General features: G+C 29.3%; 51 protein-coding genes. 18 read left to right on the forward strand and 33 right to left on the reverse strand.

The window, feature by feature from the left end:
• From HMPREF0078_RS07665 to rpmH, 30 genes are all read right to left on the reverse strand, one after another.
• Nucleotides 1–2,727: FMN-binding protein (locus HMPREF0078_RS07665; protein ID WP_004839579.1), on the reverse strand; the 2,727-nt coding region annotated here is incomplete at its 3' end.
• A gap of 896 nt (nucleotides 2,728–3,623) precedes the next feature.
• On the reverse strand, nucleotides 3,624–4,682 hold the full coding sequence (locus HMPREF0078_RS07670; RefSeq protein ID WP_004839581.1) for a ribonucleotide-diphosphate reductase subunit beta: 1,059 nt from the start codon (nucleotides 4,680–4,682) through the stop codon (nucleotides 3,624–3,626).
• A gap of 552 nt (nucleotides 4,683–5,234) precedes the next feature.
• Nucleotides 5,235–7,763, reverse strand: a complete 2,529-nt coding sequence (locus HMPREF0078_RS07675) for a ribonucleoside-diphosphate reductase subunit alpha (protein ID WP_004839582.1) — start codon at nucleotides 7,761–7,763, stop codon at nucleotides 5,235–5,237.
• 176 nt (nucleotides 7,764–7,939) lie between these two features.
• Nucleotides 7,940–9,544, reverse strand: coding sequence for an ATP-binding cassette domain-containing protein (locus tag HMPREF0078_RS07680; protein WP_004839583.1), 1,605 nt, complete (start codon nucleotides 9,542–9,544; stop codon nucleotides 7,940–7,942).
• A gap of 248 nt (nucleotides 9,545–9,792) precedes the next feature.
• A complete protein-coding gene (locus HMPREF0078_RS07685; protein ID WP_004839584.1) occupies nucleotides 9,793–10,287 on the reverse strand; it encodes an RDD family protein in 495 nt (164 codons plus the stop codon).
• A gap of 8 nt (nucleotides 10,288–10,295) precedes the next feature.
• Nucleotides 10,296–11,297 carry a signal peptide peptidase SppA gene (gene sppA, locus HMPREF0078_RS07690; protein ID WP_004839585.1) on the reverse strand — a complete coding sequence of 334 codons (1,002 nt, stop codon included), beginning with the start codon at nucleotides 11,295–11,297 and terminating at the stop codon, nucleotides 10,296–10,298.
• A gap of 332 nt (nucleotides 11,298–11,629) precedes the next feature.
• Entirely contained in the window at nucleotides 11,630–13,069 is a 1,440-nt protein-coding gene (locus HMPREF0078_RS07695) for a PTS transporter subunit EIIC (protein ID WP_004839586.1), read from the reverse strand.
• Entirely contained in the window at nucleotides 13,066–13,953 is an 888-nt protein-coding gene (gene murQ / locus HMPREF0078_RS07700; protein ID WP_232618473.1) for an N-acetylmuramic acid 6-phosphate etherase, read from the reverse strand. Before murQ ends, HMPREF0078_RS07695 begins: the two co-directional genes overlap by 4 nt.
• On the reverse strand, nucleotides 13,919–14,917 hold the full coding sequence (locus tag HMPREF0078_RS07705; protein WP_004839588.1) for a MupG family TIM beta-alpha barrel fold protein: 999 nt from the start codon (nucleotides 14,915–14,917) through the stop codon (nucleotides 13,919–13,921). Before HMPREF0078_RS07705 ends, murQ begins: the two co-directional genes overlap by 35 nt.
• Before the next feature lie 92 nt (nucleotides 14,918–15,009).
• On the reverse strand, nucleotides 15,010–15,849 hold the full coding sequence (locus tag HMPREF0078_RS07710) for a MurR/RpiR family transcriptional regulator (protein WP_004839589.1): 840 nt from the start codon (nucleotides 15,847–15,849) through the stop codon (nucleotides 15,010–15,012).
• A 101-nt stretch (nucleotides 15,850–15,950) separates the two neighbouring features.
• Nucleotides 15,951–18,038, reverse strand: coding sequence for an ATP-dependent zinc metalloprotease FtsH (ftsH, locus tag HMPREF0078_RS07715; RefSeq protein WP_004839590.1), 2,088 nt, complete (start codon nucleotides 18,036–18,038; stop codon nucleotides 15,951–15,953).
• On the reverse strand, nucleotides 18,039–18,509 hold the full coding sequence (locus tag HMPREF0078_RS07720; protein ID WP_004839591.1) for a MarR family winged helix-turn-helix transcriptional regulator: 471 nt from the start codon (nucleotides 18,507–18,509) through the stop codon (nucleotides 18,039–18,041).
• Nucleotides 18,510–18,822: 313 nt separating this feature from the next.
• Nucleotides 18,823–19,674, reverse strand: coding sequence for an NAD(P)/FAD-dependent oxidoreductase (locus tag HMPREF0078_RS07725; protein ID WP_004839592.1), 852 nt, complete (start codon nucleotides 19,672–19,674; stop codon nucleotides 18,823–18,825).
• A complete protein-coding gene (locus tag HMPREF0078_RS07730; protein ID WP_004839593.1) occupies nucleotides 19,674–19,994 on the reverse strand; it encodes a thioredoxin family protein in 321 nt (106 codons plus the stop codon). Before HMPREF0078_RS07730 ends, HMPREF0078_RS07725 begins: the two co-directional genes overlap by 1 nt.
• Nucleotides 19,995–20,018: 24 nt before the next feature.
• The gene (locus tag HMPREF0078_RS07735) at nucleotides 20,019–20,615 is read right to left on the reverse strand and encodes a P-II family nitrogen regulator (RefSeq protein ID WP_004839594.1); all 597 of its coding nucleotides are present in this window, start codon (nucleotides 20,613–20,615) and stop codon (nucleotides 20,019–20,021) included.
• Nucleotides 20,615–22,006: a DUF1538 domain-containing protein gene (locus HMPREF0078_RS07740; protein ID WP_004839595.1), complete on the reverse strand. Its 1,392-nt coding sequence runs from the start codon at nucleotides 22,004–22,006 to the stop codon at nucleotides 20,615–20,617. Before HMPREF0078_RS07740 ends, HMPREF0078_RS07735 begins: the two co-directional genes overlap by 1 nt.
• A 94-nt stretch (nucleotides 22,007–22,100) precedes the next feature.
• The gene (gene pta / locus HMPREF0078_RS07745) at nucleotides 22,101–23,087 is read right to left on the reverse strand and encodes a phosphate acetyltransferase (protein WP_004839596.1); all 987 of its coding nucleotides are present in this window, start codon (nucleotides 23,085–23,087) and stop codon (nucleotides 22,101–22,103) included.
• Nucleotides 23,088–23,152: 65 nt separating this feature from the next.
• On the reverse strand, nucleotides 23,153–23,623 hold the full coding sequence (locus tag HMPREF0078_RS07750; protein ID WP_004839597.1) for a DUF4446 family protein: 471 nt from the start codon (nucleotides 23,621–23,623) through the stop codon (nucleotides 23,153–23,155).
• Nucleotides 23,611–24,216 carry a cyclodeaminase/cyclohydrolase family protein gene (locus HMPREF0078_RS07755; RefSeq protein WP_004839598.1) on the reverse strand — a complete coding sequence of 202 codons (606 nt, stop codon included), beginning with the start codon at nucleotides 24,214–24,216 and terminating at the stop codon, nucleotides 23,611–23,613. The genes HMPREF0078_RS07750 and HMPREF0078_RS07755 overlap by 13 nt, the downstream gene beginning before the upstream one ends.
• Nucleotides 24,203–25,042 (reverse strand): ParB/RepB/Spo0J family partition protein, encoded by an 840-nt coding sequence (locus HMPREF0078_RS07760; RefSeq protein WP_004839599.1) that lies wholly within the window; start codon nucleotides 25,040–25,042, stop codon nucleotides 24,203–24,205. Before HMPREF0078_RS07760 ends, HMPREF0078_RS07755 begins: the two co-directional genes overlap by 14 nt.
• A gap of 2 nt (nucleotides 25,043–25,044) precedes the next feature.
• Nucleotides 25,045–26,043, reverse strand: a complete 999-nt coding sequence (locus tag HMPREF0078_RS07765) for a ParA family protein (protein WP_004839600.1) — start codon at nucleotides 26,041–26,043, stop codon at nucleotides 25,045–25,047.
• The gene (locus HMPREF0078_RS07770; RefSeq protein WP_004839601.1) at nucleotides 26,021–27,235 is read right to left on the reverse strand and encodes a CinA family nicotinamide mononucleotide deamidase-related protein; all 1,215 of its coding nucleotides are present in this window, start codon (nucleotides 27,233–27,235) and stop codon (nucleotides 26,021–26,023) included. Before HMPREF0078_RS07770 ends, HMPREF0078_RS07765 begins: the two co-directional genes overlap by 23 nt.
• A gap of 87 nt (nucleotides 27,236–27,322) precedes the next feature.
• Nucleotides 27,323–27,952, reverse strand: a complete 630-nt coding sequence (rsmG, locus tag HMPREF0078_RS07775; RefSeq protein WP_004839602.1) for a 16S rRNA (guanine(527)-N(7))-methyltransferase RsmG — start codon at nucleotides 27,950–27,952, stop codon at nucleotides 27,323–27,325.
• Nucleotides 27,945–29,861, reverse strand: coding sequence for a tRNA uridine-5-carboxymethylaminomethyl(34) synthesis enzyme MnmG (mnmG, locus tag HMPREF0078_RS07780; RefSeq protein ID WP_050756657.1), 1,917 nt, complete (start codon nucleotides 29,859–29,861; stop codon nucleotides 27,945–27,947). The genes rsmG and mnmG overlap by 8 nt, the downstream gene beginning before the upstream one ends.
• Nucleotides 29,851–31,215, reverse strand: a complete 1,365-nt coding sequence (gene mnmE / locus HMPREF0078_RS07785; RefSeq protein ID WP_004839604.1) for a tRNA uridine-5-carboxymethylaminomethyl(34) synthesis GTPase MnmE — start codon at nucleotides 31,213–31,215, stop codon at nucleotides 29,851–29,853. The genes mnmG and mnmE overlap by 11 nt, the downstream gene beginning before the upstream one ends.
• Before the next feature lie 118 nt (nucleotides 31,216–31,333).
• Nucleotides 31,334–32,203: an RNA-binding cell elongation regulator Jag/EloR gene (gene jag / locus HMPREF0078_RS07790; protein ID WP_004839605.1), complete on the reverse strand. Its 870-nt coding sequence runs from the start codon at nucleotides 32,201–32,203 to the stop codon at nucleotides 31,334–31,336.
• Nucleotides 32,169–32,927, reverse strand: a complete 759-nt coding sequence (locus HMPREF0078_RS07795) for a YidC/Oxa1 family membrane protein insertase (protein ID WP_004839606.1) — start codon at nucleotides 32,925–32,927, stop codon at nucleotides 32,169–32,171. Before HMPREF0078_RS07795 ends, jag begins: the two co-directional genes overlap by 35 nt.
• 41 nt (nucleotides 32,928–32,968) lie before the next feature.
• A complete protein-coding gene (yidD, locus tag HMPREF0078_RS07800; protein WP_004839607.1) occupies nucleotides 32,969–33,181 on the reverse strand; it encodes a membrane protein insertion efficiency factor YidD in 213 nt (70 codons plus the stop codon).
• On the reverse strand, nucleotides 33,171–33,521 hold the full coding sequence (gene rnpA / locus HMPREF0078_RS07805; protein WP_004839608.1) for a ribonuclease P protein component: 351 nt from the start codon (nucleotides 33,519–33,521) through the stop codon (nucleotides 33,171–33,173). Before rnpA ends, yidD begins: the two co-directional genes overlap by 11 nt.
• A gap of 57 nt (nucleotides 33,522–33,578) precedes the next feature.
• Nucleotides 33,579–33,713, reverse strand: a complete 135-nt coding sequence (gene rpmH / locus HMPREF0078_RS07810) for a 50S ribosomal protein L34 (protein WP_004815746.1) — start codon at nucleotides 33,711–33,713, stop codon at nucleotides 33,579–33,581.
• 801 nt (nucleotides 33,714–34,514) lie between these two features.
• Here rpmH and dnaA point away from each other — a divergent pair.
• From dnaA to HMPREF0078_RS07895, 17 genes are all read left to right on the forward strand, one after another.
• Complete coding sequence (gene dnaA, locus HMPREF0078_RS07815) at nucleotides 34,515–35,891, forward strand: chromosomal replication initiator protein DnaA (protein ID WP_039920634.1); 1,377 nt, start codon at nucleotides 34,515–34,517, stop codon at nucleotides 35,889–35,891.
• Nucleotides 35,892–36,123: 232 nt separating this feature from the next.
• Nucleotides 36,124–37,236, forward strand: a complete 1,113-nt coding sequence (gene dnaN / locus HMPREF0078_RS07820; RefSeq protein WP_019118856.1) for a DNA polymerase III subunit beta — start codon at nucleotides 36,124–36,126, stop codon at nucleotides 37,234–37,236.
• 8 nt (nucleotides 37,237–37,244) lie between these two features.
• Nucleotides 37,245–37,454, forward strand: coding sequence for an RNA-binding S4 domain-containing protein (locus HMPREF0078_RS07825; RefSeq protein ID WP_004839611.1), 210 nt, complete (start codon nucleotides 37,245–37,247; stop codon nucleotides 37,452–37,454).
• On the forward strand, nucleotides 37,454–38,527 hold the full coding sequence (gene recF / locus HMPREF0078_RS07830; protein WP_004839612.1) for a DNA replication/repair protein RecF: 1,074 nt from the start codon (nucleotides 37,454–37,456) through the stop codon (nucleotides 38,525–38,527). Before HMPREF0078_RS07825 ends, recF begins: the two co-directional genes overlap by 1 nt.
• 14 nt (nucleotides 38,528–38,541) lie before the next feature.
• The gene (gyrB, locus tag HMPREF0078_RS07835) at nucleotides 38,542–40,446 is read left to right on the forward strand and encodes a DNA topoisomerase (ATP-hydrolyzing) subunit B (RefSeq protein WP_004839613.1); all 1,905 of its coding nucleotides are present in this window, start codon (nucleotides 38,542–38,544) and stop codon (nucleotides 40,444–40,446) included.
• An 8-nt stretch (nucleotides 40,447–40,454) separates the two neighbouring features.
• The gene (gene gyrA / locus HMPREF0078_RS07840; protein ID WP_004839614.1) at nucleotides 40,455–42,896 is read left to right on the forward strand and encodes a DNA gyrase subunit A; all 2,442 of its coding nucleotides are present in this window, start codon (nucleotides 40,455–40,457) and stop codon (nucleotides 42,894–42,896) included.
• A gap of 2 nt (nucleotides 42,897–42,898) precedes the next feature.
• The gene (locus HMPREF0078_RS07845) at nucleotides 42,899–43,207 is read left to right on the forward strand and encodes an STAS domain-containing protein (RefSeq protein WP_004839615.1); all 309 of its coding nucleotides are present in this window, start codon (nucleotides 42,899–42,901) and stop codon (nucleotides 43,205–43,207) included.
• The gene (locus tag HMPREF0078_RS07850; protein WP_004839616.1) at nucleotides 43,207–43,539 is read left to right on the forward strand and encodes an ATP-binding protein; all 333 of its coding nucleotides are present in this window, start codon (nucleotides 43,207–43,209) and stop codon (nucleotides 43,537–43,539) included. The genes HMPREF0078_RS07845 and HMPREF0078_RS07850 overlap by 1 nt, the downstream gene beginning before the upstream one ends.
• Before the next feature lie 2 nt (nucleotides 43,540–43,541).
• Nucleotides 43,542–44,312, forward strand: a complete 771-nt coding sequence (locus HMPREF0078_RS07855; RefSeq protein WP_004839617.1) for a SigB/SigF/SigG family RNA polymerase sigma factor — start codon at nucleotides 43,542–43,544, stop codon at nucleotides 44,310–44,312.
• 364 nt (nucleotides 44,313–44,676) lie between these two features.
• Nucleotides 44,677–46,803: an ABC transporter substrate-binding protein gene (locus HMPREF0078_RS07860; RefSeq protein WP_039920637.1), complete on the forward strand. Its 2,127-nt coding sequence runs from the start codon at nucleotides 44,677–44,679 to the stop codon at nucleotides 46,801–46,803.
• A gap of 716 nt (nucleotides 46,804–47,519) precedes the next feature.
• Complete coding sequence (locus HMPREF0078_RS07865; protein WP_004839619.1) at nucleotides 47,520–48,482, forward strand: ABC transporter permease; 963 nt, start codon at nucleotides 47,520–47,522, stop codon at nucleotides 48,480–48,482.
• A gap of 1 nt (nucleotide 48,483) precedes the next feature.
• Nucleotides 48,484–50,385 (forward strand): ABC transporter permease subunit, encoded by a 1,902-nt coding sequence (locus tag HMPREF0078_RS07870; protein WP_004839620.1) that lies wholly within the window; start codon nucleotides 48,484–48,486, stop codon nucleotides 50,383–50,385.
• A gap of 8 nt (nucleotides 50,386–50,393) precedes the next feature.
• Nucleotides 50,394–51,398, forward strand: a complete 1,005-nt coding sequence (locus tag HMPREF0078_RS07875) for an ABC transporter ATP-binding protein (RefSeq protein ID WP_004839621.1) — start codon at nucleotides 50,394–50,396, stop codon at nucleotides 51,396–51,398.
• Nucleotides 51,385–53,001, forward strand: coding sequence for an oligopeptide/dipeptide ABC transporter ATP-binding protein (locus HMPREF0078_RS07880; protein WP_004839622.1), 1,617 nt, complete (start codon nucleotides 51,385–51,387; stop codon nucleotides 52,999–53,001). Before HMPREF0078_RS07875 ends, HMPREF0078_RS07880 begins: the two co-directional genes overlap by 14 nt.
• Complete coding sequence (locus HMPREF0078_RS07885) at nucleotides 52,998–53,186, forward strand: hypothetical protein (RefSeq protein WP_004839623.1); 189 nt, start codon at nucleotides 52,998–53,000, stop codon at nucleotides 53,184–53,186. The genes HMPREF0078_RS07880 and HMPREF0078_RS07885 overlap by 4 nt, the downstream gene beginning before the upstream one ends.
• 68 nt (nucleotides 53,187–53,254) lie before the next feature.
• Nucleotides 53,255–53,500: a glutaredoxin family protein gene (locus HMPREF0078_RS07890; RefSeq protein WP_019118869.1), complete on the forward strand. Its 246-nt coding sequence runs from the start codon at nucleotides 53,255–53,257 to the stop codon at nucleotides 53,498–53,500.
• Nucleotides 53,501–53,545: 45 nt separating this feature from the next.
• A complete protein-coding gene (locus HMPREF0078_RS07895) occupies nucleotides 53,546–53,935 on the forward strand; it encodes a hypothetical protein (RefSeq protein WP_004839625.1) in 390 nt (129 codons plus the stop codon).
• Nucleotides 53,936–54,044: 109 nt separating this feature from the next.
• Here HMPREF0078_RS07895 and HMPREF0078_RS09305 read toward each other — a convergent pair whose 3' ends face one another.
• On the reverse strand, nucleotides 54,045–54,536 hold the full coding sequence (locus tag HMPREF0078_RS09305) for a TM2 domain-containing protein (protein WP_039920641.1): 492 nt from the start codon (nucleotides 54,534–54,536) through the stop codon (nucleotides 54,045–54,047).
• Between the two features lie 136 nt (nucleotides 54,537–54,672).
• Between HMPREF0078_RS09305 and HMPREF0078_RS07905 the strand changes: the two genes are divergently transcribed.
• On the forward strand, nucleotides 54,673–55,173 hold the full coding sequence (locus tag HMPREF0078_RS07905) for a helix-turn-helix domain-containing protein (protein WP_004839627.1): 501 nt from the start codon (nucleotides 54,673–54,675) through the stop codon (nucleotides 55,171–55,173).
• A gap of 196 nt (nucleotides 55,174–55,369) precedes the next feature.
• Here the strand turns inward: HMPREF0078_RS07905 and ahpF are convergent, their stop codons facing one another.
• Nucleotides 55,370–56,896: an alkyl hydroperoxide reductase subunit F gene (gene ahpF / locus HMPREF0078_RS07910; RefSeq protein WP_004839628.1), complete on the reverse strand. Its 1,527-nt coding sequence runs from the start codon at nucleotides 56,894–56,896 to the stop codon at nucleotides 55,370–55,372.
• A complete protein-coding gene (gene ahpC, locus HMPREF0078_RS07915; protein ID WP_039920643.1) occupies nucleotides 56,896–57,465 on the reverse strand; it encodes an alkyl hydroperoxide reductase subunit C in 570 nt (189 codons plus the stop codon). The genes ahpF and ahpC overlap by 1 nt, the downstream gene beginning before the upstream one ends.
• Nucleotides 57,466–57,671: the final 206 nt, after the last annotated feature.

Consider the following 57,671-nt stretch of genomic DNA (forward strand, 5'->3'; position numbering starts at 1 on the left):
CTTTTCTTCTTTTTCTTTTTCTTCTACTAAATTTTTATCGGATTCTTCTCCTGATAATTGGAAGTTTACATATATTGTCTTTGGTGTATTTGGATTTTCTTCTTTGAGCAATGTATATTTTACTTGTCTATTTACTGGCAATTTATCGCCTGTGTACTCATAACGATTACCATTTTTTGATACTGCTCTAAGTTTTACTTTTTCAAATTCAAATGATGTTGGTGCATCGATAACTTGATGGTCGGAAATATTTCTTTTATCTACATAATCCATTTCAACTTTATCGACTTTGTACCACTTATTTCCATCTGCGCTGTATTCTAATCCGATTATATAATCTTTACTATATTTTCCGATTAAAATTCTAAAATCATCATAGGATAGTGATTTTTGGTGGATTACTTTTGCTTTTATAATTTTTTTGTTAGCATAATTTTTTAAGTCGCTTCCGTTTTCTATTATTTTTCCATTTTCGTCTGTAATGCTAATTCCATTTTCTTTGAAATCTTTCCATTCTACTTCTTTTTGACTTCCATCTTTTTTGATTAAGTTTACTTTCATTTCTGTAAAATCAACTCCATCGCCTTTGTTTACTTCTATGTTTTTATTTTTTGGAGCTGTTATTGTGATTTCTTTTACATCTGAATTTGTAATGTAATCATTTGATGATTTTTTTGTCGCCTCTCTCGCTGCTGATGATATTCCACTAGCACTAACTGTCGCACCTGTAACGCTATCAAATAATTCTTTTGACTTATATTTTTTGGACATATAAGCTTTAACTGTTCTTGAAATCAGCGTTAAATCTGATTCTGAATTATCATTTCTATATCCGTTAAGATTTTTTGCATATTCTGCACCAAAAAGTTCTAATGCTTTTGCTTTTGGGTTACTACTTTTTCTTATTGTTTCAAAATACTCTCTGTATAATCCCATTTTTGCAAGATTTAGTCTTGCTTCTTTTCCTTTGATAAAGGATAAAACTTTTTCTGCTTTTTGTCTAAATGGTCCCATATCATCGCCGTATTCTGAATTTTCTCCTACTCTTATTTCAGAAATTTCTCCATTTTCGACTTTTATATATGTTCTAATTTTTCTTGTATTAATATATCCAATGCCCCATCCTGTATATTCGCCGTCTTTTAATGGTTGATCGTTATAATATTTTTTAAGGGCGTCATCTATTTTTTCTTCGCTTGGTTTTTCTGGTTTCTTATCTTCTTCTGGTTTTTTATCTGGCTTTTTGTCAGGTTTTGATGGACTATTTTCAACTCCAGCTTTTGATACTGCATTATTTATAGCATCTATTATTCCTTTGCTTGAGAATGTTGCGCCTGATACTGTATCCACGTTTTTGCCAGGCTTACCAAGCATTTTTGAGATTACTCCTTTTGATTTGCTAAAATAAGGATCGTCTTCTTTGTGTGAAAGGATTTCTACTTTTGTTATTGAACCTTTTGCTATGGTTACTTTAACTTTTATTGGACCATTAAAGCCTTCTGCTACTCCTTCGTATACACCATCTTTGTATTGTTTGTAAATCTTATTATCTTTACTTGGTTTTTCTGGTTTTTTATTTGGTTTTTTTGCTTGATTTGTATTTGATGGTTTTTTATTTTTATTATCAACATTTTTGCTTCCACCTGCTTTTGATAGAGCATTTCTTACTGCATCAAGTATTCCTCTACTTGAATATGTTGCACCAGAAACTGTATCAACACTTTTGTCAGCTTTTCCTAAAATTTTTGATATAACTGCTCTTGCTCTACCAAAATATGGATTGTCATCGCTGTGTGAAAGTATTTCTACATTTGTTATTGAGCCTTTCGATATGGTTACTCTAACTCTTATTGGCCCATTAAATCCTTGACCTGAGCCTGTGTAAACTCCATCTTTAAGGTCTTTATTTCCAATTGCTACTGTCCCTTTAGCATTTGCTCTTTTATTATTGCTTGATGCTTTATTTACAGCTTGTACTTTTGCATTTTCCTTAGAGCCAGCTTTGTGAAGGGCATCAGCTACTGCCATTTTTATAGCATTTGATGATACTGTAGCTCCTGTTACTGAATCTACATTTACACTTCCACTACTTAAAATTTTATTTATTACAGCATAAGCTCTATTAAAATATTCTGGTGTTTCATTTTGTGAAACAACGTCAATTCCACTTATTTTTCCATTTTTTATGATTACTTTTACGGTTAAATTTCCACCATATCCATTTGCGCTACCAAAATATTCTCCATCTTTTAAACCTTCTACTGGTTTTTTATCTTCTTTTTTAGATTTTTCTTTTATTTTTTCTTTCGAACCAGCTTTTTGGAGAGCTTTTAAAACAGCATCTTTTATAGCATTTGATGATATGGTTGCTCCTGTAACAGAATCTACATCTACTTTTCCTGTTCTTAAAATTTCTTTTATTATCGCTGAAGCCTTTTTAAAATATTCCTCAGTTTCATTATGGGATAAAATCTTGATGTCTGTTAATTTTCCATTTTTTACAGTTATTCTAACAGTCAACAAACCACCATAACCTTCAGAACTTGCTTCGTATTGACCATCTTTTAAATCTGTTGCAAGACGAGCGCTATCGCTTACTATTTTGTCTTTTTTTTCAGCCGCAAGCTTATTTTTTTCTAAGACAAACATAGACGATTTTATCATAGCCATAGACGCTAATCCTACAATAATAAAGGTCAATACTTTCTTTAAAAATGTATTTTTCATCTTTCCTCTTTACAAAATATATTTAGGTTATTAAAGGTAACCTAAACCTTTTTGATTTTCATTTACATAAAAATCTTTAAAAATTATTGAGTTGTGGAGTATAAACTCCAAATTGCAAATAAATTAAATAATCTATTTTGCAAGGATGAATTTTTAGATATTTTTTAAAATTTTTAAATCAATTTTATTTTCTATCTAAAATATTCGGTTTATAAGTCTTGATATTGGTAAAAATAACTTTGCTTTTCTCATTTTTATAGTATTTTTTAAAATAACTAATTTTTATTTGATATTCTTAGTAAAGTTTTTCATAATATTTTTATCTAATCAAATAATTTGCCGAATAAATACAAATCTAAATCCTTATAAATTTTTATAATTAAAACCTTTATATGATTACTTTATTCGCTTTATAATCTAGCTATATTTTTTCAATATCAATTTTTATTTTTTCACTTTTCCCCCTTTCTAAAAATTTATAAATTCTTACAAGTTTTTTTATTTAAAAACCCGTTAGTTCTAATAGTGATAATCACTATCTGTTCCATTATACAAAATTGTAGAAAAAAACACAATATTTCAATTTATTTTTTTGTTAAATATAAAAATTTTTAAAAAAACTAAAAAACCAACAAAATCCAAGTCTTTAAAATATTTTTACTATAAATTAAATAAGGCTAAGTATAATATATTAAATTCATGTAAAAAAATTTCAAAGATTTCAAATCAAACACCACTTCCTTTAAATTAATTGAAACTTTGGATTATTTTTAAATATCTTCTATTTTTACAAAAAATTTTTATAAGGCAAAAGTCTAATTTTCTTAGATTTTTTGCAAATAAAAAACTGCTGTAAAATAGAAATATCTATTCTACAACAGTTTATAAAATTTATTTTATAAATCATCCTCAATAACTGAAGATTTAGAATAAGCAGAAACTTTTCCTTCAAAGAAATCTGTTTTTACTTGGTTTGGATCTGAATATTCGCTTACCCATTTCATTGATTGAGGTTCGTCTTCATACCCTTCATAAATTGTTCCAAGTCCAAGTCCTTTTGCTCTTAGATTTCCCAAATATTTTATATAATCTTCAATCATTTGTGAATTTAATCCTTGGATTTCATCTCCAATTGCATATTTTCCCCAGGCAATTTCTTGTTCTACTCCTTCTTTTAATAGTGATAAGTAGAATTCTTTTAATTCGTCAGTAAATAAGTCTGGTCTTTCTTCTTTCAAATCATTTATCATTGACCTAAATAGCCACAAGTGGGTGTTTTCATCCCTATTTATATATCTAATTTCTTGAACAGTTCCTGGCATTTTGCCATTTCTTCCAAGATTGTAGAAAAATGAAAAGCCTGAATAGAAATAAATTCCTTCTAGTATATAATTTGCAATCAAAACTCTCATCAAATTAAATTCGCTATCATCTTTGATAAATTCATTGTATTGGTCGCCGATAAATTTATTTCTTTTTAAAAGATGGTCATCTTCCTTCCACAAATACAAAATTCTTGTTCTCTCATCAGGAGAGCAAATTGTATCAAGTATATAGGAATAAGATTGGGAGTGGATTGCCTCTTGGTAGGTTTGAATAGCAAGGCAAAGATTTATCTCATTTGCTGTTATATAGGTTTGAAGATTTGGTAAATTTGCAGTTTGGATTGAATCAAGATAGGTCAAAAATGACAAAATCCTATCATAAGCTTTTTTTTCAGCCTTAGATAAATTTCTATAATCTTTTATATCTTGGTTTAAATTAATTTCTTCAGGAATCCAAAAATTGTTCATAGCTTGGCGATACCAATCACTTGTCCATGTATATTTTACATTGTTAAAATCATTAAGATTGGTTGTATTTCCATTTATTATTCTTCTTTTAGAAAGGTCAATATCACCTTCTTCATTAAAAATTCCTCTTTTAGAAACTTCTTCCTTATATTTTTTTTCCATGTTTTTGCCTCCTATCTTATGGGAAATAATTATTTATAAACTAATATTTTTAATTTTATACCCCATTTTCGAAATCGAACTTATATTTTTACTTTTAAATAATTATAAAATATTTAAAAACTATTAAAATTTTTTTCTTTGCTAAATATTTTATTTAAATTAATACAATACTTCGTTAAGTTAGGGCGGAGGAAATGGGGGAGTTTCGAATTCTCCCCCTTTTTTCCACGCTAACTTAATTTTAAAATTTAACAAAATCTTAAATTAAAATTTAATTTTAAAATAAAACTACGAATAAACGCCGCGGTATAATTATTGAAATTGTACCACTGGAACAATTTCAATAATTATATCCCCTAAAACCCCACTTTCCCCCCTGCAACCGACCGCTGCGCGGGCTAAATTTGTAAGAAGCTTCGCTTCTTTCGGTATTTGCCTGTGGGAGATAAATCCTAAAGCAAAGAATATGATACGGAAAAATTTAATTTGATTTCAAATTGAAAAAACTCCCCAAATCCGAAGTGATTAATTTATATTAGTTTTTTAATAAATTTATGACGCACATGAATCACAATCTTCTACTTCAAGTGATTTTCCTCTTACATAATATAGGGATTTTACTCCTGCTTCCCATGCTGTTAGGTAGATGTTTAAAATTTGTCTCATTGTGTATTCTGTTGTTATATAAACATTTACTGATTGGGCTTGGTCAATGTGTCTTTGTCTTACTCCACAAGCTCTCATTGAAATATTTTGGTCAATATTATAGGCATTTTCGTATAGCCAGAAGGTTTTTGTATTTAGTCCTGGAGCAACTCTTGGTACTATTGCTCCCTTTTTTTCTTCTAGGAAATATTTGTTCATTATTGGGTCAACTCCTGCTGATGTTCCTGAAATTATTGAGGTTGATCCTGTTGGAGCTACTGCCAATAAATATCCATTTCTAAGTCCATTTTCGTGAACGTCTTTCTTTAAATTTTCCCATCTTTCGCTTTCATATCCTCTTTGTTTGAAATAATCTCCATTATCCCAATCACTTCCATCAAAACAAGAATATGATCCCTTTTCTTTTGCAATTTCATTTGATGCTTTGATTGCAAAATAGTTTATATCTTCATAGACCTTGTCTACAAAATCAAGATGGGCATCTTCTTCTGACCATTTTATATCATTTTTTACCAACATGTGATGGTAACCGCTTGTTCCAAGTCCTATTGCCCTGTATTTTTTGTTGGTTACTTTAGCATAAGGAGTTGGATAATAATTTAAATCTATTACATTATCCAAAGCTCTTACTATTGTAGAAACAACTTCTTCTAATTCTTCTTTGTCATTTACATCAATATTTCCAAGAGTTAGGCTTGCTAGATTACATTCTACAAAATCTCCAGGTTTGGTTGTATTTACAATTACTGTTTCTCCATCAACAGTTTTAATCTCTTCGCTGACTGTCTCTGATGGGCTCATATTTTGGGCAATTTCTGTACAAAGATTTGAGGAATAGATAATTCCCTTGTGTTTGTTTGGATTTGCCCTGTTTACTGCATCTCTATTAAAAACAAAAGGTGTTCCTGTTTCTGTCCATGATTTTATCAAAAGCCTAATCAAATCTTTTATGGCAATTACTCTTTTTGAAATTTCCTTGTCATTTACAAGCTTATAATAAAATTCTTCAAATTCTTCCCCGTAGGTATCTTCGATTGATTTGCCATATTTTACAAAAACTTCGTGAGGATCAAACATATACCAATCTCCACCAATATTATCCCTACATTCTTTCCAGAAAAGATCTGGCACACAAACTGCTGGGAAAATATCGTGGGCCTTCATCCTATCATCGCCATTATTTGTTCTTAGGGATAAAAATTCTGGTATATCCTTATGCCAAATATCCAAATAACAAGCAACTGCACCTTGTCTTACTCCAAGTTGGTCAACGGCAACTGCAGTGTCATTTGCAAGTTTTATCCATCTTATAACTCCACCTGCCACATTTCTAATTCCTCTAATATCAGAACCTTGGGCCCTAACTTTTCCAAAATAAAGTCCCATTCCACCACCGTGTTTTGAAACTTGGGCAAAGTTTGTGATTGAACGGTAGATTCCTTTTAAGGTATCTGGAACTGTGTCTATAAAACATGAAGAAAGTTGGTTAAAGGGCTTTCTTGCATTGGTCATTGTTGGAGTTGCCATAGTTGCCTTTAATTGTGATAAAATATCATATAATTTTTTGGCAAAAGAAACTTGATCTTTTTCGCCAATGGCAAGGTGCATAGAAATTCCCATAAACATTTCTTGGACACTTTCAATATATTCTCCCTCAAAGGTTTTAATTAAATATCTTTTTGCAACTAAATCAAGGCCTGAATAAGTAAATAATTTATTCCTATCTTCTTTTAAATATGCTCCCAATTCTTCCAAATCCTTATTGGTATAAGATTCTAAAATATATGATCCATAAAGACCAGCTGAAGTTAGGTATTGAACTTTTGACCTAAAATCAACAATTCCATATTTTTCTTCGCTAAGGCTAATTTTTAAATTAATCAAATGAATCATAAACCTTGCAGCAATAAATTCCCAATCAGGAGCTTCCTTGCTTGTAAGCTCACTTGCAGCCTTGATAAGGGCGTTTAGCAAGGCTTCCTTGGTCATATTTTTTTTGGTAAAGGATTCAAATTTTAAATACAAAGACTCGATTGGATATCTTTGATTGTCATACTCATCATTAATATCTTTGATTATAGAAAGAGTATATTCATCATCAATAAAAGCTTCAAAATCGGTTAGAACTTTCCTGTCCATATTGTGTTTTGCCCTATAAAGAATATAGGATTTAACTTCCTTATAGTAATTATTTTCAATAAGTTCAAGCTCAACCAAATCTTGAATTTCTTCAACAGTAACTACATGGTCTTTTGGGTATCTTTCCTTGATTGTTTTTTCTATATTAAGAGAAATTCTATCCAAATTTTCATCGCTAATAACAGAATCAACAGACCTAAAAGATTTAAAGATTGCACGATTAATCTTTTCCCTTTCAAAGTCAACAACTTGACCATCTCTTTTTTTAACTTCCATATCCACCCCTAAATATTGTTATTTTTATATTTAATCCACTATATATAGTGGTAATTCCGAAATTTCTACCTAACAATCATATCACAAGATAGGAATTTTAAAAAGTATAAATCACTTATAATTTTTTAAAAAACAATCCCTATAGATTTAATATAAAATCTTATAGGGATTATTTTTTAAAATTGATATATTTTTTTATTTTTTATTTTTAATTTTCTATTAAATGAATTTAACAAATTAGGATTTGTTGAATGGCTTACGCAAATAATTATTTTATTTTCTATCTCTTTAATTATTTGAGCTACTAAATTTTCATTATATATATCAAGACCTGATGTTACTTCATCAATAATAATCATAGACTTATCTGAATAAATAGCTCTAGCAAGATCTATCCTCTTTTTTTCTCCTCCCGAAAGAGTTGTTTTATCTATTTTGTAATTGAGATTTCTGTTTTTTATTAAATAATTTAGACCTACCATATCTAAAATTTTTAAACACCTATCATAATTTTTGTCCTCATCAAACAAAGTTATATTATCTATTATTGATCCAGTAAAAATAATTGTATCTTGAGGGATGAAATATATATTTTCATAATAAGATTTTTTATTCAATTGAGATAGGGCATATCCATTTATAAATATTTTCTTATTCTCATTTGCGAACATTCCTAAAATCAAATTGAGAAAACTAGATTTTCCACTTCCACTATCTCCTAATATAAGATATTTATTACCAGATTTAATTTCCAAATTTATATTTTTTATTATGCAATTATTCGCAAATTTCAGATCAATATTATCAATTATTAACTTGTCAATTTTTCCTATCTCTATAGTTGCTTTATCTATATTAGTTTCTTCTAAATATTCTAAATATTTATCAAAAATTTTTTTAGATGAAATAATTCCACTATATGAATCTGCAATTGACTGAATAGGACCTGCTATTGTTATCATAAGTGTTGTCATAGCAATTAGCGATGGTAAATCTATCAAATTTTTATATACAAAAAATCCTCCGATTATCCAAGTTCCTGAATATAATATATTTCCCAAACCATAACTTATGGCAAATGTTTTTGCCAATGATGATTCAAAAATAATAGATTTATCTTTCAAAATATCTGCTAATTCGCCTAGTTTATTATTAAAATATGAGCCTAGCTTTGATATTTTTATAAATAAAATATTTTCTGAAAATTCATCAAAATTTTCAAGATAAGCACTCTTAGAATCAAGTTCTTCTTCTTTTTTATTGGATAAAATTTTTCTAGAAATAAAAGGTGATAAAAATGGTATAAATGAGAATAATAGCATTATAAAAGTTAAAGTTCCTTGTATATAAATAGCTGATAAAAGAGATATAAAAAACATAAATATATACAATAATGAAGATAAAATGCCATTAAAATAATTATTTATAGCTTCAAGATCATTAATCATCTTGTTTTTTAAATCTTTTTTGTAATCCAAATTAAGATATGATATATCTTCCCTATCAATTTTTATAATCAAATCCTCCCTAAGTTTTTTAATTATATTATTAATAATTTTAGATTTAAATTTTCTAGGAAAATAATCAAACATAGCTTCAATAGTTAAATATGGAATTGCTATAAAACCCAAAAAAATAAGCTTTTTAAATTCCTTAGATACAGCAAAAAAAGTTAATTTTTGATACAAAAAAGCAGTACCCGCACTTAAAATTGCCGCAAAAAAACAAATAATAATATAAATAATTAAATTTTTTTTATTTTCTAATAAATATTTTCTCATAATATCACATATCTAAAAAGAATTTAGAATTACCCTTTCTAATCTTCTTAACATATTCTTTAATATAGTAATTAAAATCATAAGCATTGTTTGTACTACATTTGTAATTATTACAATATATTAATCCTCTACAAAAACCATAATCATTACAGTTTTTGAATCTAAAATGTTCTTTTGAATTCTTATTAATGTTAAAAATTTCGAAAAAATATGGTTTAAAATAGACTAAGCTATTTTAAACCATATTTTTAATTTTCAAAAAGATAATCTACCACATCATCTTTTATAACAACCGTATCAACCAACATATCTGCCAAAGATTGTTTGTTTGGGCTAAATCCTATAATTAGGTACAAAATTTTTATAAAATTTTGAATATATCTTGCGAAAACTTCTCTTACCAAACAATCAAAAAAACTAAGTTTTTCATCATTTAAAGAAATAACCCTAATTCCCATCGCCATTTTTCCTAAAGTTTGGCCCTTGTTCAAATAAGTTAAGATGAAAAAATATAACAAACAAATTCCTGTTTCAATCAACGGATTTATTTCTATATTCATAATTGTTAAATCCGTTTTTATTTGAAAAATTTTCATAATAATATTTGAAAAAGAATAGGCAACTATAGAGTCTATTGTAAAAGCCACAAGTCTTAGGAAAAAACCAGCATAGGCAAATTGAGGTATGGAGATTGTCTTTTGTACATTCAAAGAGTTGTTTTCAATTGTTTCCATATTTTCCATAATTTCACCTATTTCCCATAATAATACATTGGTAGTGGAGATTCTTTTTCCATTAATTCTTTCAAAACTGAAAGATCAGATGAAGAATTTTTTTCTACTAAATTTTGTGCTTTTGAAAATAATTTTTTTAATGAATAATCACTTCCTTCATATTCAAAAACTTCTGGATTATTTAATTTATAATCTTTTTTCATATCTTCAATTGCATCATCAAGATTTCCAATTTTATCTACAAGACCATTGTTTTTAGCTTGAGCTCCATCATAAACTCTGCCGTCTGCAAGTTTTCTAACTTCATCTTCTTTCATAGATCTACCTTGAGATACAACTTTTATAAACCTATCAAATGACGAATTTATAAGGTCTTGGAAATATTTTTTTTGCTCATCGGTCATATCTTTTCCAAGAGAGCCTGCATCTTTCATCTTGCCTGTTGTAATATTTTGTTCTTTAATTCCATATTTTTCAAACAAACCTTGGAAAGATCTTGATGACATAATTACACCAATAGAACCAGTTAAGGTTTCATTTGAAGCGTAAATTTTATCAGTTGGTGCAGAAATATAATATCCACCACTTGCAGCCATTGTCTTCATAACTGTAAATACAGGGATTTTTTTGTCAGTTTGAATTTCTTTTATTTTGTTTGCAATTTGTTCAGAATTATAAACAGCTCCACCTGGAGAATTTACTTGCATAATTACACCCTTAACAGAATCATCCTTGTTTATATCCTCAAGTTGTTCCATAAAAGAATCATAAACTTCTCCATCTCCAATTGCTCCCTCATAGGAAATAAGAGCAATTTTATTTTTCTTATCCCCATCTTCTACAATATTTTTATTTGCAGTAGCTGAAAAAGGATTAAACTGATTTAAATATTCATTTTTTAATTTATCAGCTTGTTTTTCAGATATTTTATCGCTCCTATTTGATACAATAGAAGACGCTACTAACAAAAGTAGAGCAATAGCCACAGCTATCCATCTTTTGCCATTGTTTTTTTTCATATTAACTCCTTTAATTTTATATTTTATAATAACACTATATTATTCTAAATTTAAAGAATCAAGGATAAGAAAATAAGTTTTGATTTTTTTTAACAATTGAGTACAATGAAAAGGCAAGACAATTATCGTTGACACTAAGAGAAATTGTTTTTGTATAGTCTCTTAATTGAGACTATTTACATAAAGGATTTTTACCAAAAATCAAAAGGTAAAAGTCCATTTTTTTGTATGTTTTTAAAAACTTATTAATTTTTTATTTAAAATAATTTTTATTTCAAAGAAATTTTTGCAAAAAAAATCCTGCCCTAAGGCAAGATTATTTTTTTATTTAATTAAAATTTAAAGTCTATACTATCTACTATGTCTTCCCCGTCTATATATTTTTTATCTATTCCAAATAAATATGTTAGTATAAATCCTCCAACATATCCACCTAGAAGTCCAAATATATATCCTAGGGCTTTTCCATTATAAATTAGTGGAATTAGTGCAAGTCCACTTGGTCCTACAGCTGTTGCTCCGATTGATCCTATTGCACCAATTATTGCTCCACCTACTCCTCCACCAAGACAAGCTGTTATAAATGCTTTTCCCATTGGTAGAGTTAAGGCATAAATTAATGGTTCTCCAATTCCTAAAATTCCAACTGGCAATCCACCTTTTGCTATTTCTGTTAATCTTTTATTTTTTCTACATTTTACAAGTATTGCTATTGCAGCTCCAACTTGTCCTGCTCCTGCCATGGCAAGAATTGGCAATAAATATGTTGCGCCTTGTTGTTCAATCATTGCAATGTGGATTGGTGTTAAAATTTGATGTAGTCCTAGCATTACCATTGGTAAAAATACTGCACCAAGAATAAATCCAGCAACCGCTCCGCCTAATTCTATTACAGAGTTAATTATTCCTATAAGTCCATTTGATATTAATCCTGCTATTGGCATTATTATAAATATTGTCAAAATTCCTGTAACTAATAAGGATATTGTTGGAACAATAATTATATCTAGTGAATCTGGAATTATATTGTGAAGGGCATTTTCAATTTTTACAAGTATAAATACTGCAAGAATTACTCCAATTACTCCACCTTGTCCTGGTAGTAGGGCTGAATCTAAAAACATATTTTTTAATGGCTCTTCTGGATTCATTGCTGAAAGATATACCATTCCTCCAATTACTCCACCCAAGCCTTCGTTTCCTTTAAAGACTCTTGCTGCATTTATTCCTATAAATATATTCAAATATCCATAAAGTCCGGTTTTTATTATATTTAAAACTTGAAGTACTGCTCCAAAATTTTCTTGTGAAAGTGAACCTGCTGTTATCATATTTTGCATAACAGAGGCAATACCACCTATTAGTCCTGCTCCTACAAAAGCTGGTATTAATGGAACGAAAATTGATGCTATTGTTGCAGAAAATGATTTGAATTTTGATTTATTTTGTTTTTCTTTTACTTTTGCTTTATTTTCTCTAGTTCTTTTTTCTATATCGCTTTTTATTTCTTCAGAAAATTTTGCATTTGCCATATTTGACATTTCTTTTGCTATTTTTTCACTTTTGCCAGGGCCAGTTACTATTTGAATTTGTTCGCCTTTTAAAACTCCCAAAACTCCATCAATTTTTTCAATTTCTTTGAAATTTACCTTGCTTTCATCTACAACTTTTACCCTTACTCTTGTCATACAATTTATAACTTCTGTTATATTATCTTTTCCACCAAAATTTTCTATAAGGTCTGTGGCGATTTTTTTGTTATCTTGTTTCATTGTATTCCCTTTCTTAAAAATCCTTCGTTTTCTTCCAACAATTCAAGCGCTTCTTTTTTGCTAATTGATTTTTTTTCCATTAAAATTGCACATTTTACCCTGCCATCTGCATCATCTAGTAATTTTTCTGCATGATTTTTATCGATATTGCAAATATCTTCAATCATTTTCAAAGCCCTATTTTTTAATTTCTCATTTGATACCCTAAGATCAACCATAAGATTATCGTAAACTTTTCCAATTCTTACCATTGAAGTTGTTGAAATCATATTCAAAACCATTTTTGTTGCAGTCCCTGCTTTCATTCTAGTAGAACCTGTCAAAACTTCGCTTCCTGTGTCTATTTCTATTGGATACTCTGCAAATTTTGAAATTTCAGAACCTATGTTGCAAGTTATCGAACCTGTTTTTGCTCCAAGTTTTTTTGCATATTTTAATGCCCCAATAACATAAGGTGTTCTTCCACTGCTTGCTATTCCTACAAGCAAATCATCTTTTGTAAATCCATGGTCTATCAAATCTTTTTTTGCCAAATTTTCATCATCTTCTGCGTTTTCAATTGGATTTCTTAGTGCCTTATCTCCTCCTGCAATAATTCCTTTTATCATATTTTTATCTACGGAAAAAGTTGGAAATGCTTCAGATGCATCCAAAACTCCAAGTCTTCCGCTAGTTCCTGCGCCAATATAATATAAATGACCGCCCTTTTTAAATACATCTACAATAGCATCTGTTAATTTTTCAATATCTGGGATTTTTTCGCCAACTTTTTTAGCTATTGTCATATCTTCATTATTAATTATTTTTAAAATTTCTAGAGTTGACTTGGTGTCCAAACCCTTGCTCTTGTTATTTCTTGATTCTGTTGATGACAAGTCTATCACTTCCTCCTATCAAATCTAATATTCCAAGATGAGACTTATCTACATGTCCAATAATATTTCTCATCTTATCTTCTCCTATATCTTTTCTAATTATTTCAAGCTCTCCAGAATATCTTTTGGCATTTTTATTTAAAATTACTAAATCTCCCTTTTTTATTTTTCTATTATCGATTTTTTCAATCAATTTATAGGACCTTTTATTTCTTATCAAATAATCGCTTATATCCTCTCTAACTTCAATTTTTTTCAAATCTTTATAATCATCTTCCAAAAAAACATCTAAATTTATTAGCTTATTTTTCTCATAATCTTCTATATATTTTTTATTTTTTTGTGAGATTCCTTCAGATAACAAGAGATTTTTTATTTTATACTTTCTTCTAAGTTTCAAATAAGAATAATAAGGATTTTCCCACCTATCTTCTTCCAAAGTTGGAAGACTTTCAAACATTGGTCCCCTAAAATTATTATCTCCTTGAAAAAAAGCAAAAATATCAATGCCGAATGCTTTTAACATTTGATTTTTTTTAATAAATTCATCACTTCCAAGTCCTGAATAAGCAAGAGGATAATAATTATGCCAAGCACTAATATTTGAAAAATTCGAATTTTTTTCTTTCAAATCCATTAGATTATTATAATCTATGGTCGATGCATTTATAGCCAATTTATTTTTTTTAGATAATTTTGCTATAAGTTCATTATTAAATCCAAAATCTAGCCTTATTATTATGTTTAAACCTAAAAGTTTAGGAAATTTTTTTAAAACTTCTCCATTTAAATCTACACAAACTTTCGTTTTTGAATTTTTTAATATATCTAAAAGCCACAATAATTTATCCATATTCTCATCTTCCAGAGGATAGTGCATAGATGTAAATAAAAAATCATAATTTTTAAATTCTTCTAGCTTTTTTATAATTTCATCTTTATTTTGATTAAGATACAAACTAAAACCTAACATAAATACTTCCTTTTTCTCCTAGAAAAGCTTTTCACATTTACATTATAAAACACTTGAAATAAAATTTCAAGTGTTTCTTTACATTTTTAAAATTAAATTTTAAGTTTATCTGTAAATTCTTTGGTAACTTTTAAATTATCTACTACATAATCATAATTTAATCCTATATAAGAAAAATATAAAATATCCGTTATGATTAGAGATGAAAATCTCGACGCAATTGCTCCATACCTAATTTCTTTTTCACTTGATGGAATTTTTATAAAAACATCGGAATCTTTTGCAAGTTTTGAATTTTCATTTTTGCTTATACTTATAAGAGAGGCTCCCTTAATTTTCGCATAATTAAATGATTCCAAGACTTCTTTTGTTTTTGCCCCATAAGTTATTGCAATTAAAAGATCATTTTTTCCTATATGAGAAATTCTTGAAAGATTTGTATGGGCGTCTTTCTCATAGTACACATCTGCCCCTGCCCTTAATAATTTATAATAAAAATCTTCGCATATAAGTCCAGAACCTGCCACTCCTGAAAGATAAATTTTTTTAGCCTTATTTAAAATTTGGCACGCCTTTTCGATTTTTTCTTCATCTATTAATGCATAAGTTTTTTCTATTGTTTTTTGTATATTTGCCTTAGACTTATTTATTATATCCTTTGTTTTGTCAGATTTTTTTATTTCATCTTCTATAAAATCACTTTCTTCTTCAAAGGCTTTTGCAATTGATATTTTCATATCCACAAAGGAATTATAGCCGATTTTTTTTACAAATCTTGTAACAGCAGCCTGAGATGATTTTGTATTTTTTGCAAGGTCAATACTCGATTGTTTTATTATCAAGTCCTTGTTGTTTAATATATAAGATGCAATATTTTTATCTGTCTGAGTAAAACTATCTTTTTTATCTTCAATTCTAATTATATATTCCATATAAACCTCAAAACCTCAAAACATTTAATTTGAAGTTAATTTTATTTTCTATTTTTAATCTTTTTCCCTTAAAACAAAAAGAGCCAATTAGGCTCTTTTTATTATTCATCTTCTTGATTTGATTGTTCACTTGAGCCTAGGGCTATTGTATCATCTAAATCTTTATCTGAAGATTTTTCTTCATTTTCTTTCAAAGTTTCTTCCAATTCCTTTTTCAAATCTTCATTTGAAATTTCGCTAGAATTTTCTTTTTTGTCATCTGATGTTTTTATATCATCTTCGATTGCTTTTTCTTCTAATGTATTTTCATTTGAAGGTTCTTCTTTAGGATTTTCTCTATTTTCTACAGGTTTTTTATTTAATATTTCCATAAATTGCTCGCCTGTAATTGTTTCTTCTTTTAAAAGGAAATCTGAAATTTCATGAAGTTTTTCTAAATTATCTTTTAAAATTTCTATAGCTCTCATGTGAGCTTGGGCAATAATTTTTCCTACTTTTTGGTCAATCTTATCTCCAGTTCCATTTGAAACTATCATTGATCTTTGACCGCCAAGGTATCTTCCTTGAATTTGTTCAAGTTGCATAAAGTCAAAGTCATCATCCATACCATAAATTGTTACCATATTTCTTGCTATGGCCGTGGCTTTTTCTATATCGTTGCTTGCTCCAGTGGTTTTTGCATTAAATATTAATTCTTCTGCACTTCTTCCACCTGCCAAGGTTACTATTTCATCAAATAGCTCTTGTTTTGTCATTATAAATTTCTCATCTTTGTCGACAGTCATTGTATAACCCAAAGCTCCACCAGTTCTTGGTACAATTGTAATTTTGGTTACTGGGGTTTTTTGTGTTTGAATTGCTGCAACAAGAGCATGTCCTACTTCGTGGTAAGCGATAATTTTCTTTTGATCGTCTGAAATAACTGCATTTTTCTTTTGGGCTCCTGCTATAACTGTTTCGATTGATTCTTCAAGGTCTGTTTGGGTTAGTTTTTTACGTCCTTCCCTAACAGCTCGAAGAGCACCCTCATTTACAATATTTGCAAGGTCAGCTCCACTTGTTCCTGCAGTTCTTTTTGCTATTTCTTCATAATCAATTTCATCTTCACGCTTAATTTTTTTTGCATGAACTTTTAATATATCTTCACGACCTTTTAAATCTGGAAGTTCTACTTGAACCCTTCTATCAAAACGTCCTGGTCTTGTTAGAGCTGGGTCTAGAATTTCTGGTCTGTTGGTTGCAGATAATAAAACTACTCCCTCAGTTGCATCAAATCCGTCCATTTCGTTTAGCAATTGGTTAAGTGTTTGCTCACGTTCGTCATTTCCAGAATATCCTGAAACATCACGTTTTTTACCAATCGCATCTATCTCGTCGATAAATACTATACAAGGTGCTTTTTCTTTTGCTTGTTTGAAAAGATCACGAACCTTGCTAGCACCCATTCCTACAAACATTTCTACAAATTCAGAACCTGAAATTGAGAAAAATGGAACATTTGCCTCTCCTGCAACAGCTTTTGCAAGAAGAGTCTTACCTGTTCCTGGAGGGCCTACAAGAAGTACTCCTTTTGGTAAAACCGCACCGATTTCCTTGTATTTTTGTGGTCCATGCAAGAAATCTACTACTTCATTTAAGCTATCTTTCGCTTCTTCTTGACCTGCTACATCTGCAAAGGTCTTGCCAGTTTTGTTTTCCATATAAATTTTGGCGTTTGATTTACCAAAATTCATAAAGTCTCCGCCGCCACGGCCTCCCATAGTCTTTGATAAAGACCTATTTGCCATATAAAATATAAAAAGTAAAAACAACAATGGCAAAATACTTGTAACAAACAATGTAATCCATGGGCTCATCTTTGTTTCAACTTCCTTGGTAAAGGTCAAGTTTTTGTGTTTTTTGCTAGCCTCAAGAAGTCTTTCAGTAAGGTCAGTATCTGGCCACAAGCCTGTGATGAATTTTTGCTTATCTCCATCAACTACCGCTGTGAAAGTGTAATTATAATCATCTTTTGTAACTTCTCTAACTTGTCCATTATCAATCATTGATACAAATTGAGAATAAGTTATCTCTTTTGGTTTTCCCTCAGCCCTAATTGGTTGCAAAATTTGTTGAATAACCAAAAAGGCCACAATGGCAATAATCCAATAATAGACTAGAGGCCTTTTGCCTTTTTTAAATGATGGCATCTATAAACCACTCCTAACAATGTAATCGTCTAATAAATTATCTAGTGAATCTAATTCATTAATTATTGTTTTTAAATTAGAATTTATTCTTTTTTCGTCTTCTTTAGGTCTAATTTTATCAAAATATTTGCTTACCTTTTCAGCAGCATCAAAACCCTTTTGTGTTAATTTCACATTAACAACTCTTTCATCTTCATCAGATCTATTTCTATCAACAAATCCTTGTTTTTCCAATTTTTTGCAAATATTAGAAATATTTCCGCCATTTACTCCAATTGATTTACCAAGATTTCCTATAGAAACTGATTCATCAGATGCTGATAGAGTCATAATCATTTTAAGTTGAAGAGTTGTAACGCCCATTTCTTGAGCTGTTTCTTGTAAAAGCAAATCTATCTTATGTGATATTTCCCTAATCATTGAGAATATAGAGTTATTAAATTCAAAAAATTCTATGTGTTTTCTTGTCATATAAACCTCCTTACAATTTATAGACTGTAATCTAGAATAGAATAATCTACTTAAATATTATTCTACATATAATACGACAATTTTCAAGTAAAAAGAAAGAATATTTTTGATAATTAATTTTAATTATGTATTAATTATGTTTTTTACAATTTTTATATTATTATAGCTAAAATTATGATAAATTTTTTTGAAATTAAAAAAATCTCCAAGCATAAAAAAATAAATTATTAATGAATTTTTTTAAAAATAATTTTAAGCAAAAAAATAATGCCACACTTCATTGCATGACATTAATTGTTTCACGTGAAACATTTTATTTATTTTTACTTATATAACTTGCCGCATTTAATCCAGCAATTTGTCCTTGACCTACCGCCTTATTTATTTGATAAGGTGTGCCAACTATATCTCCACAAGCAAATAGACCTTTTATATTTGTTTTCATATCTAAGTCTACTTTTATATGAGTATTTTCAATTTTCACTGATGGCACAAGACTTTTTGGCTTTGAAGAATTTTTTATTACAAAAAATCCATCAGCCTTCAATTCTTCCCCATCTTCTAATATAAGACTTTCGGCCTTCAAAGCTCCTAGAAATTTTTTTGGCTTTTTGTTTATAACTTTAATTCCATCGTCAAGTTTCACAGAATTTTTATTTGGATTTACATAAATTGTTTGGCTTGCCATTTTATTTATAAAATTTGCTTCTTCAATAGCTTCTTCATTATATCCAACCAAGACTACTTTTTTTCCTTTATATAGGCTGGCATCACAAGTTGCACAATAAGAAATTCCTTTGGCAAAAAATTCATCTTCTCCTTCAATGCTTTTTCCCATATCAATTCCTGTTGCAATTATGCAAGCTTTTGATGTGAGCATTTTTTCACCCAAATCTATTGAAAAATACTCTCCCATGGCATAAACTGCCTTTATTTTCCTATCCAATATCTTAACAGGATATTTTTTTATATGGTGTATAAAATTATTGTATAAGTCCAAGCCTTTTATATCACTAAATCCCAAATAATTTTTTATTGAGGGACTTTTTTCCAAGGCTTTTGATTTTTTTCCAATAATTAGAACTTTTTTTCCTCTTATACTAGCATTTAGACCTGCAGAAATTCCTGCAGGCCCAAATCCTATTATTATTAAATCATAATCCATTATTTAAGTTTTTCTATTTCTTCAAGAATTACTTCTTTAGCTTGAAAACCTACTAGCGTATTTTTTAAAACTCCACCTTTAAATAACATCATTGATGGAACTGCATTTACATTATATCTTCCTGCAAGGTCTGGATTTTCATCTACGTCTACTGAATATATTTCAAAATCAACTTCGCCTTCCATTTCTTCAAGAACTGGTTTTTGCATTTTGCAAGGTCCACACCAAGTTGCTGAAAAATCTACTAAAACTATTCCTTCGTTTTCTAAAACGTGTGTATCAAATTCACTTGTATTTATTTCTTTCATAATATCCTCCATTTTTTCTCTTTAAATTATACCGTCTTAATTTTGCTCAACAAGCCCGCGCACATCTGTGACAGGAAGTGAAAATAAAATCCCTTTTGAGTTTTCATCCAAATTCATTGCATCATAAATTGCTGATTTTACTTTCTCTGAAATCTCCTTTTTTATAAGCATTATGACAATATCTTTTTCAGGCTCTATAGTCATATTTAAAAACACAGATTTTTTTTGAATTCCAGATCCTCTGCCATGAACAACAGTTGCGCCTTTTGCTCCTTCTTTTTGGGATATTTCTATAACTTTATCTGCATTTTCCTTATTAACTATCACATACAAAGCTTCATATTCCATATCTATTTCTCCTTTGTAATCTACTGGTGTCGTAAACATTATAGATGTGTTTTTCTTATCAAATTTATCTTTTATTTGGTCTAATAAATCATTTACCAAATCATCATTTACAAGTGCTGAAACTATTTCTTTTTTTTCCTTATCAATTTCTAAAACTTCAAGAATATGTGCATTGGCAGATCCTTCTGCCAAAAGGCAAGATATTGACTTAGCACCTTTTTCTTTTAATTGGTTCATAATTTTTGACCCTTTTGATCTTGGTGTTATTATTCTTAAATATTTCATTATCCTTCTATGGCCTCCTTATAAAAAGATCCCATTATCATAATTGTAATCACTGGCATTAAAGCTACAAAGGCAATCACTCCAAATCCGCCATCAATATTTCCTGCAACTCCTTGACAAAAACCTAATATAAAAGTCGCAGTCATTGGCCCTGATGCAACTCCTCCCGAATCAAAAGCAATTCCTACAAAGAGTTGGGAAACATTTCTTGATAAAATTAGAGCTATTAAAAATCCTGGAACAATTATCATCCATAATTTAAATCCGTCTATTTTTATTCTAAACATAGCAAGCATAACTGCAAAAGCAACTCCAACAGAAAGAGCTTTCATTATTGAAGATTTGTGAATTGAACCTCCTGTAACTTCTTCGACTTGTTCTGCCAAAACAAAGACAGCAGGCTCTGCCAAAACTACCAAAAGTCCCAAAATAAATCCAATGATAGGTACAAATCTAAAATCAGAGTAATTCTCCCCCATAAGTCTTGCAAGCTCCATAAATCCACCTTCTACACTTGCCAAAAATATTATCAGCCCTAGGTAAGTGTAAATTAAACCAAGATTTATTGATTTTTTATTTTTAATTTTAAAAACTAGCTTATCCATTATAAAAAACACCAAAGTTATTGGTAAAATTGCAAAACTTGCCGATTTAAATCCTGAAATCAAAGCTAGTTGATGAGCTTGATCTTCTAGCAAAATATTTTTTGAATTTATAGACATAGTCATCAAAAGTCCCGCAAGAATTGGTCCTGTTGATGCGATTCCTACAAGGCCAAAGGAATTTTCTTCTCCCTTTTTTTCTCCCTTTAATTTACTTACTCCAAGACCTAGAGCAATAATAAAGGGAGTTGTCATTGCGCCTGTAGTTGCTCCCGATGCATCAAAAGCTATAGCGTGACCCAAATCATTTACTATAAACATTAGAATAAAAATCACACTATAAATTATAATCATAAGTGTTGAAAGTTTTATTTCTTTAAAGATCCTAAAAAGACCAAGAGAAATCATAAAGCCAACCCCAATCGAAATTATGGCTACTATTAATAAGGAAGAAAGTCCAATAGCACTTCTTACTTGATTTGCTAAAATTAAAAGATCTGGTTCTGCAATTGAAATTATAAATCCTATAAAAATGCCAAAAATAATAACTTTAATTATTTTTTCAGATTTTGCAATAAAATCTCCCATATATGTTCCAATTTTTGAAATTGATAGATTAACTCCAGTAAGAAAAATAGAAAGACCAAAAATTATCCCAATACATCCTATTAAAAATTTTATAATAATTTTGTTCTCTACTGGTCTAAATAAATTTAAAATTAAAACTAAAACTGCTATGGGAACAACAGCTTTGGAATTTTGTTTTATTTCTTCTCTAAATATTATCATCACCTCTTTTTGTTTTATTATTTTTATATTTTATATATTAATTTTTTGTATAACAAAAGAGGCAATCTAGCGACTGTCTCTTTTGAAGTTTTTATTAATCTCTAACTTGATTTGCTGTTAGTATTGTTAATTTATATACGTCTTCTTCGTTGCATCCTCTTGAAAGGTCATTAACTGGCTTGTTTAATCCTTGAAGTATTGGTCCTAAAGCTTCGTATCCACCAAGTCTTTGTCCAATTTTATATCCAATATTTGCAGCTTGTAGATCTGGGAAAATAAATACTTTTGCTTTTCCTGCTACATCTGAATTAGGAATTTTCTTTCTTGCAACTTGTGGTGAAATTGCTGCATCAAATTGCATTTCTCCATCAACTTTAAGATTTGGATCCATTTCTTTTGCAAGTTTTGTAGCTTCTTCTACTTTTCTTGCAAGTTCGTGTTTTGCAGATCCTTTTGTTGAAAATGATAGCATAGCAACTATTGGTTCAATTCCAAATTCTTCTGCTGTTTTTGCTGCTTCAACTGCAACTTCTGCAAGTTCGTTTGATTGAAGAGTAATATTTATTGCTGTATCTGCAAATAATAATTTTTCTCCATTAGGTCCAAGCATAATCATAACACCGGATACCCTATTTACACTTTTTCTAGTTTTGATAAGTTGTAGGGCTGGTCTTACAGTATCTCCAGTTGGATTTGATGCTCCTGAAACCATTCCGTCAGCTTTTCCAGTTTGAACTAGCATTGTACCAAAGTAATTGTTATCTTTCTTTAGTATATATTCACCATCTTCTCTGGTGTTTTTGCCTTTTCTAAGTTCAACGTATTTATCTACTAATTCATCAAGTAGTTCGCTTTCTCTAGGGTTTATTATTTGAATATCTCCTAATTTTACCCCTTCTTCTTCTGCTACTTTTTGAATTTCTTCTTTATCTCCTAAAAGTATTGGTACTATAAGACCATCATTTTGATGTCTAATAGCTGCTCTTAATACTCTTGAGTCATTGCCTTCTGGAAATACTATTTTGCGATTTTTGCCCCTAATATTTTCAGTAGCAAGTTCCATAACTCCATCGTTTGCCATAATTACCTCCTAATCATAAATCGATTTTAGCATTAATATTATACCCCAATAATTTTAATTATCTTCTATAATTTTGCTTTTTCTAAAGATTCCTTTTCCTTTTCGGAAAGCTCTATGTCACACTCTCCATTTGTAATCTCTTTTAAGTAAGTATTTGAGCCATCTTGTGAATATAAATTTGTAAGAATTATTCCATTATGATAAGAATCTAGGAGAGTTAATGAAAACGAATTTCTTCCTCTTTGACTATCAAAAGCATCATAATGAACAACTGCCATTTTGCTAACAGCTCCCATTGTAGTATTTTTTGTATCTGATGATCTTTGGTCAAGAGATTTTATTTCCCTATTTGATTGTTCGATTTGGTCATTTAATTGTAAAATTAATTCTTCAAGATTTACATCAGGATTTTTACCCCTAAGTAGATGATCGTATCTTCTTTTTTGTCTTTTTAGTTTGTTATTATTAGCTTTTATCATAGAATATTCAAAAATAACAAGAATAAATAAGATTACTATAGCTATTATTTGTCCCATTTCTTTTCCCTTTCTTCGATGATTTTCATATTATCCTTATATAATTTATCACAGAAATTTATAATAGATTTGTAATTTGTTTTTTCATGATTTGGATCAGTAATATTTTCCTCATTCAAAATAAGGTTTATAAAAGAAGAATGGATTGATTCTTTTACAAGTCTAAGTCCTATTTCTCCATCAGAAATCGCATCAATATTTCCATATTTTAAAATAAAATCACAATCTTGCAAAACAATTATCATAAGCTCTATAGTTCTTTTTGGAGCCTTGTTTGCCTCTATAATATAGTCGTCGTAATTTTTTATTTCCTTATTTTTATAAGCTTTTATTAAAAGATTTACCTTATCAATATCTTCTTGCATAAGTTCTTTTAATTCTTCAGAATATTTTTTGAATTTATCTTCAATTTTTTTGGATTTTTTATTTAATTTTTCATCCTTATAATCTTTTTTTGCCATCATCAAAATAAGGTTTAAGCCTAGGTTTCCAACAAGACTTGTAATAGCTCCTCCGCCTGGATTAGCTGTTTTTTTTCTGGTATTTTCTATAAGATGGTCTACAGAAAAATCTATCATTTTATTCTTTTCCATTTTTTAATCTCCAATATAAATTTTCTATCTCCTCAATAGAAAAACAATCAATAGTAACCCTATAAGTTTCATTATTTTTTTTAATTTCTACCTTTGAATTAAGTAGGTCAATAAATTTTTCCTCAAAATCCTCAAATAAAATCCTATCTAAATTATCTTCCTTTTGATTTTTTTTGTTATTTCTAGAACTAATCTTTTCAACTTTTCTTATATTTGTTTTTTTATTTTTAAAATCATAAAGGCTTTTTTTTCTATCTTCTTCATCCTTTATAGAAAGAAGTGTTCTTGCTTGTGATGAAGAAATATTCCCCTTTTCAAGCTCTTTTTTTGAATTTTCATCAAGTTTTAAAAGTCTTAGGGTATTTGCAATGTAAGATCTTGATTTGCCAACAGTTTTTGCTATTTCATCTTGAGTCATACCATAGTTTTTTGAAAGCTCATTATAAGCATTAGCCTCTTCAAGACCAGATAAATCTTCCCTTTGAACATTTTCTACTATAGAAAGAATATCAATATCTTTTGTATCTACATTTTTTATAATTGCATCAATTTCTTTTAAACCCAAAAGCTTACTTGCCCTAAACCTACGTTCTCCAGCAATTATTTCATATCTTATCCCATTTTTTTTAAGGACAATTGGGTTTAATAAGCCATATTTTTCTATAGATTGACTAAGACCTTCCAATGATTTATCATCAAAATTTTTCCTAGGTTGATCTTCTCTAGCATAAATTTTTTCCAAAGGAATCCTAACTATGGCCTTATTTTTTTTGTTATTTTCTGGTATTAGAGATCCAAGTCCTCTACCCAATGTTTTTTTCGTCATAGCTAATCCCTCTTTTCATTATTTACTAGTTTATTTTTATTAAAAGAAAATTTATTTTTCTTTACTATTGTCTCATCAGAATTTTCTTTTTTATCATTCTTAACTATGTTTTTATCTTCCTTAGATTTTTCATCACAGATTTCTTTAGTTTTTTCTGAATTTTTTATCTCAGCATTATTTAAATTATCATTTTTTTCTTCAATCTTTGAATTTTTTTCTAAGTTTTCCTTTTTTCCAAAAATATTTTCTACAAGCTCTTTTGCCAAAGACAAGTAAGCTCTAGCTCCCTTAGATTTTTCATCATAAGATATAACAGATTTTCCAAATGATGGCGCCTCTGCGAGTTTTATATTTCTTGGAATCATAGTAGAAAATACTTTTTCTTTAAAAAATAATTTTACTTCTTCTACTACTTCATAAGATAAATCCGTATCCTTATCAAACATACAAAGTAAAACTCCCTCAATTTCCAAATCTTCTTTTATGGATTCTTTTATTGTTTGATAAGTTTTTAATAGCTCGCTCACTCCCTCAAGAGCATAGTATTCTGTTTGAATAGGAATAATTATAGAATCACTAGCTACAAGAGCATTTAAAGACAAAAGTCCCAAAGATGGCGGGCAATCTATCAAAATAATGTCAAAATCTTTTTTTATTTCTTCAATGATTTGGCTAAGCATTTTCAATCTTTCTTCTTGATCAAGACTTACAAGCTCTACTTCAAGACCTGACAAGGAATTTTCGCTAGCTATTAGATAAGGACCTTCCTCACTTTTTAAAATATAATCCTTGTGATTATCCCCTTCATCATAAAACAATTTGTATATTGATTTTTCAAGTTCATTTTTATCAAAACCAAGACCTGTTGTCGTATTGGCTTGTGGATCAAAATCAATAACCAATACTTTTTTATTAAGTTTTGACAAGGATACCGCAAGATTTACAACGCTTGTAGTTTTTCCTACTCCACCTTTTTGATTAAATATCGATATTGTCTTCATACTTACCTCTCATAATAATTATAGCAAGATCTAAGGCTCGATTTTTTGCAAAAAGTCTTGCCTTATTCCTATCAGCTGAAAATTGAAATTTTTTTATAACTTTTTGGTTCTTATATTTTATAGCAAGAATTACCTCTCCCTTGTGGGCATAGCCAGTTGATCCTATACAAAGACTTGAATTTGTAATTTTGTATAAGCCTTCCACCATTTCGTTTGCACACTCAACACTTACCGCACTATATTTTTCTAATGTTTCACGTGAAACATTTAAAATCTTTTCTTTAATTTTATCCGAATAAGTTATATAGGATTCTTCTATTACCTCACTTGCTCCACTTATATCTATTATTGATGAAGCAATCAATCCCCCTGTTATAGATTCACAAGTAGAAACTTTTTCGTTTCTTTCTTTTAATAAATTTATTAAAGTTTCTTCTTTTCTCAAACCATCATCGGAAATAAACAAATTTCCAAAAATATTTTTAACTTCTTTTTCTTTTTCATTTAATAAAAAATCTGCTTCTTTTTCGCTTTTAGCCTTTGCAGTAATTCTTAAAAATCCACCTTCATTATCAAAATAAGGAGAAATTGTAGGGTTTGTTGATGACAAATCAATTCTATTTGCCATATCCCATTCTCCCAAAAGTCCAATTCTTAAATTCTTCGATTTAATAATAGCATCTTTTTTCAAATAACTTGAAAGTTTATTTTCAAACATATATTCCATTTCTCTTGGTGGTCCTGGAAGAAGAATTATCTTAGTCTTATCTCCCATTATGCAACCTGGAGCTGTTCCTTTGTCGTTATCTAAAATAATTGCACCTTTTGGAAATTTTGCTTGTTTTAAATTTACCTCAATAGCTTTTTTATTATTAGAAAAATATCTTTCAATTCTTTCTTTTGATTTTTTATCTATTTCTACTTGGTTTTCTTTACCTATAACTTTTATGGCTACTTCTTTGCTTATGTCATCTTCAGTTGGTCCAAGCCCTCCTGTTACAAAGATATAATCAACTTTTCCATAAGCATTTTTCATCGCTTGGTACAATCTATCAAAATTATCTCCAATAGTTACCATCTTATAGACATCTATTCCATATTCTGTAAGTTTTTGTCCTATAAATTTTGAATTAGTATCTGTAATATTTCCTAATAATATTTCTGTTCCTACAGAAAAAATTTGTGCTTTCATAAATCCTCTTTTCTCTATAATAGTATAACATATTTTCAATAAAAAAATGTTTCACGTGAAACATTTTTTCTTTTATTTATTTTATTTTTATAAAGGATTCTTTTTGGGTTGATTTTTTCCTCTAGGATATTTCTTTTTCGTTGACCTTACTTTTTTTATTAAAATATTTTTTCTTGTATTTCCGTAAAGATCAATTGTATCAATATTAATTAATTCTCCTCCCAAAATTTTCAAAGCACTTTGTGCTTGTTCATATTCTTCTTCTGCTTTTGGACCTTTCATAGCTATAAATATTCCGCCAACTTTTAAAAATGGAAGAGCATATTCTGAAAGTGTTGATAAATTTGCAACAGCTCTTGAAATAACCATATCAAATTCTTCTCTATGATCTTTTGCGTAATCTTCTGCTCTGATATGAATAGCTTTGGCTTTTTCAAGTTTTAATTCTTCTATTACTTCATTCATAAAATTTACTTTTTTATTTACTGAATCTATCAAAGTTAAATCAAAATCTGTTTCAATTCTTAGAGGTATTCCTGGAAATCCAGCTCCTGATCCAATATCCAAAACTTTCATTCCTTTATTTATATATGATTTTATAGTAAGAGAGTCTTCAAAATGTTTTATCCTTATTTCTTTCGGATCATCTATGCTTGTTAGATTAAATTTTTTATTTGTTTCTATGAGCATTTGTTCATATATTTTAAACTTATCCATTTAAATCTCCTGCCTTAAGTCTTATAAGAAGTACATTTATATCAGCTGGCGAAACTCCTGAAATTCTTGAGGCTTGACCTATTGAATCTGGTTTTATTTTATTTAATTTTTCTGCTGATTCTTTTTTCAATCCATTGATTTTACTGTAATCAATATCATGGTCTAGTTTTTTGTTTTCAAGTTTTTTAAATTTTCCTATATCTGCCATTTGTTTTTTGATATATCCTTGATATTTGATTTCTGTTTGAACTTGAATTTGTTGGAATTTTGGCAATTCTGGTCTATCAGGATCCAAAACTTCCAATTTTTTATAAGTTAATTCTGGTCTTTTTATAAGATCGAACAAACTATATCCAGTTTTTATAGGATTTGAACCTATTTTTTCTAGAATTTCATTATTTTCTTCGTTAGGACTAATCATTACATTTTTTAATCTAGAAATTTCTTTTTCAATATTTTCTCTTTTTACCACCATTTTTTCATAACGTTCATCTGATACAAGTCCTATTTCATGTCCTTTTTCTGTAAGCCTAAAATCAGCATTATCTTGCCTCATTGTAAGTCTATATTCACACCTTGAAGTCATCATCCTATATGGTTCATTAGTTCCTTTAGTTACTAAATCATCAATCAAAACTCCAATATAAGCATCAGACCTATCAAGAATTAAGGCATCTTCTCCTCTTAATTTTAAAGCTGCATTTATTCCTGCAATAAGACCTTGCCCTGCAGCTTCTTCATATCCACTTGAACCATTTATTTGTCCTGCAAAAAATAAATTTTCAATCTCTTTTGACTCTAAACTTCTTTTTAAATTTGTAGAATCAAGGCAGTCATATTCAATTCCATAAGCAGGTCTAATGATTTTACAATTTTCTAAGCCTTCTATGGTTTTATAGAATTCTTTTTGAACTTCTTGAGGAAGAGTTGATGAAACGCCTTGAATATACATCTCATCTGTTGAAAGACTTTCAGGTTCAATAAAAACTTGGTGGATGTCCCTATCTGGAAATCTTACCATTTTATCTTCAATTGATGGACAATATCTTGGACCAATTCCTTTTACAAGGCCTGCATACATTGGTGACCTATCCAAATTTTCCATAATAATTTCTTTAGTTTTTTCTGTTGTATATGTCAAATAACAAGCTTCTTGTTTTTTATCTGAAAAATCTTTGTCTTCATTTAAAAATGAAAAGGCAACAACATTTTCATCTCCTTTTTGAATTTCAGTTTTTGAAAGATCTAGACTTTTTTTATCAACTCTTGCTGGAGTTCCAGTTTTAAAACGTCTTAATGAAAAACCTAATTGCTCTAAACTATCGGATAAATGAGTTGCTGCAGATAAACCATGTGGACCTGATGTTTTTTGAAAATCTCCCATCAAAATTTTTCCATTTAAATATGTTCCTGTGCAAACCACACAAGCTTTTGTAGGAAAAATTGCCCCTTGAATTGTTTCAACGCTTTTTACTTTGCCATCTTCAATATTAATTTTATCTACTTCTTGTTCAAACAAATCAAGATTTTCTTGATTTTCAAGAGTTTTTTTCATCTCTTGATGGTATTTGATTTTATCAGCTTGAACTCTCAAAGAATGAACCGCTGGACCTTTTGATGTATTTAACATTCTTGATTGGATGAAAGTCTTATCAATATTTATTGCCATTTCTCCACCCAAAGCATCAATTTCTCTAACTATATGTCCCTTTCCAGTTCCTCCAATATTAGGATTACATGGCATATCAGCCACCGATTCCATACTTGTCGTAAGAACCAAAGTTTTAAATCCAAGCCTAGCAGAGGCAAGACCTGCCTCACAACCAGCATGACCTGCACCTACAACAACTACATCATAGGCTTCGTCTATATATTTATGATTTTTATTTTCTAACTTATTATTTTCCAACACAAAACTCCCTAAATACCTTATCCATTATTTTATCTGAAACAGTTTCTCCTATTATAAGTCCCAAATCATCATAAGAAGATCTCAAATCAACTTCTACACAATCAATAGGAACATAAGCTTTTATATCATCTAATGATGATTCCAGTTTTTTTCTTGAAGAATTTAATAATCTTTCATGTCTTAAATTTGTTATCATCAAAGATTCCTTATTTAATTCTTTTGAATCAAAAATATCAAAAATTGCCCCTTCTAATTTATCAACTCCATCTCGTGAAACCATAGATGTTTCGATAATTTTAAAAGAATCATCAAAATCAATTTTTGAAATTTTTGAATCCAAATCAATTTTGTTTAAGATTATAATAGCATTTTTTCCTTTTAACATATCCAAAATCATCTTATCTTCGTGATCTAGTTTTCTGGACCTATCAAATATTGCTATAATAAGATCTGCATCTTCTGCTAATTCTTTTGATCTTTGCACTCCAATTTTTTCAACTTCATCGTGGGTTTCCCTAATTCCTGCCGTATCATTAATTTTTAAAGTTAAATTTCCAAGATTTATATACTCAGTTATAGAATCTCTTGTAGTTCCAGGAATATCTGTAACAATTGCCCTGTTTTCATTTAATAAAACATTTAAAAGTGAAGATTTTCCTACATTTGGCTTGCCAATTATAGTTGTTTCAATCCCATCTTTTACAAGCTTTCCCTTATTTGCTGTTGCTAGAAGTTTTGAAATTTCATCATAGGCCTTTTGCATAAAATCTATAATATTATCAACTGGCAAATCCTCTCCATCTTCGGTAAAATTAATAGAATATTCTATTCTTGATAAGGCCTCAAGTTCTATATTTCTAATTTCCTCAATTTTTTCTCTTAACAAACCTGATAAATGTTTTAAACCTTGTTTTTGTGATAATTCATTGGTTGAATTTATAATATCAAGAACTGCCTCAGCTTGGGATAAATCTATTCTTCCATTAAGAAAAGCTCTTTTTGTAAATTCTCCCCTATCTGCAAGCTCACAGCCCATATCCAATAATAAATTCAAAATATCTCTTACAGAAATCATTGAACCGTGGCAATTTATCTCGCAAATATCTTCTCTTGTGTAGGTGTTTGGTCCTTTCATAAAATTAACCATAACTTCATCAAAAATACGGCCGTCTTTTTCTATATGACCGTATCTCATCATCCTATTATCTTTTTCTTTATCTAAAGCCCTGTTATTTATTGGCTTAAAAATCTTTTTTATAATGTCAAAAGATTTATCGCCACTCATACGAACTATAGATATACCACCACTACCTTGTGGCGTAGAAATTGCTGCTATTGTAGATTCACTCATAATTCATCCTTTCTAAAATGACTGTTTACCTTTGACATAAACAAAATTTTCATTCTTTCCATATTATACATTAATTTTACCAATTAAAAAAGATGTTTCACGTGAAACATCCTTTATGTTAATCTAATTTATAATCAACTACAACATATCTTTTTGGCTCAACTCCTTCTGAGTGAGAATCAAGCTTATCATATTTTGAAATTTGCTCGTGAGCAAGTCTTCTTTCATAGGAATTCATATATTTTAAGTTCCAACTTTTTCTTGTTTTTAAAACTTTTTTGCACGCCTTATCAGCAAGCATTACGATTTTTTCATCACGTCTTTTTTTGTAGTTATTTATATCAATATTAAGCTTAACCTTATTTGATCTTGCTTTTATAATTTTTCTTATTACAGTTTCAATTGCATCAAGGGTTCTTCCATTTTTGCCAATTACAATCCCTGTATCTTTTGGATCAATTTTTGCATCAAGCTTAATGATGTTATCTTCTAAATTTCCAATAACTTTTACATCTTCAAAGTGCATTTGGATTAAAATTTCTTCTAACAAATCTTTTGCTTTGTAATAAAGACTTACTTCATCTTCTTTTTGGTCAGAATCTTCTAATTCTTCTTCAAAATCTTCTTCTATTAAGTCTTCAAAAGATTCATTTATTTCATCCAAATTTTCTTTTTCATCCAATTCATCTTCAAAAGAATTTTCTTCTTCTATTTTTTCTGATAAATCTTCCAAATCAAATTCTTTTTCTAGCTCTTTTTTGCTATCTTCTTCAATTTCTTTCATTAATGAATCAATTCCCTCATTAATATCTTCATCGTAAGAAATTTTAACAACAGCATCTTTTTGTCCAATTAAACCTAAAAATCCTGTAGATTCTTCTTCTATAACTTCAATATCAACTTCATTTATTGATTTATTAATTTCTTTTAAAGCTTCATTAATAGCTTCATCTTTAGTTTTTGCTGTTTTTACTATTGATCTTTTCATCTTTTTCCTCTTTATCTCTTTTGCTTAGGCCAACTAAATATTGTCCTCCAAGAATTAAAAGTCTTGCAAGTGAGCTTGTTGTCCAATATAAAGGCAAACCTGCAGGAAGGTTTCTAAATACAAAATAATAAATTACTGGCATAGCCAAAAGCATATTATTCATAGAACCCATACCAGGAGTATTTTGAGCTTGACCTTGAGGTGATGTTTTCATTGTGAAAAGTTGAACACCTAATTGGCTTATACTTGTTAAAAGTGGCAAACCATAAAATAAAGGATCTGCCTTAGAAAGGGTTGGTACCCATAAAAAATTATCTTTAACTTGGTGCATTTCACCTGCAAATATAAATTTATTTGGATTTTGAATAACCCTATATAAAGATAAAAGTATTAATAATTGGAAAATCATAACCAAACATGAAGATATTCCTGGTCCTACGCCTTCTTCCTTATATAATTGTTGCATTTTTTGTTGCATAATTTGAGGATCGTAGGCATATTTTTTCTTAATTTCTTCAACTTTTGGCTGAATCTCTCCACTTTTTGCCGCTTGTTTTTGTTGATTCATAGTCATTGGTATAGTAATTAATGATACCAAAACTGTCATTAAAATAATTGAAATAGCATAAAAACTTATATTAGATGGTTCAGTAAAATTATTTACTAAAGAATCATAAATAAATTTCATTAAGCTACCCAATATTTGTGCTATAAAACTTAACATTATCTCTCCTAATCTCTAGTGTAAATATAAAAAATCAATTGCTAGGCCGGATCGTATCCTCCTTTAGAAAAAGGATTGCACCTTAGAATTCTCCAACAAGCCTTAAAAAAGGCCTTAAAAAAATTGTACTTTTTAAAACAGTCAATAGCATATTGGCTACAAGTAGGATAATATTTACATTTTCCAGAGCCTAATAGTGGAGAAATAAACAATTGATAAAATCTAATTAATATTAGAAAAAGTTTATTTAACATATCTAATTTTCTTGTCCTTAAAGGCTTTACTAAGTACGTGTCCCAAAGAAGATTTAAGTTTTTGGTAAGTAAAATCTGTGGTATGTTTTTTTGGAATAATAATTATATCTACATTATTAATATTCCTATAATTTTCATAAACAATTGCCCTAAGTCTTCTTTTAAGTTTATTTCTTTGATTTGCCTTGCCTATTTTTTTAGAAATAGAAAAGCCAAACCTTGGCCTATTTACACCGTTATTTTTTATAAAAACGGTAAAATCTCTATTGTAGTAGTGCTTAGATTTTTTATAAACTCTTTCAAAGTCTACATTCTTTCTTAAACTAAATTGTTTTTCCATAAGAATAAAACCTAACTTCTAACTTATCTACAATATAAAAAAGCCGCAGCTTTTTTATTATGCAGATAATTTCTTTCTTCCCTTTTGTCTTCTGGATTTTAAAACTCTTCTACCAGCGGGAGTTGACATTCTTTTTCTAAAGCCATGGTCTTTTTTTCTTTTTCTTCTATTTGGTTGATAAGTTCTCTTCATATTATCACCTCCTATTATTTTACGCTGTCTTTTATTATATTTAAATAATGGTAGAAAGTCAAGGTTTTAAATATAAAAATACAAAAATTTAAATTAAAAATTAATGCTTAAATTTTATAGGTTTATATTTTTATTTGAAAATAAAAAATAATACTTTAAATTTTTTAAAATTTAAAATTTTTGTGTGTAAATTTCTATTTTTTCTGAAATTTTAATACTAATATAAGTTTTATAAATTTTATGCAAATATCCATCGAATTTAAATTATTATTTATGTGTGGATAAGTTTTTTTAATTATATTTTATACACATACAATTTTGATTGTTCTTTATTTGAATAATTTTTAAATTTCTTGAAATATTTTTTTAATAAATTCCTATAATCAAAGATTTACTCATAAAAATATTTACAAATTTTTATATTTTATCAAGATATCCACATTATCCACATAGTTTTAATTTTTCTAAATTTAAATTTTTTTAGCTTATCCCAAACTTATCAACATTTTGTGGATAACTTTACAAAATGGCTATATTAGTGTATAATCTCTTGTGTAAAAGATGATGATAAGTCTATTTTTTATTGATTTGCTTATTTTTTTTGTGGATAAATTAATTGTATTATTTTATTTTTTTAAAAATAAGCAAAAATTTTCTCTAAAAATAAAGATTTATCCTATCCACATTAAAGTTATCCACAACTTATCCAAAATTTGGGGATAAGTCGAAAAATATAATTAACTTATTACAATTTACCATTTTGTTAAGTGTGGATAATATTTTATGAAAGAGAGCTGTAAGATGAATCTAGAATACATAACTAATGAATTAAAAGAAAAAATGAAAATGAATGTTCCAGATCTTCAACAATACGAAACTTGGATTGGAATTTTAAAGCCACTAAATAAGTATGAAGATACTATTTATTTGGAAATTCCAAAAAATGATACTAAGTTTATTTTTGACCAAATTTGGGTTCCTCAACTCCAGTCTATTTTAAATGATATAAATAAGAGAGAAAATACGGCATATAAAATTGAAATTGTTGCCAAAGATGGACCTAATTATGATGAAGTTTTAAGTCTTGGAAAAAATGTTGATGATGATGGGCAACTAAGACTTAATAATGTAAATAAGTATCCTAAACCTCTTCTTGAAAAAAATAATGTTTTTAAAAATTTTGTCCAAGGAAAATCAAATCAATTAGCTCTTGCTGCAAGCCAATCTGTTGCTGAAAATATGGCTAATTATAAGGTTTCAAGAGTTTACAATCCGCTTTTTATTTATGGAGCAAGTGGACTTGGAAAAACTCATCTTATGCAGGCTATAGCTCATGAAATTCTTGAAAAAAGAGATGATTGCTATGTGATGTATCTTTCTAGTGAGAAATTTACTAATGAAATGATTTCTGCTGTTAGAAATAATACTAATGAAGAATTTAGGAAAAAATATCGTTCTGTTGATATGCTTTTGATTGATGATATTCAATTTATTGCCAATAAAACTGGTACTCAAGAAGAATTTTTCCATACTTTTGAAGATTTATATAATCAAGGAAAACAAATTGTAATTTCATCAGATAGGCCTCCAAAAGAAATTAAGCACTTGGAAGATAGGCTTGTTTCAAGATTTGGTTGGGGAATTATAGTTGATATTTCAAAACCTGATTTTGAAACAAGGGTTGCAATTTTACAAAAAAAACAAGATGAGCTTGGAGCTGTTGTTGATTATAAAATTTTGGAATATATTGCAGAAAATATCGAAACAAATATTAGGGATCTTGAAGGAGCCTTGGCAACTTCAATTGCTTGTGCAAAATCAAATAACAGATCATTTGTAAGCCTTGAAGATGCAAGACTTGGTGTAAGTTCAAGAGTTCATAATGATAGAAAAAAAATAAATGCAGAAGATATTCAAAAAAAAGTTGCTGAAAGATACCATGTAAAACTTGCTGATCTTAGAGGTAAATCTAGAAAAAAAGAAATAGTAATGCCAAGACAAATTGCTATGTATCTTTGCAGGGATCTTTTATCAATTTCTTTGGTAAGTCTTGCCAATGAATTTAATAGAGATCATACAACGGTTATGCATGGTCATGATAAAATTAAAGATTTAATGGAAGAAGACCAAGATTTTAGGCAAGAAATAGAAGATATAATTAAAGAAATAAAAGCTTAGTTATCCACAAATTGTGTATAAGTTTGAGGATAAGCTTGTTTATAAGCTTAACTTTCTAAAAAAATTATTTTAGCCTGTGGATTGTGTGGAAAAGTGGATGACTTATAAAAACTTATCCAAAACTTATTATTTGAGTTTTTAATTTATAAATAAAGCTTTGTAAGACTTATCCACATATATACACTACCTAATACTAATACTACTAAGTTTATATAATATGTTAGGAGCAAATATGAAAATAGAAATTCAACAAAAAGATTTATCAAATAAAATTTCCATAGCTTTGAAAGCTGTTTCGAGAAAAACCAATATACAAATACATGAATTAATATACTTTGAAGCAAAAAATGATACTTTAACACTAACATCATCAGATGGAGAAATATCTATTGTAACAAAAGCCAATTGTAAGGTAGTACAAGAAGGCGAAATGGCAATAAATGCAAATATAATTGCAAATATTGTAAGAAAACTTCCAGATGAGCTAATAAAAATTGAGCTAGAAGATTCAAAAATAAAAATCAAATGCAATGGTTCAAACTTTAATATCCTAGCTTTTGATTATTATGAAAAGAAAAATTTTTCTATACCAAGCGTTGATTATTTAGAAATTCAAAATGATAAATTGAAAAGATCAATTTCACAAACAGAATTTGCAACAAGCTTGGACGAGACAAAACTTGCTCTTACAGGAATTTTGTTTGAATTAAAAGATGGATATTTAAATTTTGTAGCCCTTGATGGTTATAGGGTTGCCCTTAAAAAATTAAAATTATCATATCCATCATCAATGGATAAGGCTAGACTTATTATTCCAAGAAAATCTATTTCTGAATGGACAAGGATAATTGATGATGAAAAAATTACAAAAATTTATAAAGACGACAAGGATATAATTTTTGAATCTGGAGATACTACAATGTATTGCAAGGTAATTGATAAAAATTATATTGATTACACAAATATAATTTCAGATATTTCTACAACAAGCCTTGTTGTTGATAGGCAAGAACTTATTAATTCTTTGGAAAGAGCTCAATTATTAAACAATACCCAAAGGGCAAATCTTATAAAAATAAATATAGAAGATGATAAGTGCCTAATCGAATCAAATTCTGAAATTGGAGATTTGAAAGAAGTTTTACAAATTCAAAAAGAAGGCGATGATGTAAAAATTGCCTTTAATGCAAGATATTTGATAGAAGGAGTTAAGGCTTGTGATACCCAAACTATAAGAATGCATTTAAAATCATCTCTAAATCCATGCCTTATTTATCCAAACGAATCAAAATATGATGATGAAGAATTTACTTATCTTGCCCTTCCAGTTAGACTTGCAGAATAGGAGTTTTTATGGAAAAGATAGAATTTGAATGCGACGAGATTTTAGCAAAAGATCTTTTAAAGGCAACGGACATAGCCCAAAGTGGAGGAGAAGCCAAACATTTTATAAAAGAATATGGAATTTTGGTAAATGGCGAAGAATTTTTCCAAGCTGGCAAAAAACTTTATAAGGGCGATGAAATAGAATTTGACAATCAATTTTTAATAAGTCTTGTATAATGTGGATTCAAAATTTAAAACTCAATAAATTTAGAAATTATCTTTCTCAAAATATAGAATTTAATGAAAATATAAATATATTTTTGGGAGATAACGCCCAAGGAAAAACAAATTTACTTGAAAGTATATATTATTTGGCAAATGCAAAAAGTTTTAAATCCTTTAGGGACAAGGACCTTATAATGTTTAATGAAAAAGAAATGTCCCTTGATGGAATTATTAGAAAAAATCAATCATTTAAAAATGTTCATATAAGTGTAAATGAAAATAAAAAAGATATATTTGTAAATGAAATAAAATATGACAAAAACAAGGATTTAAAATCTCTTTTTAAGTTAGTTTTATTTACACCAGAAGATTTAAATATAATAAAAGATGGACCAAATTTTAGAAGAGACTTGATTGATGATATAATAATTAGTGTTAATTTTAGCTACAAGGCAGTTAAAAAGGATTTTGATAAAATTTTAAGCCAAAGAAATAAATTATTAAAAAATCAAAGGTCAAAATATTTTAAAACTGAGCTTATGGCATTTGACCAGCAAATAATTAGGCTAAATTATAAAATTTATAGGTTTAGGGAAAAATATATTTCCCTAATAAATACCTATGCCAATAAAAATCATTTAAATCTTACAGAAAATAAGGAAAATTTAACCATAATTTATAAGCCAAACATTAGGGCAAAATCAATGGAAGAATATGGGGAAAAATTTTCTAAAAATATTTCTGATGATTTAAAATATTTTAGGACTACATCAGGCAGTCAAAGAGATGAAATTGATATAATAATAAATGGCAAAGATACAAAAAAATTTGGATCTCAAGGTCAACAAAGATCTGCTATTTTGAATATTAAACTTGCCAATGTAAATTTAATAGAAAATACTAGCCAAGATAAGGCGATAATCTTATTTGACGATGTTTTTTCAGAACTTGATGAAAAAAGATCAAATTTTTTATTGGAAAATTTAGGAGAATTTCAAACAATAATTACAGCAACAAACACCAAAAGTTTGGATGGGGTTAGTAGTAGTAAAATTAGAAAAATAAAAGATGGTCGAATTAAATAATAGAAAGGAATCTTATGGAAAATTCAGAATATAATGCATCGAACATTAGGGTCTTAAAAGGACTTGAACCAGTAAGACTTAGACCTGGAATGTATATAGGTTCAACAAGCGAAAGGGGACTTCATCACTTAGTTTACGAAGTTGTAGACAATTCTGTTGATGAGGCTCTTGCAGGTCGTTGTGACTACATAAAAATAAGTATTGATGAAAATAATATAGTAACAGTAGAAGATGATGGATCAGGAATACCTATTGAAAAGCATCCACAAACTGGAAAATCAACCCTAGAAACAGTTCTTACAGTTTTGCACGCTGGTGGAAAATTTGACGATAAGGCTTACAAGGTTTCAGGAGGACTTCACGGAGTTGGAGTTTCAGTTGTAAATGCTCTAAGCGAATATTTAATTGCAGAAGTAAAAAGAGAAGGTCATATTCATAGAATGACTTTTGAAAGAGGAAAACCAACAAGTGATCTTGAAATTGTTGGAGATACAAAAGAAAGTGGAACAAAAATCACTTTTAAAGCAGATCCAGAAATTTTTGATGTAACTGTTTATGATAAAAAAACCTTAGAAAATAGATTTAGGGAAATGGCCTTTTTAAATAAGGGAGTAAGACTTATTTTTGAAGATAAAAGAGATGAGTCAGAAATTGAATTTAAATATGACGGTGGAATCAAAGAATTTGTAGAATATTTAAATAGAAATAAAACTCCAATCTTTAAAGAAGTACCATATTTTGAAGGACGTCAAGAATCTACAGAAATAGAAATTTCTTTTCAATATACAGATGGATATAGCGAAAATATCCTAACATTTGCAAATAATATTTACACCCTAGAAGGTGGAACTCATCTTTCAGGATTTAGGTCAGCTTTGACAAGAAGTGTAAATGATTATGCTAGAAAATATAATCTTTTAAAAGAAAATGAAGATAATCTTCAAGGAGATGATGCAAGAGAAGGAATTACTGCAATTATTTCAGTAAAAATTTCAAATCCTCAATTTGAAGGACAAACAAAGGGAAAACTTGGAAATAGCGAAGTAAGAGGAGCAGTTGATGCATTTTTCTCAGAGCACATGGGAAATTTCTTAGAAGAAAATCCAAAAATTGCCAAAACTATAATCCAAAAAGCCCTAGCATCTAGAAGGGCAAGAGAGGCTGCAAGAAAAGCAAGAGATTTAACAAGAAAAAGATCAATTCTTGATTCAACAACTCTTCCAGGAAAACTTGCCGATTGCCAATCTCAAGATATAGGAGAAAATGAAATCTTTATAGTAGAGGGTAATTCAGCTGGTGGATCTGCAAAAGGCGGTCGTGACAATAGAATTCAAGCAATTCTTCCTCTAAGAGGAAAAATAATGAATGTAGAAAAGGCAAATCTTGATAGGATTTTAAATTATGAAGAAATAAAATCAATGATTACAGCTTTTGGTACAGGAATTGGTTCGGAATTTGATATAAGTAAACTCCGCTATGGAAAAATTATAATTATGACAGATGCCGATGTAGATGGGGCTCACATTAGAACCTTACTTTTGACATTTTTCTATAGATACATGAAACCACTTGTAGATGGAGGGCATATTTATATTGCCCAACCACCACTTTATAAAATTTCAAGTGGAAAAAAAGAAAGATATTGCTATACAGATAAAGAGTTAGATGAAATTGTAAAAGAATGGAAAGTAGATAATTACAAAATTTCTAGATACAAGGGTCTTGGAGAGATGAACGCAGAGCAATTGTGGGAAACAACAATGGATCCAGAAAACAGAGTCTTACTTCAAGTTTATGAAAAAGAAGATTCACAAATGTCAACAGACGCAACATTTTCAATGCTAATGGGTGAAAAGGTAGAACCTAGAAGAGAATTTATAGAAGAAAACGCCCAATATGTTGAAAACTTAGATGTCTAGGAGGATAAATGACAGAAGAAAGCTATAAAAACATCATAGAGGTAGATCTCGAAAAGCAAATGAGAAGTGCTTACTTGGAATATTCCATGTCAGTAATTGTTTCAAGAGCCCTACCAGATGTACGTGATGGATTAAAACCAGTTCATAGAAGAATTTTATACGGAATGGAAGGTCTTGGACTTGATCCAAATAAGCCAACCAGAAAATCAGCCAGAGTTGTCGGAGAGGTTATGGGTAAATTCCACCCTCATGGAGACTCTGCAATCTACGATGCCCTTGTAAGACTTGCTCAAGATTTTTCAACTAGGTATCCTTTGGCAAGCGGTCAAGGAAACTTTGGTTCAATTGATGGCGATGACGCAGCAGCTATGCGTTATACAGAAGTTAAAATGAGCAAAATCGCCAAGGAAATGCTTAGAGATATAAACAAAGATACAGTTGATTTTATGCCAAACTTTGATGAAGAAGAAAAAGAACCAACAGTTCTTCCATCAAGATTTCCAAATCTTTTGGTAAATGGATCAAATGGTATAGCAGTAGGAATGGCAACCAATATGGCTCCTCATAATTTGGGAGATTCAATTGATGCTTGTATTGCTTATATGAAAAATCCAGAAATTTCTATAAAAGAATTGGCAGAAATTATAAAAGGACCAGATTTTCCAACTGGAGCACAAATTCTTGGAAAATCCGGAATCAAAAAAGCCTACAAAACAGGACGTGGAAAATTAAAACTTCGTGCTGTTGCAAAAATTGAACCTTTCAAAAAAAATAGGGAAAGAATAATAGTTACTGAAATTCCTTACCAAGTAAATAAGGCAAATTTAATCAAAAAAATTGCTGAATATGTTAAAGATAAAAAGCTAGAAGGAATTTCAGATATTAGAGATGAATCCGACAGAAAGGGAATGAGAATTGTAATTGAGGTAAAAAGGGATGCAAATGCAAATATAGTCCTAAATAATCTTTACAAACAAACTCAACTTGAAACAACTTTCGGAATTATAAATCTTGCCCTAGTAGATGGTGTTCCAAAAATTCTTGATTTAAAAGAACTTATAAAATACTACATTGAACATCAAAAAAATGTAGTAAGAAGAAGAACAAGATTCGACCTTGATAAGGCTCAAAAGAGAAAACACATAGTTGAAGGTTTGATTATTGCCATTGATAATATCGATGAAATTATTAAAATAATCAGATCATCTTATGATAACGACCAAATCAAAAAAATATTTAATGAAAGATTTGGCCTAACAGATTTACAATCTCAAGCAATTCTTGATATGCAATTAAAAAGACTATCAGGTCTTGAAATTGAAAAATTGCAAGCAGAAGATAAGGAATTAGCTGAAAAAATCGAATATTTTACATCGATTTTAAATGATGAAGAAAAATTAATTGGTGTTATCGAAGAAGAAATTTTAGAAATAAAAGAAAAATTTGCTGATGACAGAAGAACGAAAATTGTTCCAGATGAGGGAGAATTTGATATTGAAGAATTGATTGAAAAAGAAGACGTATTAATTTCTTTAACTCATGATGGTTATATAAAAAGACTTCCAATAAATACTTATAAGGTACAAAATAGGGGAGGAAAGGGAATTTCCGCTGGAAATACAAAGGAAAATGACTTTATCCAAAAAATTCTTACAACAAACACTCACGAATCCTTACTTTGCTTTACAAATCTTGGAAGAGTTTATTCACTAAATTGCTACGAAATTCCAGAAGCAAGCAGGCAATCAAGAGGTCAAGCTATAATAAATATAATTTCTCTTGCAACAAATGAAAAAATAACTGACATAATGGAATTATCAGAGCTTAGTGACAACAGCCAATTAGTCTTCCAAACTGAAAAGGGAAAAATCAAAAAAACTGATGCCCAATTATTTACAAATATTCAAAGAAATGGAATTATAGCAATTTCACTTGAAGATGATGATAGACTTGTTTCAATTAGGCAAATAGATCATCCTTGTGATATAATTGTAACAACTCAAAAAGGAATGGCAATAAAATTTGCCTCATCAGACATCAGATCTATGGGAAGAAATGCTCGTGGAGTAAGGGCTATTAGACTTTCTAAAGATGACAATGTTGTGTCAATGAATATAGTTGAGGATGAAGTTTATTTGCTAGTAGTAACTGCAAATGGTTTTGGTAAAAAAACATCCTTCAATAATTTTAACAATCAAAATAGGGGAGGAAAAGGTGTAAGATGCCACAAAATCACAGAAAAAACTGGAAATGTGGTAGCAACTCTTCCTGCTAATTTGGATGACGACATAATGATGGTTTCCTTAAAAGGAGATATGATTAGAATATCAGCAAGAGACATATCAACAACAGGTAGAAATACCCTAGGAGTAAAATTAAAGAATTTAGAAAATACTGAGGACTTTATTGTTTCTGTAACCAAATATTATGAAGAAAACAGCGAGGACTAGAAATGTTTAAGGCAAATATTGAAGAAAAAAATGATCACTTATTAGTAAAACTTATTGGGGATTTAGACGTTTATTCAAAAGAAGATTTTTCTAAATTTTGCGATGAGTATTTAAAAAATACTGATACAGATTTTATAATCGATCTTGAAAAATTGGATTATATAGATTCAACAGGTCTTGGTATGTTCATAAATATATACAAAGATCAAAAAGAAAAAGATAAAAGTGTAAAAATAATTAATCCAAAAGAAAATATCAAAAAATTATTTAAAATAACAGACATAAGTGATTTATTTGAGATGGAGGAATAATGGATACCATAAGTTTAACAATTCCACCAAAAACCATTTATTTAAAATCAATGAGGCTTTTAGCAGCAAGCCTTGCAAGCGACATTGGCTTTGACATAGAAGAAGTTGAAGATATAAGAGTCGTTGTATCAGAAGCAATAAATTATAAAATGAGCGATAGAAATATAAAAATAAATTTCTATACAAAAGAGAATTTAATGAAAGTAGAAGTTATAGGAAAAGATAGGGAAATTGAAGAGGAAAATCTAAAAATCAAACAAATTATCCTTGAACAATTAGCAGACAAGGTAGAAGTTTTTGAAGATAAGATAATACTTACAAAAGAGAAATAATTATGGCAGATACAAAAGAATCTCTTGAAAGAAAAAAAGAGATCAAAGAAAAATTTGAACAATTTTATAAAACAAGGGACAAGGATCTGAGAAATGAGCTTATAGAAGATCACATGTATATAGTCGACATCCTTTCCAACAAATACGTAGGAAAAGGAATCGAAAAAGATGACCTTTATCAAGTAGCATCTCTTGGTCTAATCTATGCCATTGATAGGTACGATCCATCAAAAGGATACGAATTTTCATCCTTTGCAACTCCAACAATAATGGGCGAGCTAAAAAGATATTTTAGGGACAAGGGCTGGGTAATAAGAGTTCCAAGAAGAATTCAAAATCTCTACAAAAAAATAAATGTAGCAAAAAAAATTCTTCCCCAAGAACTCCAAAGAACCCCAACTATAAAAGACATTGCAGCTTACCTTGGAGAAGATGAAGAAACAATTCTTGAAACAATAGAGGCAAGCAAGGTTTATTCCCCACAAAGTTTGGATATGAAATATCAAGTCCAAAAAGGAGAAAATTCCGTAGATTTATCCGACATGATAGGAGAAGACGACAAAAATTTTGATTCAGTAGAATTAAAAGATTTGATAGATAAGTCAACCGAAAGACTAAACGACTTAGAAAAACAAATTTTAGAATTAAGATACTACGAAGGAAGAACCCAAGTAGATATAGCAAATAAACTTTCTATTTCTCAAATGACAGTATCAAGAATAGAGAAAAAAATTCTACAAAAATTCACAATAGAAATGCAAAAAATGCAATAATAACTAGCAGTTTATCTGCTAGTTATTTTTTTGAAAATTTTTAAAAATTTAAGAAAATTTCTTAAATATTTTTTGAAAATATAATTTTTTTAATTTTATAATTTACAATTTAGTCTATTAATATGCAAATGAAGCAAAACTTATCATTTCAATAGTTTACCTTAATAAATTAAAAAAAACCTCTAATTTTTCTACAAAAAAAACTTAAAATTTTGTATAAATATAAAATTGTAAAATTTCTTAAATATTTTTTTTATTTAATTTTATTGAAATTATCAGTAACAAATGGAGTTTGACAAAAACATAAATATAAACTATAATGTATTCATATAAATCAAAAATAAAAAGAAAAGAGGAGAGAAGGATGAATGTAAAAAAAGTTTTCTCACAAGCTTTTGCGCTTGGCTTAGTTTTAACACTTACTGCTTGTGGCGGTAGCGGAAACAAAGACAATAACGGCTCAAATGCTGGAGACAACAATGCAAGTAACGAACAAGCTAAGGATGAAGAATTTAAAAAGCAAACTAATGATGATACACTTGTAGTAGGTGTTGATTCACTTGGTGGAGAATTCATCCAAGGTTTTAATAACAGCCAAAACGACGTAAGAGCAAGAGAATTTATGGGAATCCAAGGTTCTGTTGGTTATGATACTTATGTTAAAGATAAGGGTGGAAAATATGTAGTTAATAAAACAGTTCTTGATGGAGATCCTCAAGAAAAAGAAAATGAAGATGGCTCAAAAACTTTCACTTTCAAAATTAAAAAAGATCTTAAATGGTCTGATGGTAAACCTGTAACTGCTGATGATTATTTATTCAAAGCACTTTTACACTCACCACAAGACTATTCTCTTATAACAGGATCTACTGAAATCGGTGGAGATTCATTAAAGGGTTACAATGACTTTAGAGAAGGTAAAACTAAAGAATTTGAAGGTGTTAAGAAAATTGATGATCAAACATTTGAAATTACAATTGATTCATCATTCTTACCATACTATGAAGAAGAATCTCTAAAAGCAATGAACCCAAGACCAATGCATTATATTGCTCCAAACTTAACAATTGATGGATCTAAATTTGCTCTTAAAGATGGATATAAATTATCTGACGATGATAAAAAAGCTTTCATTGAATCACTTGATAAGCAAATTGAAACAGAAAAATCTGAATATGATGCAGAAGTAAAAGAAGCTGGCGAAGAAGATCCAGAATACAAAAAAGAACACGAAGAGAAATTAAAAACTCTTGAAGATAAGAAAAAATCTGCTGAAAGCGGAAATGATATAGACCCTACAGAAATGCTTGTTGAACAAGCTATGCTTTTTGATGCAAATGACTACAGAAAAGCACCAAAAGTTACTTGTGGACCTTATAAATTTGTTTCATTTGAAAATAATATGGTTAAAATGGAACTTAACGACCAATATGCTGGAGATTTTGAAGGACACAAAGCTACAATTCCAAATGTAATCATTCAAGCAATAAACCCAGAAATATCTGTAGACCTTGTTAAAAATGGGGACATAGATGTATTCGAAGATGAAATGAATGGTTCAAGAATTTCTCAAATTAGAAAAGCTGCTGAAGAAAAGAAATTGCAATATGTAGCTTACGACAGAAATGGTTATGGATGTTTATCATTCTTAGATGATAGGGGACCAACTCAATACAAAGAAGTAAGACAAGCAGTAGCATTTTTAATGAACAGAGATGATTTCGTACAAAACTTTGCAGGTGGATATGCAGTAGTAACAAACGGAATGTATGGTTCTAGCCAATGGATGTATAAAGAAAGAGGAGCTGACGTAGAAGCTAAACTTACAAAATATACATTAAATGTTGATGAAGCTAACAAGAGATTAGATAATTCTCCATACAAATTTGAAAAAGATGGAAAAACTCCTTGGGATGTTAAAAAAGCAGCAGAAGAATACAAAAATAATGCTGACAAATTTGATTACTATAGATATGATGAAAATGGAAAGAAATTGCAAATCAACCAATTTGGTGCAAAAGAATCAGAAATAACAACACTTCTTTCAAATCAATTACCAGACAATGCTAAACAAGCAGGACTTGAATACAATGTTCAAGCAGGTGACTTTAATACTCTTCTAAACTACAGAGAAAATCCAAAAGAAGGAGATAAAGCAGAATACACAGCATTTAACATGGGACTTGGATTTGGATCACCATTTGATCCTTACTACCAATACAATAGTAAAGGAAATGACAACAAAACAAAGACAAATGATCCAAAAGTTGATAAAATCACAGAAGAATTAAGACAAGTAAAACCTGGTGATGAAAAAGCTTATCTAGATAAATGGGAAGAATTCCAAGAGTGGTACAATGATTACCTTCCAGAAATTCCACTTTATTCTAACAATATCCACTCATCAGCATCAACAAGAGTTCAAGGATTTGATGGTTTAACACCAGAATGGGCAGTATCTTGCCAAATCAACCAAATGAGTCTTAAATAAGATTTAATTAAATAAAAGACAAAAAGAAGCCATAAATTTGGCTTCTTTTTAATTGATTTGAGTTGATGAGTATAAAATTTCTTTTTATATGCTTAGCATAAAAATTAGAAATGGAAGATGGCTACAAAATTTTTTGGAATTTAGAAATATAAATAGTAAAAATTTTGTAATTAATTTAAATTATTAGTTTGTTTTATAAGGAGTTCTTTATTTGCTTTGATTTTTAGTACATTGTATAAATTTAGCTAATAGAAATCTATTTCTAGAAAAGTCACAAAATTTTTTTGCTTTATAATCAAATTTATTTTTCTTTGTTAATATCATTTTTTATTAATTTATATTTTTTTATTTTTATTAATTCCTAAATTTATCTTTATAAATCAAAATCATTAGAGTATTAACGCATTGTATAATAATTTTTCAATTAATATGCATTGAGATAAGTTTTTGCTCATAAATAATGAATTTTTAAAAATAAATGTCAATCTTTATAAGTTTATGACAAATTTTTCGTTGACAAATATGGGTTTTTATATTAATATAATGGTTATGATATTATAAGTTTACTCTATCTAATTTTTTTATATTTATTTATAAATTTCTATAAGTAATATTTTCTTAGTCAAAATCTTTGTTGAAGATTATAAGGATTTTTAATTAATCAATGTGAATAAAATATTAGTTGGTAAGCTTAAAAACATAAGGAAGGGATGAATATGTTAAAATACATAGTAAAAAGAATCATTAATTTGATTCCAGTAGCCATAATTATATCTATTTTGGTTTTTGTACTTTCTAAATCAATGCCTGGCGATCCTGTTTTAGCTATGATGCCAAAGGATGGAAGAATGACCAAGGCCCAACAAGAACAAATGTATAAAAATCTTGAAAAACGTTATGGTTATGATAAATCGTTGCCAGAGCAATATTTTATGTGGATGGGAAGAAGTTTGAAGGGGGATTTTGGTGAATCTACTCAATCTAAAAGGCCTGTAAAGGAATATCTTTCTGAACCACTTAAAAACACAATTTTATTAAATATAGGATCGACTCTTGTTTCTTTTGTGCTTTCGGTGCTTATTGGAATAAGGTCGGCTGTTCATAAGGGAGGATTTTTTGATAAGTTCTTCCAGGTGTTTACTCTTGTTGGAATTTCTTTGCCTACATTTTTTATAGGATTATTTTTGATATTCTTATTTGCTTTTAGGCTAGGATGGTTCCCTGCTAATGGTATGCCTAGAAATAATACTTTTGGCGAATGGGTTAAGTATTTAATCCTACCTACTTTGACTTTGACTTTTGGTTCTATGGCATCTATTTCTAGATATGTAAGAAATTCTATGCTTGATTCTCTTAATGAGGATTATATTAGAACTGCAAGGGCTAAGGGTTTAAAGGAAAAAACTGTAATTTATTCTCACGCTTTTAGAAATGCCCTAATTCCGGTTGTAACTGCTATGACTTGGGCAATTCTTTCTATGTTTTCAGGTTCTGCTATAACTGAAACTATTTTTGCTTACAGGGGAATTGGAAATATTCTTATTAAATCTGTTTTAGCTCAAGATTATAATGTTATTCTTGCTTTAACTATGTTTTATGCAATTTTAACTCTTCTTGGAAACTTGATTATGGATATTGCTTATGCTCTTGTAGATCCTAGAGTAAAATTGGAGGCTTAATATGAAAGATGAATTAAATAAATCATTTAAATCTTTTGGTAGATTAGTTCTTTCTTTGTTTACTTTTGGAACTAGGGCAAATAATGAAGAAGCTGATGTAAATCTTGGAGATGTTAATCCTAAAAATGAAAATGAGGCTTTGAAGGAAGATGCCATTACTTCTCCTGGAAAAATGGCTGTAAAAAATTATTTTAGAAATCCTTTGGGAGTTATCGGTCTTCTTTTGATGCTTGGAATTATTCTAGCAGTTTTTGTTGGATCTGCATTAATTCCTTTTAATCCTTACCAATCTGAGGGTAACCTTATAAATGTTTCTGCAGGTTCTGGATATATGAAATATCCTTCTGAAATGGAAAAAGAAGGTGTAGAAAGAATTTCTGTAGGAAATACTTTTGGTGTAGGTCTTACTAAAAAGAAAAATTTCTATTATTGGGGCAAAAATAACGAAGATGATGTTATGAAAATGCCTGATGATATAAAGGAAAAACTTGATGGCAAAAAAATAAAAGATGTTGCAGCTGGGGATAGACATATTCTTGTTGCAACTGAAGATAATGAAGTTTATGGTTGGGGTAATGATTCTTTCCAACAAACAAAACTTCCACCAATGCAAGAAAGCCAAATCAAACAAGAAGGCATCAAAAAACTTGGCGGTGGAGTTCAATATTCTGTTGTTTTAACAGAAAAAAATAATATATACGTTTGGGGTTCTACAATGAACTCAAGACTTGATCTTATTCCAAAAGAAGTTCAAGGAAAAGTTGTTGATTTTGATACAAGTGGTTCAAATATTTTGGCTGTATTAAAAGATGGCTCTACAAAACTTCTTGGTGTAAGAGGAGCTGAGGTAGATGTTGGAGCGCCAGATGAAATTAAAAATAATAAGGTAAAAATTTCTAAGGTTGCCTTAACTTCAAATTCTGCGGCAGCTCTTGATGAAAATGGAAAACTTTATGTTTGGGGACCTTCAAGAGCTAATTTATCTGGAGATAATGTTCCAAAAATTAAGGGCAAAATTAAAGATATAGTTGCAGGAACAAATCATTTTACTGCCCTTGATGAAGATGGAAAATTGTATTCTTGGGGAAATAATAATTATGGCGAAGCAGATGCTCCTAGTGGAAAATATGAAAAAGTATTTTCTGGTTATTTCAACAATTATGCTGTAAGCAAGGATTCTAAAATTGATACATGGGGACTTAAAGGATTTAAATTTGGATCAGATGACCAAGGTCGTGACATTTTTACAAGATTAATTCACGGTGGAAAAATGACCATAATAATTTCTTTTGTATCAGTTCTTATCCAAGTAGTTCTTGGTGTAATTATTGGTATGGTTTCAGGTTATGCTGGTGGACGTGTTGACAATGTTTTGATGAGAATTACAGAAATTGTTCAATCATTCCCATTTTATCCATTAATTATTACACTTTCAGCCCTACTTCCTGTAAATACTAGTCAAAATACAAGACTTATGATGATCATGGTTTTACTTGGTGTTATTGGATGGACAGGAATTGCAAGACTTGTTCGTGGACAAATTCTTGCTGAAAGAGAAAGAGATTATGTAATTGCAGCTAAAGCCCTTGGTGTTACAAATTCGTCAATTCTTGTAAGACATATTTTGCCAAATATCCTATCAATAATAATTGTAAATGCAACTCTTGGATTTGCAGGAAACCTACTTACTGAAGCAGGTCTATCATTTTTAGGATTTGGTGTTCAAGAGCCAATGCCATCTTGGGGTAATATGATGACAAGTGCCCAATCATCAGATGTAATTAATATTTATTGGTGGAGATGGGTAATTCCAGCTCTTGCAGTATTTTTGGCAGCATTTTCAGTAAACTTGATTGGAGATGCTCTAAGAGATGCAATAGACCCAAGATCAAATGAGAGATAGGTGTAAAAATGAAAAATTTACTTGAAATAAAAAAACTTCATACCTACTTTGAAACAAGACGTGGTCTTATAAAAGCGGTAAACGGAGTATCATGCACAATTGAAGAAGGAAAAACTTTGGGTTTGGTTGGAGAAAGTGGTTCTGGAAAAAGTCAAACTGCTATGAGTATTTTGCAACTTTTTGAGCCAAACCAAAAAATCTACAGCGGAGAAATTATTTTTGATGGTAAAAAGATTTCTGATTTTAATAGAAATCAAATGGAAAAGGTAAGGGGAAATGATATTTCTATGATTTTCCAAGAACCTATGAGTTCCCTTAATCCAGTTTTTACAGTAGAAAAACAAATTTCAGAAGTTTTAATTCTTCACAAAAAAATGAATAAAAAAGAGGCTTCAAAAAGAGTGGAGGAATTACTTGCTCAAGTAAAAATTCCAAATCCTCACGTTGTTGCAAAACAATATCCATTTGAGCTTTCTGGTGGTATGAACCAAAGGGTTATGATTGCTATGGCGCTTGCTTGTGAGCCAAAATTATTAATTGCAGATGAGCCAACAACAGCCCTTGACGTTACAATCCAAGCTCAAATTCTAAAATTGATGAACGAATTAAAGGAAAAACAAAATACTTCAATTTTATTTATAACTCACGATTTGGGAGTAATAAATCAAATGGCAGATGAGGTTGCTGTAATGTATTGTGGACAAATAGTAGAACAATCTCCAGTTGATTATATTTTTAAACACGATATAACAGATTACAACCACCCTTACACAATTGCTCTTTTAAATTCTATTCCAGCAATTACAAGTGATAGAAATGAAAGACTCGATATTATACCTGGTTCTGTTCCACATCCACTTAACCTTCCTGATGGATGTAAATTTGCAGATAGGTGTAAGTATGCTACAGAAAAATGTAGGAAAGAAATGCCAGAGCTTGTATCAGTAAATGAAAATCAAAAAATAAGATGCCACTTTCCAAATAGAAAGGAGAGAGAAGATGGAGAAAAATAATAAAAAGATCTTATTTAAAATAAGAAATCTCAAAAAATATTTCCCAATCAAGAAAAAATCTATCTTTTCTAGGGGAGCAAACGAATATGTCCATGCAAATGAAAATATTTCTATAGATATATTTGAAGGCGAAACTTTTGGTTTGGTTGGAGAAAGTGGTTGTGGAAAATCTACTTTTGGTAGGACAATCCTTCAAATTTATGAACAAACTGAAGGAACTACTCTTTATTATGGAACAACTCTTGATAGACTTGCCCCAGCTTATATGGGAAAAGATATTAAAGAAATTCCAAAAAAATTCCCTTCTTATGATAAGGAAGTTGAAAAACTTCATTCAATTTATGACGAGCTAGAAAAAACTGAAGATGAAGAAAAAAAAGCTGAATTAAACGAAGCTGCTATGCATCAAAGAAGACTTCTCCAAGAAGATTATGAAAATATGATGAGAATAGCAGGAGGACTTCTTGCAAGCGACAATTTGTCAGAAATTTCTTCTATTCTTGATGATTATTACAAAAAAATCAAGGAAAGATCAAAAGTTTTACTAGACATTAAAAAAATCGAAGAAAAAGACGAAGTAAGGATTAGAGATAAAAAAGAATTAAAAGATGCTATTCTAAACGATCCAAAATACAAGGAACTTTTGAATAAAAAAGAAAAACTTGATAAGGAAGTTTTGGAAAAAGAGCAAAAAATATCTGCTAAAAAAGAAGAATTAAAATCAAAAGAGCTTTTTGAAAAATTTGAAAGTTTTGTAGATGATGGAATTGATCTTTCAAGACTTACAAACGAAGAAATGAGAGAACTTAGAAAAGATCTTCAAATAATTTTCCAAGATCCTTATGGTTCTTTGGATACAAAAATGACAGTTGGAAATATTATTGGAGAAGGAGTTTTGGGCCACGGACTTTTCAAATCAAGAAGTGAAGCAGGCTATAACGAATATATCCAAGATATAATGAACCAATGTGGACTTGCTCCATATTTTATTCATAGGTATCCTCACCAATTTTCCGGTGGACAAAGACAAAGAATTGGAATTGCCAGAGCACTTGCCTTAAATCCAAAATTTATAGTTTGCGATGAGGCAGTATCAGCCCTTGACGTTTCAATCCAATCACAAATTATAAATCTATTGCAAGATTTAAAAACTGACTTAAATTTAACATATTTATTTATAACTCATGATCTTTCAGTTGTAAAATATATTTCTGATAGGATTGGAGTAATGTATTTGGGAGTTATGGTTGAGCTTTCAGATTCTGATAGAATTTTTGCAAATCCACAACACCCTTACACAAAAGCACTCTTGCAAGCAATCCCTAGAACTGATGTTGATAAGGGACAAGAGCTTCAAACAATTGAAGGAGATATTCCATCAGCAGTAAGACCACCAAAGGGTTGTCGTTTCCATACAAGGTGTAAATATTGCATGGATATTTGTAAACAATTTGAGCCAGAGCTTAAAGAAGTAGAAAAAGGCCACTTTGTAGCTTGCCATTTGATGGATGTATCAGAAGAAACAAAAATGAAAGCCTTCGAAAAAAATGAAGAAGAAAGACTTAAAAAAGAACATGAATTAGCCAAGGAAGCTAATCTATGAAAAGACCAGTAGATCCCTTCAAAAATAAAACAAAAGAAGAAATCTATGAAAAAGAAGAGCTTTTAGAAAAAGATAATCTAGAAAAAGACGACAGATTTGCTATGTTTTTGGCAGCTATGAAAGTTTTTTTACCACCAGTTTTATTAATACTTCTACTCTTTACATCCTTAATATTTTTCTTTTAAGATTACAAAATAAATTTAAGGGTAAGAAATTAAAAGAGAAATGACAAAAGAGTATGAAAGGAAGTATTATGAGTAAATTTGATTTATATTTTAAACCAGAATGTCCATATTGTTTAAAAGTTTTAAACTTTATGCATGAAAATAAAATTGTAGATTTCACATCTTACAACGTAAAAGATGGAAGAAGTGGAGAAGAAAACACAAAAGAGTTAATAGAGCTTGGTGGCAAAGATCAAATTCCATTTATGGTTTTTGGCGATAAAAAAATGTACGAATCTGACGATATAATAGAATATCTAAAAGAAAATTATTAAAATTAAGCCAGTGGGAAATCCTACTGGTTTTTTTGTGAGGGAAAAATGAAAAAATTACAATATAAAGACGGAAAAATTTTTGAAAACGAAAGAATGACCTATAAACTAGAAGGTAAGTACAATGTATTGCGTCCTAGTGGGAAATTGGTCGCAAGATTTAAAATAAAAAACTTATTTAGCCTAAGAGGAAAAAGGCAAGCTGTAATAGGAAATTTAAAAATTGAAAAAATGAACGACCAAAAAATAAATGAGGCGAAAATTATAAATAGGCAAATGAAATTAATAGAAAATGGAGAAAATTTATCGTTGATAAAAGAAGATGAGTTTTTGGCAAACTTTGACTTTACAAAAAACACCTTAGAAATTTATGAAGATGAAAATTTGTGTGTTGCAATATTTTTTGCCTTAAAAAAATTGGAAGAAAATAAAAAATAAGAATGGAGATTTAGGAATCTACATATATTTTTATAAAGAAAAATACAAAAATCCAAATAAAAAAGGACTTTTGCAAAACTATGAATAAGCATAATTTTGCAAGAGTCCTTTAAACGTATATATTTCCATATTCATCAGAAGTTTTAGTAAGAGCTATTATAAATTCCACAAAGGCTATTATTGATGGGATAAAAGTCCATGAGAAAATCAAATAAGCAATTCCTGTTCCGATTTTTCCAGAATAAAATTTGTGAGCTCCGATTCCTCCCAAAAAAAACGCCAAAAGCACATAAGCAACTTTATTTACAGGTCTTTTATTGTAAGAGTTTATATAATAATTATTAGTCACATTATTTTTTTCTTCAACCCTATTTACCCTAAAATCATCATCAAAATCATAATCTTCCTTTAAGCTATGATTTTCAACAAAATTTTTTTCTTTGATTTTACTTACCAAATATCCATCATCTGCCTTAAAAACTTTGACCTTATCCCCAATTTGAGGAATAAAAGACACATCAGAAAGTTTTACCCTTACAACAGATCCATCATCAAGACCTACAACTATATCATCAATTTCAATTTTTATAATTTCTCCCATAAATTTCTCCTTATTTTTTATAATTATATCATGATTTATATAAAAAAATAAAAAAATCATAAAATTTCCCCAAAGTTGCCCTATAGTTGCTAGCTTTTTTTAAAAACATTACTTAGAATAATAATAAGGAGGATTTATGATTGGACAAAAAATTAAAAACAAAAGAAAAGAATTGAACCTTACCCAAGAATATTTGGCAAAGGAACTAAATATATCAAGACAAGCCGTATCCAAATGGGAAAAAGAAATAAGCGAGCCATCAATGGATAATTTAATAAAATTGTCAGAAATTTTTGGAGTAGACATAGGATATTTTAAAAATGAAAAAGAAGAAGAATCAAAAATAAGAAAAATTTTTTGGGATTTTTTATATGCAGCTATAGGCCTTGTTTTTTATTTAATATATTATTTTGGTATTGTGGAGGGGGCTTTAGGTAGAGACGCCAAACAAATGCCCTTTTTAATACTTACAATTTTTCTAGCTTTTTCGGTAATAGCCTTTCCTCAAGCTATGAAAGATATAGGAGAAAAATTAGAGAAAATAGATTATTTCACATTTTCGAAATTAGTCTTGCCGGTGATTTTTGTAATCTCACCCTTTATTGTTTTTTATTATATTTTTAGAAAAGAAAATTGAGCACTTTAGGATCTTTATCAAATTTAAGTAAAAAAAATAATGGGGATCTTGCAAAACTATAAGAATCATTGTTCCATAGCTAGAGGCTTTTCTTAAAAGATTTTTAATAGCACCTTTCTAATTTAGGCAAAATTTTCATAAAATTTACTCTAACAAATTGGGATGATTAATTCATTTTGCAAGATTTCCATATTTTTTATTTTCTTATTAAATAGTTAAAAGCTGATAGGGCTGCTGTTGCTCCTGAGCCTGCGGCTATTATTATTTGTTTATAAACGGAATTTATTGCATCACCCGCTGCAAATATTCCTTCTATATTTGTTGAACCGTCTTTTTCTACTTCGATTTCGCCCCTATCTGTGAGTTTTATCTTTCCTTCTAGCCATTCTGTGTTTGGAATTTGACCGATTTGGATAAAAACTCCGGCAAGATCTATCGTTTTTTCTTCTTTTGTATTTCTATCTATATATTCAAGACCTGTTAGTTTTTTATCTCCTAGGAGTTTTGTTGTTTGGGCAGATGTTATAACTTTTACGTTTTGAAAGGATTCTAATTTTGTTTGTAATATTTTATCTGCCTTTAATTCTGGTAAAAATTCGAGAACTGTAACGGTTTTTGTTATTGATGCAAGGTCTATTGCTGCTTCTATTCCTGAATTTCCTCCTCCTACAACTGCCACGTCTTTTCCTTTAAATAGGGGACCGTCGCAGTGGGTACAAAAAGCTACGCCCTTGTTTTTGAATTTTTCTTCTCCATCTATTCCAAGAAGTCTCCATCTTGTTCCTGTTGCAAAAATTAGACTCTTACTATTTATTTTTGCTCCATCTTCTAGGATTATATTAAATTCATCATCTTTTTTTTCGAAATCGACAGCTTTTACTCCCTCTATTATGTCTACGCCAAGATTTTCTACTTGGTTTTTGACTGATAGCATATATTTAGGTCCTTCTGTTTTTAGGATTCCTGTTATATTTTCTATATCGAGAGTTTCGTTTACTTGTCCACCAAATTCGTCTGCAACTATTGCAACTTTTAGGCCTTTTCTTGCTCCATAAATTGCAGCTGTAGCACTACTTGGTCCTGCTCCGACTATCAAGATATCGTAATCTTTGAAATTGGATAAATCTTTTTGGACTTTTTCTGCAACAAGGTCTAAAAGACTTGCCATAGTTTTTTTGCCCCCGTCAAGAAATTCTCCATTTTCAAAAATTGCTGGTACTGCCATAACATCTCTTTGTTCACATATATCTTGGTTTATTGAACCTTCAATCATTGTGTGTGAGATATTTTTGTTTAAAACTGCCATAATATTGAATGCTTGTACAACTTCTGGGCAGTTGTGGCAGGAAAGTGAAACTATTGTTTCAAAATTTCTTTTTTCCTTTATAGATTTTATTCTTTCTTTTTCTTCGTTGGATATTTTTGGTTCGATTCCACCAACTTGTAAAAGTGCAAGAACAAATGATTCAAACTCATGTCCTAAAGGAATTCCTGCAAAAACAATTTTTCCGTGTTCAAATTCTCCATTTAGGCTAAAAGCAGGGGTGAAATTCAAATTTTCTTCTTTTATTTTTATCTTGTCAGATAAAGACTCAACATCTTCAACAAAAGATTTTAATTTTTTTGAATTTTCATCTTCATTTATCGAAAGTCCAATTGTTACATTGGACTTTAGCATTCTAAGATAAGCCTTCAGCTGATCTTTTAATTTACTGTCTAACATTAGATTTTTCCAACAAGGTCAAGTCCTGGTGTTAGTGTATCATCATTTTCAGAATTCCATTTAGCAGGACATACTTGGTCTGGATGTTTTCTTACATATTGACCAGCTTTAACTTTGTAGATATTATTTTCTGCTTTTCTTCCTATTCCACCCGCATTTATTTCTAGGGCTTGAATAACATTATCAGGGTCTATAACAAAAGTTGCTCTGTCAGCTTTTCCATCTTCTGTTAAAATATCTAAAGCTTTTGTAAGTTCTTTGTTTGAATCGCCAATCATTTTGTATTGGATTTTTCCTATAGCTTCACTTTCGTCGTGCCAAGCCTTGTGAACAAAATGTGTATCAACACTTACAGAATAAACTTCAGCACCCATCTCTTTTAATTGCCCATATTTTTCTTGCAAATCTTCAAGCTCTGTAGGGCATACAAAGGTAAAGTCTGCTGGATAAAACATTAAAACTTTCCATTCACCTTCAAGGTCCTTATCACTTATCTTTACAAATTCATTTGTTTTTGGATCATAAGCATCCAAATTAAATTCAGGTAATTTTTTTCCTATTAATGACATAATATCCTCCATTTTTAAATAAATTACTTTATTTTAAATAAGAAACAAAGTATATGATAATTATACTCATTATAAAACTAAAATCAATATCATAAATTCAAAATAAAAAATGCCCTTCCAAAATTTAAGGAAAGGCAATTTTAAAAAGCCACTTATAAGTATTTAAGTGGCTCTTTGATGGGCGAAATCTTTTTTTAAAAGATTTC

Source organism: Anaerococcus vaginalis ATCC 51170, from assembly GCF_000163295.1.
GTDB lineage: Bacteria > Bacillota > Clostridia > Tissierellales > Peptoniphilaceae > Anaerococcus > Anaerococcus vaginalis.

What these genes read in the sequence shown, in the direction of transcription:
- HMPREF0078_RS07670 (WP_004839581.1), bottom strand. Translation starts at nt 4,682, where the DNA reads ATGGAAAAAAAATATAAGGAAGAAGTTTCTAAAAGAGGAATTTTTAAT.
- HMPREF0078_RS07675 (WP_004839582.1), bottom strand. Translation starts at nt 7,763, where the DNA reads ATGGAAGTTAAAAAAAGAGATGGTCAAGTTGTTGACTTTGAAAGGGAA.
- HMPREF0078_RS07680 (WP_004839583.1), bottom strand. Translation starts at nt 9,544, where the DNA reads ATGAGAAAATATTTATTAGAAAATAAAAAAAATTTAATTATTTATATT.
- HMPREF0078_RS07685 (WP_004839584.1), bottom strand. Translation starts at nt 10,287, where the DNA reads ATGGAAAATATGGAAACAATTGAAAACAACTCTTTGAATGTACAAAAG.
- sppA (WP_004839585.1), bottom strand. Translation starts at nt 11,297, where the DNA reads ATGAAAAAAAACAATGGCAAAAGATGGATAGCTGTGGCTATTGCTCTA.
- HMPREF0078_RS07695 (WP_004839586.1), bottom strand. Translation starts at nt 13,069, where the DNA reads ATGAAACAAGATAACAAAAAAATCGCCACAGACCTTATAGAAAATTTT.
- HMPREF0078_RS07705 (WP_004839588.1), bottom strand. Translation starts at nt 14,917, where the DNA reads ATGTTAGGTTTTAGTTTGTATCTTAATCAAAATAAAGATGAAATTATA.
- HMPREF0078_RS07710 (WP_004839589.1), bottom strand. Translation starts at nt 15,849, where the DNA reads ATGGAATATATAATTAGAATTGAAGATAAAAAAGATAGTTTTACTCAG.
- ftsH (WP_004839590.1), bottom strand. Translation starts at nt 18,038, where the DNA reads ATGCCATCATTTAAAAAAGGCAAAAGGCCTCTAGTCTATTATTGGATT.
- HMPREF0078_RS07720 (WP_004839591.1), bottom strand. Translation starts at nt 18,509, where the DNA reads ATGACAAGAAAACACATAGAATTTTTTGAATTTAATAACTCTATATTC.
- HMPREF0078_RS07725 (WP_004839592.1), bottom strand. Translation starts at nt 19,674, where the DNA reads ATGGATTATGATTTAATAATAATAGGATTTGGGCCTGCAGGAATTTCT.
- HMPREF0078_RS07730 (WP_004839593.1), bottom strand. Translation starts at nt 19,994, where the DNA reads ATGGAGGATATTATGAAAGAAATAAATACAAGTGAATTTGATACACAC.
- HMPREF0078_RS07735 (WP_004839594.1), bottom strand. Translation starts at nt 20,615, where the DNA reads ATGAAATATTTAAGAATAATAACACCAAGATCAAAAGGGTCAAAAATT.
- HMPREF0078_RS07740 (WP_004839595.1), bottom strand. Translation starts at nt 22,006, where the DNA reads ATGATAATATTTAGAGAAGAAATAAAACAAAATTCCAAAGCTGTTGTT.
- pta (WP_004839596.1), bottom strand. Translation starts at nt 23,087, where the DNA reads ATGGCAAACGATGGAGTTATGGAACTTGCTACTGAAAATATTAGGGGC.
- HMPREF0078_RS07750 (WP_004839597.1), bottom strand. Translation starts at nt 23,623, where the DNA reads ATGGGACAAATAATAGCTATAGTAATCTTATTTATTCTTGTTATTTTT.
- HMPREF0078_RS07755 (WP_004839598.1), bottom strand. Translation starts at nt 24,216, where the DNA reads ATGGAAAAGAATAAAATGATAGATTTTTCTGTAGACCATCTTATAGAA.
- HMPREF0078_RS07760 (WP_004839599.1), bottom strand. Translation starts at nt 25,042, where the DNA reads ATGACGAAAAAAACATTGGGTAGAGGACTTGGATCTCTAATACCAGAA.
- HMPREF0078_RS07765 (WP_004839600.1), bottom strand. Translation starts at nt 26,043, where the DNA reads ATGAAGACAATATCGATATTTAATCAAAAAGGTGGAGTAGGAAAAACT.
- HMPREF0078_RS07770 (WP_004839601.1), bottom strand. Translation starts at nt 27,235, where the DNA reads ATGAAAGCACAAATTTTTTCTGTAGGAACAGAAATATTATTAGGAAAT.
- rsmG (WP_004839602.1), bottom strand. Translation starts at nt 27,952, where the DNA reads ATGGATAAGTTTAAAATATATGAACAAATGCTCATAGAAACAAATAAA.
- mnmE (WP_004839604.1), bottom strand. Translation starts at nt 31,215, where the DNA reads ATGAGTGAATCTACAATAGCAGCAATTTCTACGCCACAAGGTAGTGGT.
- jag (WP_004839605.1), bottom strand. Translation starts at nt 32,203, where the DNA reads ATGAAAAGATCAATAGTAAAAACAGCAAAAACTAAAGATGAAGCTATT.
- HMPREF0078_RS07795 (WP_004839606.1), bottom strand. Translation starts at nt 32,927, where the DNA reads ATGTTAAGTTTTATAGCACAAATATTGGGTAGCTTAATGAAATTTATT.
- yidD (WP_004839607.1), bottom strand. Translation starts at nt 33,181, where the DNA reads ATGTTAAATAAACTTTTTCTAATATTAATTAGATTTTATCAATTGTTT.
- rnpA (WP_004839608.1), bottom strand. Translation starts at nt 33,521, where the DNA reads ATGGAAAAACAATTTAGTTTAAGAAAGAATGTAGACTTTGAAAGAGTT.
- rpmH (WP_004815746.1), bottom strand. Translation starts at nt 33,713, where the DNA reads ATGAAGAGAACTTATCAACCAAATAGAAGAAAAAGAAAAAAAGACCAT.
- dnaA (WP_039920634.1), top strand. Translation starts at nt 34,515, where the DNA reads ATGAATCTAGAATACATAACTAATGAATTAAAAGAAAAAATGAAAATG.
- dnaN (WP_019118856.1), top strand. Translation starts at nt 36,124, where the DNA reads ATGAAAATAGAAATTCAACAAAAAGATTTATCAAATAAAATTTCCATA.
- HMPREF0078_RS07825 (WP_004839611.1), top strand. Translation starts at nt 37,245, where the DNA reads ATGGAAAAGATAGAATTTGAATGCGACGAGATTTTAGCAAAAGATCTT.
- recF (WP_004839612.1), top strand. Translation starts at nt 37,454, where the DNA reads ATGTGGATTCAAAATTTAAAACTCAATAAATTTAGAAATTATCTTTCT.
- gyrB (WP_004839613.1), top strand. Translation starts at nt 38,542, where the DNA reads ATGGAAAATTCAGAATATAATGCATCGAACATTAGGGTCTTAAAAGGA.
- gyrA (WP_004839614.1), top strand. Translation starts at nt 40,455, where the DNA reads ATGACAGAAGAAAGCTATAAAAACATCATAGAGGTAGATCTCGAAAAG.
- HMPREF0078_RS07845 (WP_004839615.1), top strand. Translation starts at nt 42,899, where the DNA reads ATGTTTAAGGCAAATATTGAAGAAAAAAATGATCACTTATTAGTAAAA.
- HMPREF0078_RS07850 (WP_004839616.1), top strand. Translation starts at nt 43,207, where the DNA reads ATGGATACCATAAGTTTAACAATTCCACCAAAAACCATTTATTTAAAA.
- HMPREF0078_RS07855 (WP_004839617.1), top strand. Translation starts at nt 43,542, where the DNA reads ATGGCAGATACAAAAGAATCTCTTGAAAGAAAAAAAGAGATCAAAGAA.
- HMPREF0078_RS07860 (WP_039920637.1), top strand. Translation starts at nt 44,677, where the DNA reads ATGAATGTAAAAAAAGTTTTCTCACAAGCTTTTGCGCTTGGCTTAGTT.
- HMPREF0078_RS07865 (WP_004839619.1), top strand. Translation starts at nt 47,520, where the DNA reads ATGTTAAAATACATAGTAAAAAGAATCATTAATTTGATTCCAGTAGCC.
- HMPREF0078_RS07870 (WP_004839620.1), top strand. Translation starts at nt 48,484, where the DNA reads ATGAAAGATGAATTAAATAAATCATTTAAATCTTTTGGTAGATTAGTT.
- HMPREF0078_RS07875 (WP_004839621.1), top strand. Translation starts at nt 50,394, where the DNA reads ATGAAAAATTTACTTGAAATAAAAAAACTTCATACCTACTTTGAAACA.
- HMPREF0078_RS07880 (WP_004839622.1), top strand. Translation starts at nt 51,385, where the DNA reads ATGGAGAAAAATAATAAAAAGATCTTATTTAAAATAAGAAATCTCAAA.
- HMPREF0078_RS07885 (WP_004839623.1), top strand. Translation starts at nt 52,998, where the DNA reads ATGAAAAGACCAGTAGATCCCTTCAAAAATAAAACAAAAGAAGAAATC.
- HMPREF0078_RS07890 (WP_019118869.1), top strand. Translation starts at nt 53,255, where the DNA reads ATGAGTAAATTTGATTTATATTTTAAACCAGAATGTCCATATTGTTTA.
- HMPREF0078_RS07895 (WP_004839625.1), top strand. Translation starts at nt 53,546, where the DNA reads ATGAAAAAATTACAATATAAAGACGGAAAAATTTTTGAAAACGAAAGA.
- HMPREF0078_RS09305 (WP_039920641.1), bottom strand. Translation starts at nt 54,536, where the DNA reads ATGGGAGAAATTATAAAAATTGAAATTGATGATATAGTTGTAGGTCTT.
- HMPREF0078_RS07905 (WP_004839627.1), top strand. Translation starts at nt 54,673, where the DNA reads ATGATTGGACAAAAAATTAAAAACAAAAGAAAAGAATTGAACCTTACC.
- ahpF (WP_004839628.1), bottom strand. Translation starts at nt 56,896, where the DNA reads ATGTTAGACAGTAAATTAAAAGATCAGCTGAAGGCTTATCTTAGAATG.
- ahpC (WP_039920643.1), bottom strand. Translation starts at nt 57,465, where the DNA reads ATGTCATTAATAGGAAAAAAATTACCTGAATTTAATTTGGATGCTTAT.